62 protein-coding genes (2 of these 62 only partly in view) are annotated in these 53659 nt (G+C 70.5%); 30 read left to right on the plus strand and 32 right to left on the minus strand.

Annotation, left to right across the window (positions count from 1 at the left end; translation table 11 throughout):
- Window positions 1-333: the beginning of a hypothetical protein gene (locus tag ADK54_RS18800; RefSeq protein ID WP_053726798.1), read on the minus strand. It extends 357 nt beyond the left edge of the window; 333 of the gene's 690 nt are visible here — the first part of the coding sequence; the start codon lies at window positions 331-333; its stop codon lies off the left edge, out of view.
- Between the two features lie 155 nt (window positions 334-488).
- On the opposite strand from ADK54_RS18800, the gene ADK54_RS47580 reads away from it, so the two are divergent.
- Both ADK54_RS47580 and ADK54_RS18810 read left to right on the plus strand, forming a co-directional pair.
- On the plus strand, window positions 489-749 hold the full coding sequence (locus ADK54_RS47580) for a hypothetical protein (RefSeq protein ID WP_053726799.1): 261 nt from the start codon (window positions 489-491) through the stop codon (window positions 747-749).
- Between the two features lie 76 nt (window positions 750-825).
- A complete protein-coding gene (locus ADK54_RS18810) occupies window positions 826-2361 on the plus strand; it encodes an LCP family protein (RefSeq protein WP_053726800.1) in 1536 nt (511 codons plus the stop codon).
- A 69-nt stretch (window positions 2362-2430) separates the two neighbouring features.
- On the opposite strand, the gene ADK54_RS18815 is transcribed toward ADK54_RS18810, so the two are convergent.
- Both ADK54_RS18815 and ADK54_RS18820 read right to left on the minus strand, forming a co-directional pair.
- Window positions 2431-3885: a sensor histidine kinase gene (locus tag ADK54_RS18815; protein ID WP_053726801.1), complete on the minus strand. Its 1455-nt coding sequence runs from the start codon at window positions 3883-3885 to the stop codon at window positions 2431-2433.
- Window positions 3882-4616: a response regulator transcription factor gene (locus ADK54_RS18820; protein ID WP_053726802.1), complete on the minus strand. Its 735-nt coding sequence runs from the start codon at window positions 4614-4616 to the stop codon at window positions 3882-3884. Before ADK54_RS18820 ends, ADK54_RS18815 begins: the two co-directional genes overlap by 4 nt.
- 190 nt (window positions 4617-4806) lie before the next feature.
- On the opposite strand from ADK54_RS18820, the gene ADK54_RS18825 reads away from it, so the two are divergent.
- From ADK54_RS18825 to ADK54_RS18835, 3 genes are all read left to right on the plus strand, one after another.
- Window positions 4807-6171 (plus strand): ferric reductase-like transmembrane domain-containing protein, encoded by a 1365-nt coding sequence (locus ADK54_RS18825; RefSeq protein WP_053726803.1) that lies wholly within the window; start codon window positions 4807-4809, stop codon window positions 6169-6171.
- A gap of 32 nt (window positions 6172-6203) precedes the next feature.
- Window positions 6204-6626: an FMN-binding protein gene (locus tag ADK54_RS18830; RefSeq protein ID WP_053726804.1), complete on the plus strand. Its 423-nt coding sequence runs from the start codon at window positions 6204-6206 to the stop codon at window positions 6624-6626.
- Between the two features lie 151 nt (window positions 6627-6777).
- On the plus strand, window positions 6778-7509 hold the full coding sequence (locus tag ADK54_RS18835) for an FAD:protein FMN transferase (RefSeq protein ID WP_053726891.1): 732 nt from the start codon (window positions 6778-6780) through the stop codon (window positions 7507-7509).
- Window positions 7510-7695: 186 nt separating this feature from the next.
- Here the strand turns inward: ADK54_RS18835 and ADK54_RS18840 are convergent, their stop codons facing one another.
- The 4 genes from ADK54_RS18840 to ADK54_RS18855 form a co-directional block, all read right to left on the minus strand.
- Window positions 7696-8172 (minus strand): GNAT family N-acetyltransferase, encoded by a 477-nt coding sequence (locus ADK54_RS18840; RefSeq protein ID WP_053726805.1) that lies wholly within the window; start codon window positions 8170-8172, stop codon window positions 7696-7698.
- Window positions 8172-9146 carry a trypsin-like serine peptidase gene (locus ADK54_RS18845; RefSeq protein WP_234392128.1) on the minus strand — a complete coding sequence of 325 codons (975 nt, stop codon included), beginning with the start codon at window positions 9144-9146 and terminating at the stop codon, window positions 8172-8174. Before ADK54_RS18845 ends, ADK54_RS18840 begins: the two co-directional genes overlap by 1 nt.
- Before the next feature lie 151 nt (window positions 9147-9297).
- Window positions 9298-10125, minus strand: coding sequence for a polyphosphate polymerase domain-containing protein (locus ADK54_RS18850; RefSeq protein WP_053726806.1), 828 nt, complete (start codon window positions 10123-10125; stop codon window positions 9298-9300).
- On the minus strand, window positions 10122-10754 hold the full coding sequence (locus tag ADK54_RS18855) for a DUF4956 domain-containing protein (RefSeq protein WP_053726807.1): 633 nt from the start codon (window positions 10752-10754) through the stop codon (window positions 10122-10124). The genes ADK54_RS18850 and ADK54_RS18855 overlap by 4 nt, the downstream gene beginning before the upstream one ends.
- Before the next feature lie 361 nt (window positions 10755-11115).
- On the opposite strand from ADK54_RS18855, the gene bla reads away from it, so the two are divergent.
- On the plus strand, window positions 11116-12090 hold the full coding sequence (gene bla / locus ADK54_RS18860; RefSeq protein ID WP_053726808.1) for a class A beta-lactamase: 975 nt from the start codon (window positions 11116-11118) through the stop codon (window positions 12088-12090).
- Window positions 12091-12094: 4 nt separating this feature from the next.
- Here bla and ADK54_RS18865 read toward each other — a convergent pair whose 3' ends face one another.
- Window positions 12095-12655 carry a hypothetical protein gene (locus ADK54_RS18865; protein WP_053726809.1) on the minus strand — a complete coding sequence of 187 codons (561 nt, stop codon included), beginning with the start codon at window positions 12653-12655 and terminating at the stop codon, window positions 12095-12097.
- A 255-nt stretch (window positions 12656-12910) separates the two neighbouring features.
- Between ADK54_RS18865 and ADK54_RS18870 the strand changes: the two genes are divergently transcribed.
- Window positions 12911-13240 carry a LuxR family transcriptional regulator gene (locus tag ADK54_RS18870; protein ID WP_053726810.1) on the plus strand — a complete coding sequence of 110 codons (330 nt, stop codon included), beginning with the start codon at window positions 12911-12913 and terminating at the stop codon, window positions 13238-13240.
- Between the two features lie 264 nt (window positions 13241-13504).
- On the plus strand, window positions 13505-14158 hold the full coding sequence (locus ADK54_RS18875; RefSeq protein WP_053726811.1) for a class I SAM-dependent methyltransferase: 654 nt from the start codon (window positions 13505-13507) through the stop codon (window positions 14156-14158).
- Between the two features lie 99 nt (window positions 14159-14257).
- On the opposite strand, the gene ADK54_RS18880 is transcribed toward ADK54_RS18875, so the two are convergent.
- The gene (locus ADK54_RS18880; protein WP_234392129.1) at window positions 14258-14956 is read right to left on the minus strand and encodes a scabin-related ADP-ribosyltransferase; all 699 of its coding nucleotides are present in this window, start codon (window positions 14954-14956) and stop codon (window positions 14258-14260) included.
- Window positions 14957-15319: 363 nt separating this feature from the next.
- Between ADK54_RS18880 and ADK54_RS18885 the strand changes: the two genes are divergently transcribed.
- Window positions 15320-15772 carry a hypothetical protein gene (locus ADK54_RS18885; protein WP_107090563.1) on the plus strand — a complete coding sequence of 151 codons (453 nt, stop codon included), beginning with the start codon at window positions 15320-15322 and terminating at the stop codon, window positions 15770-15772.
- A 147-nt stretch (window positions 15773-15919) separates the two neighbouring features.
- Window positions 15920-16705: a phosphodiesterase gene (locus ADK54_RS18890; protein ID WP_053726894.1), complete on the plus strand. Its 786-nt coding sequence runs from the start codon at window positions 15920-15922 to the stop codon at window positions 16703-16705.
- A gap of 37 nt (window positions 16706-16742) precedes the next feature.
- Here the strand turns inward: ADK54_RS18890 and ADK54_RS44950 are convergent, their stop codons facing one another.
- Together ADK54_RS44950 and ADK54_RS18900 are read right to left on the minus strand one after the other, a co-directional pair.
- Window positions 16743-17810, minus strand: a complete 1068-nt coding sequence (locus ADK54_RS44950; RefSeq protein WP_053726813.1) for a hypothetical protein — start codon at window positions 17808-17810, stop codon at window positions 16743-16745.
- Window positions 17811-18042: 232 nt separating this feature from the next.
- On the minus strand, window positions 18043-18693 hold the full coding sequence (locus ADK54_RS18900; RefSeq protein WP_053726814.1) for a hypothetical protein: 651 nt from the start codon (window positions 18691-18693) through the stop codon (window positions 18043-18045).
- A 296-nt stretch (window positions 18694-18989) separates the two neighbouring features.
- Here ADK54_RS18900 and ADK54_RS18905 point away from each other — a divergent pair, with 296 nt between their 5' ends.
- Window positions 18990-19328 carry a thioredoxin family protein gene (locus ADK54_RS18905; RefSeq protein WP_053726815.1) on the plus strand — a complete coding sequence of 113 codons (339 nt, stop codon included), beginning with the start codon at window positions 18990-18992 and terminating at the stop codon, window positions 19326-19328.
- Window positions 19329-19635: 307 nt separating this feature from the next.
- On the opposite strand, the gene ADK54_RS18915 is transcribed toward ADK54_RS18905, so the two are convergent.
- Window positions 19636-20808, minus strand: a complete 1173-nt coding sequence (locus ADK54_RS18915) for a PP2C family protein-serine/threonine phosphatase (protein ID WP_053726817.1) — start codon at window positions 20806-20808, stop codon at window positions 19636-19638.
- A gap of 206 nt (window positions 20809-21014) precedes the next feature.
- Between ADK54_RS18915 and ADK54_RS18920 the strand changes: the two genes are divergently transcribed.
- Window positions 21015-21827 (plus strand): maleylpyruvate isomerase family mycothiol-dependent enzyme, encoded by an 813-nt coding sequence (locus tag ADK54_RS18920; RefSeq protein ID WP_234392130.1) that lies wholly within the window; start codon window positions 21015-21017, stop codon window positions 21825-21827.
- Window positions 21828-21910: 83 nt separating this feature from the next.
- Window positions 21911-22339, plus strand: coding sequence for a hypothetical protein (locus ADK54_RS18925; RefSeq protein ID WP_234392131.1), 429 nt, complete (start codon window positions 21911-21913; stop codon window positions 22337-22339).
- A gap of 67 nt (window positions 22340-22406) precedes the next feature.
- Here the strand turns inward: ADK54_RS18925 and ADK54_RS18930 are convergent, their stop codons facing one another.
- Window positions 22407-23627, minus strand: a complete 1221-nt coding sequence (locus tag ADK54_RS18930) for an MFS transporter (protein WP_053726818.1) — start codon at window positions 23625-23627, stop codon at window positions 22407-22409.
- 219 nt (window positions 23628-23846) lie between these two features.
- On the opposite strand from ADK54_RS18930, the gene ADK54_RS18935 reads away from it, so the two are divergent.
- Window positions 23847-24416, plus strand: a complete 570-nt coding sequence (locus ADK54_RS18935) for a GNAT family N-acetyltransferase (protein WP_053726819.1) — start codon at window positions 23847-23849, stop codon at window positions 24414-24416.
- A gap of 163 nt (window positions 24417-24579) precedes the next feature.
- Here the strand turns inward: ADK54_RS18935 and ADK54_RS46815 are convergent, their stop codons facing one another.
- Window positions 24580-24747, minus strand: coding sequence for a hypothetical protein (locus tag ADK54_RS46815; protein ID WP_199826994.1), 168 nt, complete (start codon window positions 24745-24747; stop codon window positions 24580-24582).
- 243 nt (window positions 24748-24990) lie between these two features.
- Between ADK54_RS46815 and ADK54_RS18940 the strand changes: the two genes are divergently transcribed.
- A complete protein-coding gene (locus ADK54_RS18940) occupies window positions 24991-25287 on the plus strand; it encodes a hypothetical protein (RefSeq protein ID WP_053726820.1) in 297 nt (98 codons plus the stop codon).
- 41 nt (window positions 25288-25328) lie between these two features.
- On the opposite strand, the gene ADK54_RS18945 is transcribed toward ADK54_RS18940, so the two are convergent.
- Window positions 25329-26294 carry a helix-turn-helix domain-containing protein gene (locus ADK54_RS18945; protein ID WP_053726821.1) on the minus strand — a complete coding sequence of 322 codons (966 nt, stop codon included), beginning with the start codon at window positions 26292-26294 and terminating at the stop codon, window positions 25329-25331.
- A gap of 107 nt (window positions 26295-26401) precedes the next feature.
- Between ADK54_RS18945 and ADK54_RS18950 the strand changes: the two genes are divergently transcribed.
- Window positions 26402-27475, plus strand: a complete 1074-nt coding sequence (locus tag ADK54_RS18950) for a saccharopine dehydrogenase family protein (protein WP_053726822.1) — start codon at window positions 26402-26404, stop codon at window positions 27473-27475.
- A 9-nt stretch (window positions 27476-27484) separates the two neighbouring features.
- On the opposite strand, the gene ADK54_RS18955 is transcribed toward ADK54_RS18950, so the two are convergent.
- Both ADK54_RS18955 and ADK54_RS18960 read right to left on the minus strand, forming a co-directional pair.
- Entirely contained in the window at window positions 27485-27889 is a 405-nt protein-coding gene (locus ADK54_RS18955; RefSeq protein WP_053726823.1) for a hypothetical protein, read from the minus strand.
- 357 nt (window positions 27890-28246) lie between these two features.
- A complete protein-coding gene (locus ADK54_RS18960; RefSeq protein WP_053726824.1) occupies window positions 28247-29164 on the minus strand; it encodes a MurR/RpiR family transcriptional regulator in 918 nt (305 codons plus the stop codon).
- Window positions 29165-29406: 242 nt separating this feature from the next.
- On the opposite strand from ADK54_RS18960, the gene ADK54_RS18965 reads away from it, so the two are divergent.
- The 3 genes from ADK54_RS18965 to ADK54_RS18975 all read left to right on the plus strand — a co-directional run bounded on the left by ADK54_RS18965 (window position 29407) and on the right by ADK54_RS18975 (window position 31969).
- Complete coding sequence (locus ADK54_RS18965) at window positions 29407-29826, plus strand: hypothetical protein (RefSeq protein WP_053726825.1); 420 nt, start codon at window positions 29407-29409, stop codon at window positions 29824-29826.
- Between the two features lie 100 nt (window positions 29827-29926).
- Window positions 29927-30604: a DUF305 domain-containing protein gene (locus ADK54_RS18970; protein ID WP_053726826.1), complete on the plus strand. Its 678-nt coding sequence runs from the start codon at window positions 29927-29929 to the stop codon at window positions 30602-30604.
- Window positions 30605-30832: 228 nt separating this feature from the next.
- Window positions 30833-31969, plus strand: coding sequence for a permease (locus tag ADK54_RS18975; protein WP_053726827.1), 1137 nt, complete (start codon window positions 30833-30835; stop codon window positions 31967-31969).
- Window positions 31970-32607: 638 nt separating this feature from the next.
- Here the strand turns inward: ADK54_RS18975 and ADK54_RS18980 are convergent.
- Both ADK54_RS18980 and ADK54_RS18985 read right to left on the minus strand, forming a co-directional pair.
- Window positions 32608-32838, minus strand: coding sequence for a bacteriocin immunity protein (locus ADK54_RS18980; protein WP_053726828.1), 231 nt, complete (start codon window positions 32836-32838; stop codon window positions 32608-32610).
- Window positions 32839-32890: 52 nt separating this feature from the next.
- Window positions 32891-33538, minus strand: coding sequence for a TetR/AcrR family transcriptional regulator (locus ADK54_RS18985; protein ID WP_053726829.1), 648 nt, complete (start codon window positions 33536-33538; stop codon window positions 32891-32893).
- Between the two features lie 122 nt (window positions 33539-33660).
- Between ADK54_RS18985 and ADK54_RS18990 the strand changes: the two genes are divergently transcribed.
- The 3 genes from ADK54_RS18990 to ADK54_RS19000 all read left to right on the plus strand — a co-directional run bounded on the left by ADK54_RS18990 (window position 33661) and on the right by ADK54_RS19000 (window position 36007).
- Complete coding sequence (locus ADK54_RS18990) at window positions 33661-34881, plus strand: cytochrome P450 (RefSeq protein WP_053726897.1); 1221 nt, start codon at window positions 33661-33663, stop codon at window positions 34879-34881.
- 20 nt (window positions 34882-34901) lie between these two features.
- Window positions 34902-35093, plus strand: a complete 192-nt coding sequence (locus ADK54_RS18995; RefSeq protein ID WP_053726830.1) for a ferredoxin — start codon at window positions 34902-34904, stop codon at window positions 35091-35093.
- A 212-nt stretch (window positions 35094-35305) separates the two neighbouring features.
- Window positions 35306-36007 carry an alpha/beta fold hydrolase gene (locus ADK54_RS19000; protein WP_053726831.1) on the plus strand — a complete coding sequence of 234 codons (702 nt, stop codon included), beginning with the start codon at window positions 35306-35308 and terminating at the stop codon, window positions 36005-36007.
- Between the two features lie 20 nt (window positions 36008-36027).
- Here the strand turns inward: ADK54_RS19000 and ADK54_RS19005 are convergent, their stop codons facing one another.
- Window positions 36028-36654 (minus strand): TetR/AcrR family transcriptional regulator, encoded by a 627-nt coding sequence (locus tag ADK54_RS19005; protein WP_420717333.1) that lies wholly within the window; start codon window positions 36652-36654, stop codon window positions 36028-36030.
- Between the two features lie 112 nt (window positions 36655-36766).
- On the opposite strand from ADK54_RS19005, the gene ADK54_RS19010 reads away from it, so the two are divergent.
- Window positions 36767-37957: a cytochrome P450 gene (locus tag ADK54_RS19010; protein ID WP_053726833.1), complete on the plus strand. Its 1191-nt coding sequence runs from the start codon at window positions 36767-36769 to the stop codon at window positions 37955-37957.
- A 5-nt stretch (window positions 37958-37962) separates the two neighbouring features.
- Window positions 37963-38181 (plus strand): ferredoxin, encoded by a 219-nt coding sequence (locus ADK54_RS19015; protein ID WP_053726834.1) that lies wholly within the window; start codon window positions 37963-37965, stop codon window positions 38179-38181.
- Between the two features lie 38 nt (window positions 38182-38219).
- On the opposite strand, the gene ADK54_RS19020 is transcribed toward ADK54_RS19015, so the two are convergent.
- The 7 genes from ADK54_RS19020 to ADK54_RS19045 form a co-directional block, all read right to left on the minus strand.
- The gene (locus ADK54_RS19020) at window positions 38220-38840 is read right to left on the minus strand and encodes an L-threonylcarbamoyladenylate synthase (RefSeq protein ID WP_053726835.1); all 621 of its coding nucleotides are present in this window, start codon (window positions 38838-38840) and stop codon (window positions 38220-38222) included.
- A 102-nt stretch (window positions 38841-38942) separates the two neighbouring features.
- The gene (locus ADK54_RS19025) at window positions 38943-40118 is read right to left on the minus strand and encodes an alanine--tRNA ligase-related protein (RefSeq protein ID WP_053726898.1); all 1176 of its coding nucleotides are present in this window, start codon (window positions 40116-40118) and stop codon (window positions 38943-38945) included.
- A 168-nt stretch (window positions 40119-40286) separates the two neighbouring features.
- Window positions 40287-40469: a hypothetical protein gene (locus tag ADK54_RS46085; protein ID WP_159047837.1), complete on the minus strand. Its 183-nt coding sequence runs from the start codon at window positions 40467-40469 to the stop codon at window positions 40287-40289.
- A gap of 555 nt (window positions 40470-41024) precedes the next feature.
- Entirely contained in the window at window positions 41025-41525 is a 501-nt protein-coding gene (locus ADK54_RS19030) for a hypothetical protein (RefSeq protein ID WP_053726836.1), read from the minus strand.
- Window positions 41526-41689: 164 nt separating this feature from the next.
- Complete coding sequence (locus ADK54_RS19035; RefSeq protein ID WP_053726837.1) at window positions 41690-43417, minus strand: TIGR03767 family metallophosphoesterase; 1728 nt, start codon at window positions 43415-43417, stop codon at window positions 41690-41692.
- A gap of 247 nt (window positions 43418-43664) precedes the next feature.
- Window positions 43665-44363, minus strand: coding sequence for an alpha/beta fold hydrolase (locus ADK54_RS19040; RefSeq protein ID WP_053726838.1), 699 nt, complete (start codon window positions 44361-44363; stop codon window positions 43665-43667).
- A gap of 35 nt (window positions 44364-44398) precedes the next feature.
- Window positions 44399-44824, minus strand: coding sequence for a MerR family transcriptional regulator (locus ADK54_RS19045; protein WP_324610175.1), 426 nt, complete (start codon window positions 44822-44824; stop codon window positions 44399-44401).
- A gap of 81 nt (window positions 44825-44905) precedes the next feature.
- Between ADK54_RS19045 and ADK54_RS19050 the strand changes: the two genes are divergently transcribed.
- Window positions 44906-45694 carry an amidohydrolase family protein gene (locus ADK54_RS19050; protein WP_053726840.1) on the plus strand — a complete coding sequence of 263 codons (789 nt, stop codon included), beginning with the start codon at window positions 44906-44908 and terminating at the stop codon, window positions 45692-45694.
- Window positions 45695-45774: 80 nt separating this feature from the next.
- Here ADK54_RS19050 and ADK54_RS19055 read toward each other — a convergent pair whose 3' ends face one another.
- The gene (locus ADK54_RS19055) at window positions 45775-46371 is read right to left on the minus strand and encodes a DUF2867 domain-containing protein (protein WP_053726841.1); all 597 of its coding nucleotides are present in this window, start codon (window positions 46369-46371) and stop codon (window positions 45775-45777) included.
- Window positions 46372-46467: 96 nt separating this feature from the next.
- On the opposite strand from ADK54_RS19055, the gene ADK54_RS19060 reads away from it, so the two are divergent.
- The gene (locus ADK54_RS19060; protein WP_053726842.1) at window positions 46468-47025 is read left to right on the plus strand and encodes a TetR/AcrR family transcriptional regulator; all 558 of its coding nucleotides are present in this window, start codon (window positions 46468-46470) and stop codon (window positions 47023-47025) included.
- A 108-nt stretch (window positions 47026-47133) separates the two neighbouring features.
- Here the strand turns inward: ADK54_RS19060 and ADK54_RS19065 are convergent, their stop codons facing one another.
- On the minus strand, window positions 47134-47526 hold the full coding sequence (locus ADK54_RS19065; protein ID WP_159047838.1) for an SH3 domain-containing protein: 393 nt from the start codon (window positions 47524-47526) through the stop codon (window positions 47134-47136).
- A 197-nt stretch (window positions 47527-47723) separates the two neighbouring features.
- Between ADK54_RS19065 and ADK54_RS19070 the strand changes: the two genes are divergently transcribed.
- On the plus strand, window positions 47724-48410 hold the full coding sequence (locus ADK54_RS19070; protein ID WP_053726844.1) for a peptidylprolyl isomerase: 687 nt from the start codon (window positions 47724-47726) through the stop codon (window positions 48408-48410).
- A gap of 94 nt (window positions 48411-48504) precedes the next feature.
- The gene (locus ADK54_RS19075) at window positions 48505-48768 is read left to right on the plus strand and encodes a DUF6225 family protein (protein WP_053726845.1); all 264 of its coding nucleotides are present in this window, start codon (window positions 48505-48507) and stop codon (window positions 48766-48768) included.
- A 123-nt stretch (window positions 48769-48891) separates the two neighbouring features.
- Here ADK54_RS19075 and ADK54_RS19080 read toward each other — a convergent pair whose 3' ends face one another.
- Both ADK54_RS19080 and ADK54_RS19085 read right to left on the minus strand, forming a co-directional pair.
- On the minus strand, window positions 48892-50004 hold the full coding sequence (locus ADK54_RS19080; RefSeq protein WP_053726846.1) for an alpha/beta hydrolase: 1113 nt from the start codon (window positions 50002-50004) through the stop codon (window positions 48892-48894).
- Between the two features lie 204 nt (window positions 50005-50208).
- Complete coding sequence (locus ADK54_RS19085) at window positions 50209-50646, minus strand: DUF4345 domain-containing protein (RefSeq protein ID WP_053726847.1); 438 nt, start codon at window positions 50644-50646, stop codon at window positions 50209-50211.
- 87 nt (window positions 50647-50733) lie between these two features.
- Between ADK54_RS19085 and ADK54_RS19090 the strand changes: the two genes are divergently transcribed.
- Window positions 50734-51339 (plus strand): TetR/AcrR family transcriptional regulator, encoded by a 606-nt coding sequence (locus ADK54_RS19090; protein WP_053726848.1) that lies wholly within the window; start codon window positions 50734-50736, stop codon window positions 51337-51339.
- 27 nt (window positions 51340-51366) lie between these two features.
- Here the strand turns inward: ADK54_RS19090 and ADK54_RS19095 are convergent, their stop codons facing one another.
- Window positions 51367-53250, minus strand: coding sequence for an ABC transporter ATP-binding protein (locus ADK54_RS19095; protein ID WP_053726849.1), 1884 nt, complete (start codon window positions 53248-53250; stop codon window positions 51367-51369).
- A gap of 241 nt (window positions 53251-53491) precedes the next feature.
- Between ADK54_RS19095 and ADK54_RS19100 the strand changes: the two genes are divergently transcribed.
- Window positions 53492-53659: the beginning of a JmjC domain-containing protein gene (locus tag ADK54_RS19100; RefSeq protein WP_078966467.1), read on the plus strand. It continues 732 nt past the right edge of the window; 168 of the gene's 900 nt are visible here — the first part of the coding sequence; it begins with the start codon at window positions 53492-53494; the stop codon falls past the right edge of the window.

The raw sequence follows: 53659 nt of genomic DNA on the forward strand, positions 1-53659 counted from the left end.
GGCCATGGCCGACAGCGCCGGTGTCAGAACGGCCAGGACGGCGAGCAGTCCGCCGCGTTCGGCCTCAGGTATGTCGTCGAGCGGCTCCGGGGGTGCCTCGGCCCGGACGCCGGTGGCGGCCGCCGCGCGGAGGAAGGCCCGGTACTCGCAGGCCGCGGACGCCGCGATGCGGGCGCGCTCCCGGAGGGCCTCGCTGCGCAGTCGATCCGCGTCGACGGCGTGCCCCGCGGATCGGAGCAGACCCTTGATCTCCCTTGATTTCAGGGCGAGTTGGAGGAGGCGTGCGAACTCCTGCGCGTCCTGCTCGCGCAGCCCGTCGTCGGAACGGCTCATGTCTCCCCCGATGGTGTGTCCCCGGTGAGGGGTCCGCTGGTGGCGTGTCGTGTTCGCCGTGCGTACGCGGCGTGTTGCCGCAGTCGTGGTGTTCGGCCCGCCGCGTGACGGACCTCACCATAGTTCAATTATTGCGCAAGCTTTAAAGTGAATGCATGGATGCGGGGACGGATGCAGGGGGCGGGACGGGTGTGGGCAGCGAGCTGCGCAGGGAGGTCGCGGTGCTGGCGGGTGGCCCTGCGGACGGGTTGCGCATGTATGTCAGAGGCCGCCCGGCGGTGGTGCAGGTGACGTACCCCTGTGAGTGGCGGTCGCCCGTGCCTGGGGTGCGTGCCGACGCGGTGTACGTCTACCGTCGCGACCACCGCAGCCATGAGGAGCCCTTGCGCTACGGATTCGACGGCGCCAGCCCCTGAGTGGGCACGCCAGTACTATTTGGTGGGGGCGGCCCATCCCCTTCGGGGCGGGCCGGAAGGAATGGGGAGCACGCGCATGGCAGGCGGTCGGGGCGGACGAGAGGGGTCGGGGCGAAGTGGTGGGGCCGGGGTGAGTGGGCGACAGCGCAAGCACAGAGGGGTACGGCTGGGCCTGGGCATCGCGCTGGCCCTGCTCGTCCTGGTGACGGCGGGCGCGGGCTGGGCCTATCTGCGGCTCGACGGGAACATCGACACGTTCAACGCGGACGGCGTCTCCGGCGATCGCCCGCCGGCCTCGACCCAGGGCACGAACGTCCTGGTCATCGGCACGGACGCGCGCATCGGCGGCAACAGTGAACTCGGCGGTGGTGACAAGGACGACATAGGGCGCTCCGACACGGCCTTCCTGCTGCATGTGTACGCCGACCACAAGCATGCCGTCGCGGTGTCCATCCCGCGCGACACCCTCGTGGACATCCCGTCCTGCAAACTGCCCGACGGCACGTGGACCAAGCCGCAGACCCACACCATGTTCAACGCGGCCTATTCGGTGGGCGAGAGCGCCAAGGGCAACCCCGCCTGTACCCAGAACACCGTGGAGAAGCTGACCGGGCTGCGCGTCGACCACACCATGGTCGTCGACTTCAAGGGCTTCGCGAAGATGACCGAGGCCGTCGGCGGCGTCCAGGTCTGTCTGCCGCAGGACGTCTACCAGAGGGACCTCAACCCCAACCGCACCACCCGTGGCGACCAGATCTTCGCCAAGGGCCCGCAGACCGTCTCCGGACAGCGGGCCCTGGACTACGTACGCATCCGGCACGGCATCGGCGACGGCTCCGACATAGGCCGGATACAGCGCCAACAGGCCTTCCTCGCCTCGCTCATCAAGAAGGTCAAGAGCGACGGCCTGAGCCCCACCAAACTGTTTCCCCTCGCGGACGCCGCCACACAGTCCCTGACCGTGGACCCCGAACTGGGCTCCGCCGACAAGCTGATCTCGTTCGCCATGTCGCTGCGCGACATAGATCTGCACAACACGAAGTTCATCACCCTGCCGTGGCGCTACCAGGGTGAACGGGTCGCCATCGTCCACCCCGACGCCGAAGCACTGTGGGCCGCGCTGAAGGCCGACCGCACTCTCGACGGGCAGGACGCGAGCAACCACCAGACCGAGCAGGTCGCCGCGGCTTCCCCCTCGCCGAGCGGCGGCGCGCCGGTCGCGAGCACGGGCATCTCCGTCGCCGTCTACGACGGCACCACCGTCACCGGCCTCGCCGCCCGCGCCGCGGACGCGCTCAAAGCACACGGCTTCACCGTCACCGGCACCACCCCGGCCATGGTCCGCACGCAGACCAAGACGGTCATCGAGTACGGACCCGGGCAGCGGGACCAGGCCGAGAAGGTCGCCCAGGTCTTCCCCGGCGCGGAAGTCACCTCGGCCGCGGCGCCCGGGATCAACGTCATCCTCGGCCTGACCTACGCCGACGCCCCGCAGCCCGCCACCTCGCCCGCCACCACCGCATCGCCCGCGCCCACGGCCCTGCCCACCGGCGTGGCCGGGACCGCCCGCTCGGCCGACGACGACCTCTGCTCCAACCTCTCGTACGGCTGAGGCGGCGCGGTCAACCACCAAGTAGCCCTGTCGCGAAGGCGTGTGACGCTGCGTCAGGCGCGACAGTGGTCAGCGCGGCAGGGTCACGCGGAAGGCGGTGTGGCCCGGGCGGCTGGTGACGCCGACGGTTCCCCCGTGGGCCTGGACGACCGCGAGCACGATGGCCAGGCCGAGCCCGGAGCCCGCCGACCTGGCGCGATTGTGGCCGGCTCGCGTGAAGCGCTGGAACACCTCGGGCAGCAGGTCCTCCGGGATGCCGGGGCCGGTGTCCGTCACGCTCAACTCCCTTGCCCCTGTGCCGGTTTCGCCGAGGCTGAGGGTGATCTCGGTGCCGGGCGGGGTGTGGGTGCGGGCGTTGGTGAGGAGGTTGGCGATGACCTGGTGGAGGCGGTGTTCGTCTCCGGTCACCGTGACGGGCTCCTCCGGCAGGTCGAGCAGCCAGCGGTGACCAGGGGCGGCGGCCCGCGCGTCGTCGATCGCGTCAAGGGCGAGCCGGGTCAGGTCGACCGGCTCGCGCGCGAGGGGGCGGCCCGCGTCGAGACGGGCGAGCAGCAGCAGGTCGTCGACGAGCCCGGTCATGCGCCGCGTCTCGGACTGGATCCGCTCAAGGGCGTGCCGCACCTCGCCCGGTACGGGGCCCCGGTGGCGCAGGGCCAGTTCGGCGTGGGCCCGCACGGTGGCCACCGGGGTGCGGAGCTCATGGCTGGCGTCGGCGGCGAAGTGCCGCAGCCGCTCCTCGCCGGCCTGCCGCTGGGCGAGGGCGTCCCCGACGTGGCCCAGCATGTGGTTGAGCGCGGCGCCCACCCGGCCCACCTCGGTGCGCGGATCCGTGTCGGGAACGGGGGCCGGCATCGCGATCTCCCCGCTGGCCAGGGGGAGTTGGGTGACCTCGGTCGCGGTGGCCGCCATCCTGCGCAGGGGCCGCAGCGAGAGCCGTACCCACAGCGCTCCGGCGATTCCGGTGGCCGCGAGGGTGGCACCGAACACGACGGCCTCGACGATCTCCAAGCGGTGCACGGTCTCTTCCACCGGCTCCAGCGGCAGCCCCGTGATCAGTACGTCGCCGTCGTCGCCCGACACCGCCACCACACGGTAGTGACGCAGCGTCGACAGCCGGACGTCGTGGCCCCGCCCGTCCACCGGCACGGCCGCGAGCGCGGCGCGGTCCGCGGCATCGAGCGGCACGGAGGCGTCGGTCTGGGCGTGCACCACGGCGGCCTGGGTGGTCTCGCCGCGCAGCAGCCGGGCGCCGAACGTGCCGTTCGACTGGCCCCGGGTGTCCGGCTGGTTGTCGGCGTCGGGCTTCTCGTCGTGTTCGAGACTGGCCGCGAACCGGCCGCCGGACGCGCTGAGCTGCTGGTCGAGGCGGCTGACCAGGAACCCTTCGAGGGCGAGCACGGACGTCACCCCGACCGCGAGACACGCCAGCGCCAGCAGCAGGACGAGCCCGGCCGTGAGGCGGGCCCGCAGCGTGCGGGGGAGACCGAGACGCCTCGCGAGGTTCTGGAGACCGGGCCGCTTCATGAGGGGTCGGGCTTCAATACGTAGCCGACGCCGCGCACGGTGTGGATCAGCGGCGGCCGACCCGCGTCGATCTTCTTGCGCAGATAGCTGATGTACAGCTCGACGATGTGCGCGCGGCCACCGAAGTCGTACGACCAGACGCGGTCCAGGATCTGGTCCTTGGACAGCACCCGGCGCGGATTGCGCATGAGGAAGCGCAGCAGCTCGAACTCGGTGCGGGACAGGTCCACGAGCCGGCCCGCCCGGCTGACCTCCATCGCGTCCTCGTCCATCACGAGGTCGCCGACCACCAGGCGGTTCCCGCCCGGCTCGCGTGCCATGCCCGCCCGGCGCAGCAGCCCGCGCAGCCGGGCCAGCACCTCCTCCAGGCTGAACGGCTTGGTGACGTAGTCGTCGCCGCCCGCGGTGATGCCCGCGATGCGGTCCTCGACGGAGTCGCGCGCGGTCAGGAACAGGACGCAGACGTCCGGCAGGCCGGCCCGCATCTCGCGCAGCACGTGCAGGCCGTCCAGATCGGGCAGCATCCAGTCCAGGACCACCGCGTCGGGACGGAAGGCGGACGCGGTGCTGAGCGCGCTCGCGCCGTCGGCGGCCGAGCGGACGTCCCAGCCCTCCGAGCGCAGGGCGCCGGACAGCACCTCGGTCAGATCGGGCTCGTCGTCGACGACGAGGATCCGGACGGGACTGCCGTCGGACCTGCGGAGCACGGCAGGTGGTGAGGGGTTTTCCATGGTGCTTCCAGCATCCCCCGAACGCCCCGCCGACGGGGTGACGGACAGCTCTGAGTTTCCTCTGAATCACCTGTGGATCCGGTTCCGGGTCGCCCTTTCAGAGGGAACTCAGAAGTGCCGGTGCGAGGCTGACCGGGCACCGCACACATGGCGCGGGACCACATGGTCCGCCGCCCGGAAAGGGGGCCGCATGGCCGCCAGCATGTACGACAGCCGGCCCGCCGCGCACGTCCCGCACGCCGCACCGCGCGGCACCGCCTGGATACCCGTCGCCGCCCAGATCCTCATCTGGAGCGGGGCCGCGGCGGTCCTCGGCCTGTGGTGGAGCGACACCACATCGGTAGTCGGCATGGGCGGATGGCTGACCGACGGGGGCCGCATCACCGGGCTCCTCGCCGGATACGCCTGCGCGGTCCTGCTCGCCCTCATGGCCCGTGTCCCCCTACTGGACCGGGGTGTGGGCACCGACCGCCTGGCCCGCTGGCACGCCATGGGCGGCCGCTACACACTCTCGCTCGCCCTCACCCACACCCTGCTGATCATCTGGGGCTACGCGGTCACCTCGCACGCGAACGTGGTGAACCAGACCACCACCCTCGTGCTGCACTATCCGGACCTCCTGAAGGGCACCGCCGGGTTCCTGCTCCTCGTGGTCACCGGCATCATCTCCGCGCGCGCCGCCCGCCGCAGGCTGAGCTACGAGACCTGGCACTACCTCCACTTCGCGACGTACCTCGCGGTCTTCCTCGTCTTCGGACACCAGCTCTCCAACGGCGCCGACTTCGTCGGCAACCGGTCCGCCCAGCTGGCCTGGTACGCGATGTACCTCGGCATCGCCGCACTGCTCGCCTGGTACCGCTTCGTCGTCCCCGTCCGCCGCGGAACGCGCCACCGCCTGCGCGTCGCCGAGGTCCGCAGCGAGGCGCCCGGCGTGGTGTCCGTCCACCTCACCGGCGAGCACCTCGACGAACTCGGCGCGCAGGCAGGCCAGTTCTTCCGCTGGCGCTTCCTCACCCCGGGCCTGTGGTGGGCCGCCAACCCGTACTCCCTCTCCGCCCCCGCCCACCACCGCTTCCTGCGCATCACCGTGAAGGCCGTCGGCACCCACAGCGCCGCCCTCGCCCGACTGGCCCCCGGCACCCGCGTGTGGGCCGAGGGCCCCTACGGCGGCTTCACCGCGGCCCGCCGCACCACGACCAAGACCCTGCTCCTGGGCGGCGGCGTCGGCATCACCCCGCTGCGCACGCTCCTGGAGACCCTGCCCGGCGACATCACCCTCATCTACTGGGCCCGCCGCCCCGAGGACCTCGCGCTGCGCGGTGAACTCGACGCCCTCGCCGCGGCCCGCGGCGCCCGCGTCCTGTACTCGGTCGACGAACCGGCCGCGCACCGCCTGCCGCTGACGGCCGCGGCACTGCTCCAGTACGTGCCCGACCTGAGGGACCGGGACGTGTACCTGTGCGGACCGCCCGGCATGACCGACGCGGCGCTGGACGCCCTGCGCGGCGCGGGCGTGCATCGCCGCCGCATCCACCACGAGTCCTTCGCGTTCTGATGCACGCCCCGAGCCGTCCGAGGAGACCCGCCGTGCGCCGAGTCGCCGTCACCACCCTGTCGACCGCCGCGGGCGTGGTCCTGCTGCTGTCCCTCAAGCCCCATCAGAGTCATCCGCCCGTCGTGTCCGCGCCCAGGCCGGCCGCTTCGACGCCGGGGCAGGCAGCCACCGGCACCCGTACCGGCGACTTCACCGGAGACGTCATCGACACCCGGTACGGGCCGGTCCAGGTGGCCGTCACCCTCGCCAAGGGGCGCCTCACCGCCGTCCGCGTCCTCCAGGTGCCCTCCGAGAGCGGGCGCGACCAGGAGATCGCCGCACGGGCCGTGCCCCGCCTGACCGAGGAGGCGCTCGGTGCGCAGAACGCCCAGATCGACGCCGTGTCGGGCGCGAGCTACACCAGCGAGGGCTACATCCAGTCCCTGCAGAGCGCATTGGACAAGGCCGGTGCGTGACGTGGCCAGGGCGGGCGAGGGTGCGCACACCATCCGCGGGGCCGGGGGGCGGCACAGCACGGGCGCAGCCGAGGGGTCGCACGCAACCGGTCCGGCCGAAGGTCCGCACCCGTCCCGCGCGACCGTGGGCCTGCGCCATGCCGAACACGTCATGGGCACCGTCTTCTCCTTCGACATCCGCGACCGGCCCACCCCCGCGGTCCGCGACGCCCTCGCCGAGGCCGTCGCCTGGCTGCACCGCGTGGACGCCGTCTTCTCCACCTACCGGCCCGACAGCGAGATCAGCCGTATGGCGCGGGGCCACATAGGCGTGAGTGACTGCCCGCCCGAGGTGGCCGAAGTGCTCACCCTCTGCGCGCGGGCCGCCGCGACGACAGACGGCTGGTTCAGCCACACCCCTGGTGGTCGGCTCGATCCCTCCGGCCTGGTCAAAGGCTGGGCCACCGAACGCGCCTCGCAGATCCTGTACGACGCCGGGGCCCGGAACACGTGCGTCAACGGTGGCGGCGACCTCCAGCTCAGGGGCGAGTCGGCCCCCGGCAGCGCCTGGCGCGTCGGCATCGCGCACCCCTTGCGCCCCGGCCATCTCCTGACCGTCGTCACCGGCCGAGACCTCGCCGTCGCCACGTCGGGCACCGCCGAACGCGGCCACCACATTCTCGACCCACACACCGGGCAGCCCGCCATGGGCCTCGCGTCGGTCACCGTCACCGGACGCCACCTCACCGACGTCGATGCATACGCCACCGCCCTCTTCGCCATGGGGGACGCGCCCGCCCGGACCTGGACCCGGGCCCACAGCACATACGAAGCCTTGGTGGTGACCGCGGCGGGCGACGTGTGGCGGAGCGAGCGCTTCCCCGCCGCTCAGCACAACAACTGACCCACACAACCCGGTGGTTGATGTGTGCTGAAGACATGGTGGCGCAACCCATGGCGCACGGAGGCATCGTTCGTCGGGGTGGGCACCCGAGATGCCACAACCGGCTGCTTCTTCGCACCGCCCGGCATCCGAGGCGCGGCCGACCGGTTCGGGTCGGCTCTGCCGACGGCAGCGGAACCCGAGGACCTATGCGAGGGTGAGCAGCACTTCGTCGATGTCCTGGCCACGGGCGAACGCGAAACCCCGGCCGTGCCCCGTGACGACGAAGCCACACTTTTCCAGGACGCGGATCGAGCCGGCGTTGTCGGCCGCCGCGTGCGCGAACAGCGGGCGGCCGCTTTCGAGGCCGACCAGCTGCGCCAGGGCCGCGGTGGCGATGCCGCGGCCCCAGTGCGCCCGGTCGATCCAGTACGTGACCTCGCGTTCGCCCGGCGGACCGAAGAGGGCGACATGGCCGACCACCACACCGTCGGCGAGCACCGTGCGCATCGTCACCGAAGCATCGCCACGAACCCGCGCCCAGTGGGCGTCGAACTGCTTCCGGTCGTAGTTGTACTCCCTGGTGACCGCGGCCACCTGCTGCGCCTGTGGATCGGAGAGCTGCCCCCAGAAGGCGGGCAGGTCGCCGTCGCGCACCTCGCGCAGGGTGATCACCACGGCCATCAGGAGGCGGGTCCCGCCGGCGGGGCGCCGGTGGTCGCGGCGTTGTACAGGGCCCGGGTGGCGGCGCCGAAGTATGCGCTGTAGGAGACCTGCGGGGTGTTCCCGCCGGTGTGGTAGCCGCCGATGACCCCGATCACCGCCCAGCCGCCGGGCCACGCCACCAGCATCGGGCCGCCACTGGTCCCGCCCACGAAGCCGTCGCAGGCGATGCGGTCGAAGGTGCCCGGGTCGGCCGGGTCGTCGCTGACCCACTTCGTGGTCCAGCTCAGGCACTCCAGCGGCTTCTGCGCGCCGCCGGGGTAGCCGATCATCCGCACCGGGGCGTGCGAGTACCCCGACTCGACGAGCAACTGGACCGCCCCGGCCGCGTCCTGGAGCCGCTTCCCGTCCTGGTTGGGCTCGGTGACCGCGAACCCGAAGTCATAGGCGGCGCCCGCGTGTTCACCCCGGTCGTAGTACTCCTGCGAGACGTACACGCCGTTGTCCTTGACGGGGAAGATGCCGAACGGCGTGAGCCCGTCGTGGTACTGCGGCACGAAGCCCAGATGGCGCTTGGGAGAGGTGCCGGAGTACCCCTTCAGACAGTGCCCGGCGCTGAGGACCAGATCGTGGCCGGGGCTGCGCACCACGGAACCGCTGCATGTGCGGCCCGTACCGGAGGCGTCGGTCCAGAAGAAGGTGCCGGCCTGCGGGATGCCGTCGAAGCTCTTGCTCGGTGGGATGAACTCGCCGGGCCGGGGCCCGTCCACGGTGGGCGATGTGGTGCGGGCCCCCAGGGAACCACTCCGGCTTGTGTCGTCGGGCAGTGCGGCCGTCATGCGGGCCGGGGTCCAGTAGGCGCCCAGAGCGGCCGCGTCCGGGTTCGGTGTGGGCGGGGAGCCCGCGGCGAACGCTGCCGGGGCGAGCCCGGCGGACAGCAGCAGGGCGGCCGCGACCGCGGTGGTCTGTCGGATGATCCTGGTCCTACGCACCATCAGTACCCCTCTGTCCGGACACATGTGACGGCTCACCATACGGCTGGCGCGGTTGCGGGCAGAAGTGCCCGAAGTTGCCCTGGCGCGGCGAGCCGGTGACGTGGTGACCCCACCGGCGAGCGCGCGGTATGGCTTTCGGCCATATGGGCCGTCAACCGGGTTGCGGGCCGAACGCCTGGCGGGCGGCGCGCCGCCACCGGTTGGCGGGCAGGGTGGGACGCAGCACCGCGAACGCGCCGCAGTACTTGGTGAACACGGCGGGCCGTACCCGGTGGGCGTGCAACAGCCGGTCGGCCTCGGTGAGATGCTCGGCCGACTTCGTCTCGACGAGGACGAGACCACTGTTGCTGCGCACCCTGTGGTGGGTGCGCAGATCGACGCAGACGAGCCCGGCATCGCACGTGATGCGCTGTCCGTCGGCCACGAAGGTGGTCCGGAGATAGTCGGTGGACAGGGAGGGCCGCAGCGCGGTGGGGGCGTCGATCGCGTAGGCGTGCTTGAGCGTGTCGGCGAGGAACGCCTGCCGCGCGGGGTCGAGCGGGCTGTCCGTGCCGGTCAGGGGGCAGCGGTGTTTGACGGTGTCGCCGCGGCCGCCCTTGAGCTTGATCTCGAACTGCCGCTCTCCGCTGTCCTCGTAGACGCGTTCACGGATCTTGAAGCGCAGGCGGCGACCCTGACGGTGGTCGTGGAAGGAGCGCAGCCCCGGGGTGTCGTAGTAGACCGAGTGGTAGCGGAAGGCGCGGCGGCCGTCGATGGCCAGCGCCCGGAACGCCCCGCCGGGTTGGCGGGCCTCGGTGAGTCGGCCCACCACCCGCAGGAACGTGTCGGCGGGCACGAGGTAGCTGCGGTCGAACCGGGTGAGCAGTGAGGACCGCTCATTCAGCTCGGCCAGCGAGATCGGATCGGCTCCGTGCGCCGCCTCGTCGATGGCCCGTACGGCTTCCGCGGCCGCCGGCGCCGCCGTCGTCTGGATGGTCATGCGGCGTCCAGTGCGCTCGCGGTCGGACGCAGGGCCTCGACAGGACTGGTCTGCTGCCCGCTGGGCCGCGGTTCGGGTTCCCGGTAGCGGACGTCGACGACCATCAGATCCCGTACGAAGTCGATCTCCATCACCGTCCAGTGGAGGGGCTCGCCCAGGCGCCGCGCCAGGTCGGCTCGCAGGGCGGCGGGATCGGTGTGGACGGTGTCGAGGGTGATGACGGTGCGCCGGGCGCGGGCGAACAGGCGCGGGTGGTCGGCCGCGTAGACGACAAGCAGCAGAACGGCACTCAACGCGGCGGCCAGGGCGAACCTGAGGTGCGGCAGACCGCAGATGAGGCCGAGGACGAGCGTGGTGAAGTAGTAGGCCACTTCCTCGTGTTGGACCGCGTCGGAGCGCAGCCGGATGATCGAGAGGACGCCGAACAGCCCGAAGCCGAGCGCCATCCCGCCGCTGCCGCCCACTTCGGCGAGCGCCGCGACGATGGTGAACAGGGCGACGTTCAGGGCGAGATACGCCGGCACGAGGTCGCGCCGCCGGTGCCTCGGATAGTAGATCGCGAACGTGAGCAGGCAGATGGCGGTGAGGTCGAGCCCCAGATGGGCAGCGAGGTGACGTAACGAATCCATGGCTCCGCTCCCTGTGTGTGTACGAGTCCGTACGTGTGCGTACGGGAAGAGAACCCAGACTCTAGGAGGCCACAGAGTGAACGTTCGCCAACTTGTCAGTAAATCCAACGGATCATTGATGTATCCGGGTGGTCAATGACCAATACGGCACCACGGCTGTCCCGTTCGGCCCTCTTGCGAGCTCCTCGCCGGGGATGATTCCTCTCCGTGTTCGGGACCTTGGGCATCCGTCCCGCGACCGCCCTCAACAGGCGCCATAGGCAGATCGCTATGGCCGTCTTCGCGCGAAGCCTCTTGGACGGCGGCGGTCCGTGCCTGTTCTGCTGGAGCCATGCGAGACAAAACGACACGACTTGCCTCCTTGAACCGCTCCCGTGCGCATTCCCGTACGAAGTGGCCTGCCGCGCTGCTCGCCCTCGCGGTCCTCACGACCGGTACCGCGTCCACGGCGCGGGCGGCCGAGGCGCAGGACCGGACTTCCATCACAACCCCGTCGGTGCCGGCGCCACTCCATGTGGGCGGCGCACATGACGTGGCGGACGAGCTGAGCCGCCTTGAGCGGACACACCACGTACGGATCGGCGCGTACGCCCTCGACACCGCCACCGGACGGACCGTCACCTACCGGGGCAACGAGAAGTTCCCTTCCCTGTCCACGTTCAAAGCCATGGTGTGCGCCGCCGTCCTCGACAAGGCTCGGCGCTCGGAGCCGGGACTGATGGACAAGGTCATCCACTGGAAGAAGAGCGACGAGGTTCCCAATTCCCCGGCCACCGCGGGCCAGGGCGACAAGGGAATGACGGTGGCCGATCTCTGTCATGCGGCCATCACGCGAAGCGACAACACGGCGGGCAACCTGCTGCTCGGCCGCATCGGCGGCCCCCAGGGGCTGACCCACTACTACCGGTCCCTCGGTGACCCGGTCTCCCGACTGGACCGCTGGGAACCCGACTTGAACGTCTGGAAGCCGGGCGAGCGGCGCGACACCACGACCCCCGCGGCCATGGGCCGCAACCTCGCAAGGACCTCACTCGGCAGCGGCCTGGCGCCCGCGGACCGGGACCGGTTGAACGGCTGGCTCCGCGCCACCGTCACGGGCGACGAGCGCATCCGCGCCGGGCTGCCCAATGACTGGACCGTCGGCGACAAGACCGGCACCAGCGACGCCTACGGCTCCGCCAACGACATCGCCGTCGCCTGGCCGAAGGGGGGTCACCCGGTGATCATCGCGATCTACACCAACCACGCGACCGCCGACGCCGCCGCGGACAACGCGGTGATCGCGAGCACGGCCTCGACGCTGGTACGTGGCCTCGGCGTGCAGCAGACCCACTGATGGGTCAACTGCCATGGACGGCAGCCCTCTTGGTGATGGCTGACCACACTTCCCGGGCCAAGACAGGTGGCTCCAGGGTGGCGTCGACGACCAGGTCGCAGGAGTGGCGCAGCGGCTCGACGTGGCGTGCGTGGGCGTCCCGGCGGCGCTCGATGTAGTTCCGCAGGAGCACGTCGAGGGGGAAGCCCTCGCTCAGGCATTTGCGCCGGATCTTGCGCGCCAGGCGGAGGTCGGCCGGCAGGTCGACGAACACATCGAAGCGGACGTGTGCGGTCTCCGGGGCTATGTGGTGGGCAAACATGCCGTCGACGATGACGTATGCGGCGGTTGCCAGGGCGGCGTCGGCGTCGCGGCCGAGACGCTCGGCGTCCATCGAGCGGGGATCGCCGACGTCCAGGCGCGGCGTCCCCGCCTCGTCGGGTTCCCACACCCCGCGGTCCGGGGTGGAGAAGTAGTAGTCGTCGCCGTGCAGGACCTGTACAGGAGCGCGGGGCGCGGTCTCTGCCAGCGCCGCGGCCAGCGTCGTCTTGCCCGCGCCCGCACCGCCGGTCAACGTCAGCAGCATCCGACCTCCCCGTTCGTCACCAGGGCCGACAGCATCCGGCCCTCCCCGACCATCGCGACGGCCGATGATCGCACGAGGACGCGACGCGTCGGGCGGGCGGCAAGCACGCCCCCGGTGGCGGCACCCCGAGCCGCCTTCCGGCGCGTCCCGGGGTGCCGCCGACCACGGTTCTGCCAGGGTCGGCCTGGTACGCACCCCCGTGGCGCGGCACCCCTCACAAGCGGCACCCTTCGCACAAGGAAGTGGGAGCAAGGCATGGAGAAGTTCTCCCTGGAAGCAATCGCCCGCGCTCAGCTGAAGGCGGCCCGGGACGCCGGGGCCGGGCGCAGTGCGTCCACCGTGATCGGCGGCCACGAGCGTGTACTGCGGCAGACCGTCATGGCTCTGACCGCGGGCAGCACGCTCGGCGAACACGGGCTTGGGGGAGAGGCGACGCTCCTGGTGTGGTCGGGCCGGATCCGGCTCGTCGCCGGCGCGGACACCTGGGAGGGCCGGGACGGCGACCTGCTGGCGGTGCCCGGCACGGCACACACCGTGGAGGCACTGGAGGACTCGACGTTCCTGCTGACCGTGGCGATGACCTGACACCACGTAAATCCGCCCCTATGTGTGTGCCCCGCGTACACGTCCCGGCACGCGCCGCCGTCGTGCGCGTCAGCGGCGTATCAGAACCGCGTGGGTGACGGTCGCGGAGCTGGTCGGTTCCGCGACCCGGTAGCCGTCGACCCCGTCGCCCGGATTGTCGAGCAGGCGCTCGCGACGGGCTCGTCGCTCCGGTGGCCGCGCCGGCGAAGCCCGGGGCCAGTGCTCGCCGACCGGTGCCGCATCGCCCTCGGCTAGAGTCGCCCGATGACCGAGCCTGCCTACCTCGCCGCCGTCCGGGAGTCGTACGACAGCGTCGCCGACGTCTACGTCGAACGCGTCATCACCCCGGCCGAGCTGGACCCGCTGTCACGCGCGATGCTGACGGCGTTCGCCGAGCTCGTGCGGGACGCCGGTCGCGGTCCCGTCGCGGACCTGGGGTGCGGGCCCGGCCGGGTGACGGCGCATCTGTCCCTGCTCGGGCTCTCCGCGTTCGGGGTGGACCTGTCGCCGAGGATGGTCGTGCTGGCCCGGGAGGCCCATCCGGAGCTGCGGTTCACGGAGGGCTCGATGACCGCGCTGGACATCGCCGACAATGAGCTCGGGGGGATCCTCGCCTATTACTCCACACATCACACACCGCCCGAGCGGCTGCCGTCGGTGTTCGCCGAGTTCCACCGCACCCTCGCACCCGGCGGCCACCTCATGTGGGGGGACTACACAGGCGCCTACGAGCACATGTGTCCGACGCAGGCCTACGACCGACCGGTGTCGTACGAGTCCTACTTCCTGCCACTGGACCGTACGGCCGAGCTGCTGCGCGGTGCCGGGTTCAACGTCACCGCGCGCATGGAGCAGGAGCCGGACGGCCGGGTGAAGAGGCGCCACGCCTGCCTCTTGGCCCGCAAGCCGGAAGCGTGATGTCCGGGGGACGGCGGGGCGGCGGGCTTCGCGCCCGCCACCCGGCCGGGGGAGTTCAGGAGTTCTGCCGGGTGACGGCCCGGCACACCTTCGGCGTGCTCAGAGTGCGGCAGCCAAGGCGGGTGCGAACTGGCGGTTGGTCTGGCAGCCCAGGTTCTCGTATGTGTTGACCTTGGTGTCCGGATCGGTCTTCAGAAGCCGGTACTTGCAGGCTTCCTTGATGTAACGCCCCTGGATTCCGCCGGGAAAGTCGATCTCCTTGTTCCACAGGTACGGGGACTGGTACCCGTTGAGGTGGGCGGTGGCGTTCACGTCGACGCCGCCGGGGGCCTCGATCTCGTAGACCCAACCTGTCTTCGCCGCGCCATATGTGGCGAACTTCTGCGCCACCCACTTCTCGCAACTCGTGCTGACATGCGCCGTGTTCTGGCCACCGCCCTTGACGATGTACTCGGCGAGCGGGGTGACCGTCTCGCCTCGCGGGGTGAAGCCGGCGTCGAAGAGCTGCTGCACGTTGTCCCGGGTGTCGCCCCGCCAGAGGGTGTTGACGTCGTCGCGCCACTGCCAGTTCTCGTCCGCCGCCGCATGCCGGATGGCCGGGGCGATGGACGGGGAGGTGGTGGTGCGCCACCAGTCCGAGGAACGGAACTGCCCGACCGGCCCACAGGGGCCGGTGTCGGGGCCTTGGGACCGTACCGTCGTGGCGCGCTGGACGGTCGCGTCAGCGGGAGCGGCGACGGTCAGCGAGGCGGCGGCCAGGGATGTGGCGGCGAGGACGCGCAGAGCGGTCTTCAACATGCTGGAACAGCCCATCTGTTGGTCAACAGGACGGGCCCTTTCTAACGGGCACGGATCATGAATCAGGGGGAATGGGCGTCGCGGTCACCCCCAGGAGGGAAACAGTCATACCGATCCCGCGCCGCCCCGCCGGCTCCCTGATGCAGGGACCGGATCCGGGCTCCCTTACGGGGCGGCCCTCACCGGTCCCTGAGGCCGCGCCGGCCGGGCTTCGTTCGCGGGGGCGATGGATGGGCGGCGGGCGGCATGGACCCTGGGATTGATGGTGGGAGGGCGCGCATGGCGTACCGCGAAGGCGCGGCACCCGTAGCCCCGGCCGCCACACAACACCAGGGACCAGCCATTGACAGAGAAGGGACCGTCATGAACGTCGCCCGGAGCTCGCACGCCGCAGCCGCCCCCGTTTCCGCGGAACACCTCGACCATCCGCGCAGCCTGGCGGCCTTCCGCAGCACGAAACTTCTCGTCGGGGGATACCTCGGCATCAGCGTGCTCACGCTGGTGGTCATCGTGCTCCTGCGCAACGACTCCGCGGACGTGAACGCGGCCGTATGGGTGCGCGGAGCCATCGTTGTCGCCAGTGCGTTGGTCACTTACGTGTGTGCCGTGCGAGCGGCGCGCGGCTCGCGCTCGGCGTATCGCCGGCTCAGGGTCATCTCCGGCGTCATGATCGTGGCCATCGCGGCGATCATCGCGCTCCCGGGCGCGTTCCCGGTGTGGATGAAGGCCGAACAAGCCGTCTGCGGCGTCCTGTTGATCGCCGTGGCGGCGCTGGTCAACGGCAAGTACCTGCGGTCGTTGTTCGCCGCGAAGTAGGCGTGGGTGAACGGCGACGGGGCAACCGCCACCGCACCGCGGGGTGAACAGGCCAACTGTTCGGGGGCTAGGGCCCGCAAGGGGCGCGGGCTTTCGCCCTGAGCGTGACCGGTTGTGGCCGGGGGCGAGATGGTGAACCGTGCGGAGATGACCCCGGCCGTCGCTCATCTCAGTGATCCGCACATCACGGCCGGCGCGCTGGGCGCCGCCCCGGCCGAGGCGCTGAGCCGTGCCCTCGGCCGTGCCCTCGCTCTCGATCCGCAGCCGGACGCCGTGGTCATCACGGGCGATCTCGTCGACCGGGGCCGCCCGGAGGAGTACGCGGTCCTGCGGGAAGTCATCGGCGGGTTCCCGTTGCCGCTGCATCTCGTCGCGGGCAATCACGATGACCCGGAGGCCCTGCGGGACGCCTTCGGCGGCACCGCGTTCCTGGGCGACACGCACTACGTGGTGGAGCACCCCGCCTTCACCGTCGTCGTGATGGACTCCAAAGTGCCCGGATCACCCGGTGGCCACCTGGGATCGGCCCAACTGACCTGGCTGGACACGGCACTTGCTCGCCGACCCGACGTCCCGGCCCTGGTCTGCCTGCACCATCCGCCGATCCCGGTCGGGATCCCCTTCCTGGACGGGATGCGGCTGGCTGACGGTGAGCGCCTGGCCGAAGTGGTCGGACGGCATCCACAGGTCGTGCGGGTCCTCGCGGGCCACGTCCACCGCTCCGTCACCGCCACCTTCGGGGGCACCACCCTGGCCGTGGCCCCCAGCACCCGGCTCCAGAGCGGCCTTGCTCTGCGCGGCGAGATCCCCAACTACCTTGCCGAGCCCACGACTTTCCTTCTCCATATGTGTGTCGGACCCATGTGGGTCACCCACACCGTCCCCGTCAGTCATACGGCCGCCCCCGTGGCCACATGGTCCTTCGGCCCATGACGGGGAACTGCGGTCCCGGTCCCGTGAGACGGCCGCGTCAGGCAGTGAAGCCCACATGGACATGGTCGTGATGGGTGTCGTCCGAGAAGAACTGGTTCGCCGTGTCGCCGCCCGCCAACTGCACCGGGCCGCCGACGTTGTACGAACCGGCCGCCGCCGCGGCCCGCATGAAGGCGGTGATCAGGGTGCGGGAGGTCGCCGGATCGACGACGGGGTGGCCGTCGATGCGCCACACGTCGAAGGCCCGGCCAAGTGGATGGTCGCTGGGACGATCGGTGCCGAACACGTCCAGTGGGTGCCCGGAGCGTACGACGCTGACCGACAGCCGGTAGGCGCCCGCAAGTTGGAGCATCGCGCGCAGCACGCTGTCGTGCACGGCACCGCTGCGAATGTCGGCGGCCGAGGCGGGCGGCAGCTCGATCCGTGACTGGCCGAGCACCTCCCGCGCCGCCGGGTCCAGCGCCTTGGCCGGGCCGGGCGTCGCGGGGTGCAGGGCGGTGACGCGCCAGTCGGCTGAGCCGCGGCTGAGCCGTACGTCGACCGTGGTTCCGCCGGGCCGGACGGTGGTCCCGGTCAGGGTGGGCTGCTCGCACACGACCAGAACGCTCGCCGTGTCGGACAGGATCCCGCCGTACTGGGCGTCGATCACTCGGACGACCGCCGCATCCCCGGATGGCATCAACGACCCTGCCTGGGCGGCCAGTTGAGATGCCGACGAGGCCGGGATGCCCAGGGCGGCGGCCCGCCCTGCCGCCGCTTGCTCGCTGCCCTGCCCGGCAGGCCACGTACCCAGCGCCTCGATCAGCTCGACGGCGGCGAGCTTGGCCGCGGGCTCGATCTCCCCGGGCCCCGGCCGCCACGGGACGGCCCGGGGCAGCCCGGCGCCGCGGCTCTCGGAGACGGACGGTGAGCTGGACACGGGGGAGTCGGCGGCGGACGGCGTGTGCGAGCCGGTCGCGGGCGAACCGGTGGAGGCGGCCGACGACGTCTTCGCCCCGCCCGAGCAAGCGGCGGCACTCACACACCAGGCCGCCGTGCCGAGCAGTACCGAACGGCGGGCGAGGGTGCCGGGCGGATGCGGGCAGGGCGGGGGAGACAGGACCATGACCGGCTCCTCGGACGCGCGGCGTACGGAAATGCCGCCAGTATCCGCCCGCGCGCCCGTCCGGCGGGGCGCCTCGCCGGGCAACCGACCGGAACTGTGCCGGTGGGCCGAATCTCCCGGCGGCCGGCCGGCACGGACCACCTGCACACCGCATACGGACCACATCGGGCTGTGCCCCACACCGGTCCTGTCCGGTGTGGGCCACAGCCCCATGAAAAGGGCCTGGCGTGCGTTACTTCCAGTAGATGCCCTGGCCGAGGGTGTACGGGTCGCCCCAGTACTCGGCCGAGGTCACCTTCGTCGCGGCCGACGGCGCCAGGGCGACCGCGCAGCCGGTCTGGGTGTGGCCGTTGGTGAAGCCCTTCGACAGCGAGTCGCTGGGGCACTTGTCGAACGTACCGATGACCATCAGGTCCTGCGCCTCGGTGCCGTCCCCGAGGAGCCCCTTGATGTGGCCCACCGACGCATAGGCGAGGTCCGTGGTGCCGGTGTTCTTGATCGAGTACCGGATGTAGTAGGGGACCTTCCCCTTCACCTGGTCACCCATCTTGAGCGGGGCCAGGTCGCCGGGCTGCCCCTGGTCGATCGAGGTGACGGTGAGTGCGATCGTGCCCTTGGTGGTGGATCCGTAGCTGAACGGTATCTGCGCCGCCTCGCCGATCTTGAAGCTCTGTCCCGCCTTCGCCGTGCCGCCGCCGGCCGGGGCGGGTGCGTTGGGCGGTGCGGAGTGGGTGGGGGCGGTGGACCCGGTGGCAGGAGGGGTGGACGCTTTTCCGCTCGCGCCGTTGTCGTCGCCGTTCTGGCAGCCGGTCAGGGCCAGTGCCCCGGTGACCGCCAGACCGATCGCACCGTAGGCGGTCCGCCGCACGCCGAAACTGCTCACTGTTTCCCCCATACATGACTGTGGACCGTCAAACACGGTCTCTGTGATCACACTTCTTAGTACGGGAACGTGGGCTTCCACCAGGTTCGTCACCGTTCCATGACCTGCTCAATACGCAAGCGGAACGTGTTCATCGCCGCAGGTGGGATGCGCAGGAGCGGGTGCCGGGCCGTCGCCCGCCGACGGGGCGCCGGGCAGGGCGCGCGGGTTGCGCGGGTGATGATGGGTGCCGCGGTACCGATGCCGGTGCTGATCGCAGTACCGACCGGAGTACTGCTCGGAACACGAGGAGTGCCATGGCCCGCAGGGTCCACCAACCGCTGGAGAACCAGGAGTTCGACTTCATTCTCGGCATGACCGATGGCCCGGTGCTCGCCTACTTCTGCGGGACCTGGCCCAAGGCCGTCAAGGCGTGCAAGGCCATGGACGAGGTCGTCGGCGAGGCCGCCGAGGAGTACGCGGGGCGCCTGACTGCCGTCAAGGTCGACATGACGCGCTGCCCGGGGCCCGTGCAGCGGTACGGAGTCACCGGTGCGCCCACCGTCGTTCTGCTCAAGGGCGGCGAGGCGACGGCCACGGAGACCGGCCCGATGGACGGGCCCGCGTTGAGGGAATTCCTGGACGGCAATCTCTGAGGAGTGGGAGGCGGCCCGGCTCAGGCCCTGGTGGCGACGCTTGCCGAGCCGCAAGGAGGCGTGCTCGATGCCGATGCCCGCCGGGTCTTTGGTCAGCGGGACGAGCGGGGCGCCGGGCCGCAGCGGCCGGTGGATCTCGCCGAACACGCCGAGGACGGTCTGCTCGTCGGGCAGCGACGCCAGGACGTGGTTGCACATCGCGGCGTCCGCCCGGACCGGGCCCGCTCGCCCGCTGGTTCCTGCGGCGCATGGCCTGGTCCCGCCTCTCGGGTGCGTACAGTGCACAGGTTTCTCCATCGTCGAGTCCCTACGGGTGGGGCGCACTCCGCTCGGCAGGTGAACGGAGCCGTTCGATGGCCACCATCGCGGCGTCGTCGCCCAGGGTCCGGGTGGGTGTGTGGGCGAGGAGGTCGTCGCGGAGGTGGCTCAGCAGGGCGCGGGGTCCGGTGCCGTGCCATGCGGCCGCGCGTTCCGCGAGCGGGTAGAACGCGCCCGCCTCGTCGCGGGCTTCGAGGACGCCGTCGGTGTAGAGGAGCAGGATGTCGCCGGCCTCGAACGGGAAGTCCTGCGCGGCGAGTTGGGACTCCGCGAGGTCGGACAGGCCCAGCGGCGGCGCCGGCTGGTCCACCTCCAGGGGGATGACGCGGTTGCCGCGCAGGAGGAGCGGCGGGGGATGGCCGCAGTTCACGAGCTGGAGGCCCTGGCCGAGGTCGGGGATGTCGAGCAGGGCCGCGGTGATGAACGCCTCGCTGTGTTCGTCGGAGGGGGAGTGGGGCTGCGGGTCGGTGTCGAGGCCGACTCCCGGGGCTTGGTCCAGGTCCGGCGCGACCGCCCGTTCGAGGTAGTCGACGAGCCCAGGGAGGTCGGCCTCCTGGTGGGCGGCGGCCCGGAACGCGCCGAGGACGAGAGCCGCGTCCCCGACCGCCTCAAGCCCCTTGCCCCGTACGTCGCCGATGATGAGCCGGGTGCCGTGGGCGGTGCGGGCGGCGGCGTACAGGTCGCCGCCGATCTGCGCGTCGGCCGCCGCGGCCAGGTACACGCTCGCGATGCGCAGCGGCCCGAGCCGCTCGCGCAGGGGCCGCAGCACGACCTGCTGCGCGGCCTCGGCGACCGAGCGCAACTGCACCAGCTCCTTCTCGTGGACCTCGCGCAGATGGGCGAACAGCGTCACGAACACCGAGATCAGAAGCAGCGTGATGATCTGGAAGGTGTGGTTGAGGTCGGTGACACTGCCACGCACCATCGCGACGATCACCTGCGCCGCGACGGCGACCGCTCCGACGAACCCGGTGGCCCGGGGCCCGGCGAACGAGGCCGTGACGGCGGGAGCCGCGGCCAGGAACGGGCCGAGGTGCACGTCGGGCGGGGCGAGGACGTCCCCCACCGTGACGACCGCGATCATCGCGAACGGCACCACGAAGAGGGCGTGACGCGTCGCCGGGGAGCGGGGCCGGGCCGCGCGCAGTGCCTGAAGATCCATCACTCCTGAATACACCGCACCGCCGTTCACACACAGGACGCCTGGCCGAATGTGCTGCGACCACACCGCCCAGAGGTGACCCGAGTCCGCAGGGACACCGGCCGCGGAGCAGACTGGACTCCGACAGTCCGAGCAAGAGCCTCCGGGACGCGGGAGGCGACCCGGGCTGTCGGACCGTGGAACCACAAGGGAAAAGGTGCAGCCACATGGACAGCGGCATGGACAGGGACAGGTCACTCGATTCGCGCTGGGTTTCCTCGCCCGCGGCCCACCGCGAGGCGGTGATGACGGAGACCGCCAGGTTCGTGGCGGTCGTCGAGCCGGCGGACCTGACGACGCCGGTGCCTAGCTGCCCCGGCTGGACGCTGGTCGACCTGATCAGGCACGCCGGAAGCGTGCAGCGCATGTTCTCCGGGCTGCTGCGGCAGCGCGTCCAGGAACGGCCTCTCACCCGCGAGACGCAACTGGACCTGCCGGCCGACGACGCCGGCTACCCCGGCTGGCTGACGGCGAGCTCGCAGGTGGCGGCCCGAGCGTTCGCCGACACCGACCCGGATGCCCCGATGTGGGTGTGGGGCGCCGATCCCCATGCCCGGTTCTGGATGCGGCGGATGCTGTTCGAGACACTGGTGCACCGTGTCGACGCGGAACTCGCCGTGGGCCTGCGGCCCGTCATCGACCCGGCTCTCGCGGCCGACGGGGTGGACGAGTTCCTGGTCAATCTGCCGTTCGCCGCGTCCTTCGCGCCCAAGACCGCGCACCTGCGTGGCCAGGAGGAAACCGTTCGCTTCCGCTGCACCGACCGGGCCGGCGACTGGCTGGTGCGGCTGCGCCCCGACGGCTTCGGGCTCGACCCCGCGGACGCCGAGGCCGCGCACCCGGCGGACGCCACTGTCGAGGGGGCCGCCGCAGATCTGCTCCTGCTCATGTACGGCCGCCTCGACCGGACCTCGGACGCCTTCGAGACGTCCGGCGACGACGAGCTGCTCGCGCGCTGGGTTGCCAACTCCGAGTTCTGAGGGCGCCGAGGGGTTCCGAGAGCGACCGGGACACGACGGCCGTGGCCGCGGCGGGGACGGATCGGGAAGGGAAGGAGTGGCTCGTGCCGACATGGGGGCTGATCGTCGAGATGACGGTGGGTACGGGGGATCGCAAGCATGTGGAGGCGTACGTGCTGACGCATGTGGAGGGCTCGCGCGACGAAGCCCTCGCGGAGTTGGAGGGCCGGGCCCGGCGCTTCACGCCCGAGCATCCGCGGAACCCGAAACGGCGCCGGCTCTTCCGGGCCGGCGACGGCTTCGTGCTGGTCATCGACGGCTCCTGGCAGTCCTACAGCGCCCGGTTCACCGTCGCCGAGCTGCTGGACGACACCGCCGCGCCCGTACCGAAACGCGAGCCCGAACCACAGCCGGAACCCGCCGACGCGGTGCCACCCCGGATACCCCCGATGCCGACCGCTCCGCCGGAGCCGCGGTATCCGGACGGCGTCCCGGTGAAGCCCGCGTGGCTGGGCCGCTCGGACCTGTCCTGACGGACGGCTTGCAGCCACACCCGTCAACTCGGGCCACGGCCAAGGGCATTGGGCTTGACGGGTGCCTCTATGAGGGCTCCGGCCACGAGACCTTCCTCATGTGGTGGGCCCACACCACGAGCACCATCAGCACGGCCGCCACGCTCCCCGTCGTCATGACCGTCGAAGCCGAGAAACGGTCGACGACGACACCGCCGACCAGCGCCCCGGTGGCGAACGTGGCCTGGAACGACGAGGTGAACAGGACTGAGGACGCCTCCGGCGCCTCGGGGGAGGCCTTCGAGAACCAGGTCTGCGAGCAGACGGGCACGGCACCGTAGCCGACGCCCCACACGATCAGCAGAGACACCGCGCCCAGCTCCCACCGGCCGAGCACCGGGAGCAGCAGGGTCGCTCCGGCGATCATCGCGGCTGCCGTCGCGAAGCTGGCTCGCGGACGACGCGCGACTGACGACCCGCCGAGGAAGTTGCCGGCGATGCCCGCAACTCCGTAGATGAGCAAGAAGACCGTGATGTGGCCGGAGCCCACATGTGTCACACGCTCCAGGAAGGGCGCCACATAGGTGTAGGTGCCGAAGTGTGCGAGGACGACGAGGAACGTAGTCCCCAGCGCGAACCGGGTGTTGACGTTCCGGAACATGCCGCCGAGCACGTGCAACCGGGTCGTCCGCCCGGCCGGGAGCGGAGGGATCACCACGAGCAGCAGCACAAGCACCCCGACGGTGAAGAGCCCCATGACGAGGAACGCCGTCCGCCAGCCCGCGAGGTCGCCGATCAACGTGCCCAGCGGCACTCCGAGCACCGAGCCGAGGGGGACCGCCGCGAAGATCACCGAGGTGGCGCGGGCCGCAGACTCCGCCGGTACCAGACGGCCGGCCAGACCGGCGCCGATGGACCAGAACCCACCGATGGTGATCCCGACCATCACGCGGGAGACCAGGACCAGCCAGTAGCTCGACGCGATCGCGGCAAGGAAGTTGGCCAGCGCCAGCAGGAGGACGAACGCGCCCAGCATCAGCCGGCGGTCGATGCGCCCGGTCGCCACGGTGACCAGCGGCGCCGAAAGCGCGGCCAGGAAGCCCGGCATGGTCATCATCAGGCCGGCCATGCCGTCCGAGATGGTGAAGCTCGATCCGATCGACGTCAGCAGGCCGATGGGAAGGATCTCGGTGGTGACGATCGAGAAGATCCCCAACATCACCGACAGTACGGCCAGCCAGGACATGAGTGCCGATCGAGTCGGTGGCGCGGAGACTTCGTCGGACGTGGTGATGGCGGTGGAGGACATGGCTCCCGTCCTGTGTGTGGAGGCACCACATGGCGTGGCCAGGGGTAGGTGTGGCCACTACTTCAACAGGAAGGGAAAGCAGCTTCTGGCAGCTCCGCGACACCACCCATGGGGGCGCGGGGTGATGTCGTGTTCTCGCGAGGCGCGCGCGACTACACAGTGACCGTAGGGTCTGGCCGACGGCGCTGTGGGCGCACGTCGAGACCGTGGAGGGCATGGATGTACGTGATATCCCTGGGCGAGGACGGCGCCGAGCTGCGCCCGCTCGAACCCTGGCAGGCCGAGGAGTTCCTGAACCATGTGGATCGGGGGCGGGAGTTCATCGGGCGGTACAACGGGCTGCCCGACGTCGTGACCGACCTGGAGTCGAGCCGGGCGTTCCTCCAGACGTACGCGGACAGGACGGCGGCCGACACCGGGCGGCTCTGCGGCATCCGAACCGACGGCAAACTCGTCGGCGCCGTGCTGTTCCGCAGGCTCGACACCGCGCAGGGCATCGCCGAGGCGGGCTGCTGGCTGGAACCGTCGGCGGTGGGCAAGGGACTGGTGACCCGGGCCGTGCGCGCGATCATCGACTGGGCCGTGGAGGAGCGCGGCATCCACCGCGTGGAGTGGTGGGTCTCGGCAGCCAACGGACCGAGCATTGCCGTGGCCCGGCGCCTGGGCATGACGAAGGAAGGCGTGCTGCGGGAGAGCTACCTGTACCGCGGCACCCGGCACGACGAGGAGATCTGGGCGGTACTCGCGCCGGAGTGGCGGGCGGCCAGGAACGTGTCCCGACCGGCATGAAGACGCGGTAGAAGTCGCCAACACGCCTGTTCTGGCGCCCAGTTGTGAAGCACACACCTTGTGAAGCACACCTGGTCCGTCGCCCGGTTGTGAAGCACGCCGGATCCGTCGCCCAGTTGAGGAACAAGGCGGATCCGGCGGCTGGACGTGGCGCTGTGCGCGGCTAGTTGTGGCCGAACTTCCGCGGCTGCTTGTGGGAGACCTCTGGCGTGGTGTGCGTCGTTTCCGGCGCGGCAGGGGTCTTCACCTGCTCCTTGATCTCGGAGGTGGCGCTCCGGTCATGGCCGCCGGTGCGTGCTCCCCGGTTCTGGCGGGTCTGCTTCTTGCTCATGGTGGTCGCCCCCTGCTGGGCAGGTCGGAGGTAGAGCCACTTCCACGCTTGCACGCACCCCCGTAGATCGCATTCTGGGTGTGGCCCGCCCCGGAGGGCCGGGTTCGTCGGCGTAAGGGGCGTGTTGGCGGGTGCGGGATTCACCTCCGTACGCCTGTGACGAGACGTAGTCATGCACATACGGTGAGTCGCGCCAGTGGGTCGTTTGAGAGTGCGGCCCGCGGTGACGGAAGGGGCAAGTACATGGTGCGACGCACGATGACGGCGCTCGGTGTGTGTGCGGCGGCCGCGACACTCGCGCTCGCGGTCGCGAATTCCGCGCATGCGGCCGAGGGGGTATTGATCATCGACGGTGTGGCCCATGAACATCCGAGCGGCTGCTTCCCCCTCGGGGACTTCGCGCCACCTGTGGTGACCAATCACACGGACGCGGTCGCCGAGGTGCACTCCGGCCCCAACTGCACCGGACAGGTCACCTGGTTGATCTATCCCGGCGAGACCTACCGCCCGAACGGCAGCCGGAGCGTGTTCGTCCTCTGAACCCGGCGTCCCCTCGGTCAGGTGCTCGGCCCGAGGGGATGTCAGCGTATGCCGAAAGTGCGCCGGTACGCCTCGGGCGGCAGGCCCGTGACGCGGGCGAAGTGGCGGCGCAGGGTCGCGGACGTCCCCATGCCTGTGCGCGCCGCGATGTGCTCGACGCTGTCGTCGCCCGACTCCAGGAGTTCCTGCGCAAGGCGTACGCGCTGGCTCAGTAGCCAGCGCAGCGGCGAGGTCCCAGTGACGGCATGGAAGTGCCGGGCCAGGTTGCGGCTGCTCATGGCCGCCTGCCGGGCCAGATCCTCCACCGTGAGCGGCTGGTCGAGGCGGTCGAGGGCCCAGGGCAGCAGGTCGGCGAGCGGGTGGTCGCGCCCGTGGGTCACCGGCGCGGGGATGAACTGGGCCTGGCCGCCGTCCCGGTGCGGCGGTACGACGAGGTGCCGGGCCAGTGCGTTGGCCACCGTCGCGCCGTGGTCGCTGCGGACGATGTGCAGGCAGAGGTCCATCCCGGCGGCCTTGCCCGCCGAGGTGAGCACGTCGGCCTCGTCGGTGAAGAGCACCCCGGCATCGACCGTCACCCTCGGATACCGCGCCGCGAGCAACTCTGCGTGGGCCCAGTGCGTGGTGGCGCGGCGGCCGTCCAGGAGCCCCGCCGCGGCCAGTACGAACGCCCCTGTGCAGAGCGAGACCATACGGGCGCCGGCCGCGTGCGCGGCGCGGACCGCGTCGATCAGCTCACCCGGCGGGTCGCCCTCGATGTCGTCCTGCGCCGGGACGATCACCGTGTGCGCGGACACGAGGGCGTCCAGACCATGGGTGGTGTCGGCACGGAGCCAGCCCCCGACACGGGCCTGCCGTGAGCCGCATACCCGGAACGAGTACCAGGGATCGACCAGCTCGGAGTGGTCGGTGCCGAACACCTCACAGGCCGCCGCGGCCTCGAAGAGCATGCTCCCCTCGGCGACGGCGAGCGCCACGGTCCGGCCGTCCGAAGTCGCAGATGTACTCATGTCCGAAACTGTACGCCCCTCGTCATTCCGGCCGCTGGTGCGTGGGGGTCCGGGGCCCGCACTATGGCGTCACACCACATACCACCTGCAGAAACCGGGAGCCAACGATGAGTTCCGCCCTTTCCCCACTGTCTGTTCCGCACACCGTTACCTGGCCCGACGAGCGGTCCGTCGCCGTCGTCGGAGCCGCGGGCCACACGGGCCGCTTCGTCGTGCGGGAGCTCCTGAACCGCGGTGCGCGCGTCGTGCTCGTCGGCCGCGACCGGGCGAAGCTCGACGGGCTCGGCGAGCTCGCCCCCGACGCGCCGGTGCGCGTCGTGTCGACCGGGGACGCGGCGTCCCTCGACCACGCTCTGGAGGGCGCGTCGGCGGTCGTCAACTGCGCGGGACCGTTCCTCGCGACCGCGCTCCCCGTCGCCCAGGCGGCACTGCGCGCCCGCCTTCCCTACCTGGACGTCGCCGCCGAACAGGCCGTCACGGCCGCGCTGTTCGACACGTACGACGCACGGGCGAAGGAGGCGGGGATCGTCCTCGCCCCCTCGGTCGCGTTCTACGGCGCGGTCGGCGATCTGCTGGCCACCGCGGCGCTGGGTGACTGGACGGAGGTGGACGAGGTGGTCCTCGCGTACGCCCTCGACAGCTGGCTGCCCACCCTCGGCAGCCGGCTCACCGGCAAGAGCAATGCCGGGCAGCAACTCACCTACACCGAAGGCAAGTTGAGGCCCTTCGACTATACGCCGCAGGAATTCCCGTGGGAGTTCCCCGAGCCGTTCGGGACGCAGGACGCAGCCCCGTTCGCGACGGCCGACCAGGTGACCATCTCGCGCCATGTGCGCACGCCCGAGGTGCGTGCCGTCATGAACCTCGCGCCGCTGCGGGACGTACGGGATGCGACCACGCCCGAACCCGTCCCCGCCGACAGCAGCGGACGCTCCGCGCAGACCTTCCTCGTCGAGGCGGCCGTCCGCAGGGGCGGCGAGACGCGCCGGGCGGTCGCCGGCGGCCGTGACATCTACGCGGTCACGGCGCCACTCGTCGTCGAGGCCCTCGCGCGCATCCTCGACGGACGCTCCCGCGCGACGGGCGTGGTCGCCGCCGGGGCGGCCTTCGACGCGGCGGACTTCCTGCGCGCGCTCGCGCCCGAACACTTCACGCGGCTGGATCTGCCGGAGCCGGTGTAGGCCCCGGAGTCACCTCCGCGGTACGTGTGTGCGGCGCGGCGGGGCGCCGTCGTCCATGAGCGCCTCCATGACCAGCCGGACGCCCCGGGCCAGGCGGCCCAGCTGTTCGAGCTCCATCGCGTACATCCGGATGGTGTTCTCGATGACGGCCGGGGCCACACCGAGGGTGGGCAGTTCGGCGCGGCTGGTCTGGAGGGCGACGCGCACTGCGCGTATCTCGTGCTGGACCTGGATCTGGGCGTGCCGCGCGAGCAGGACGTGGTGGCGGATGAGGGGTGAGTAGCCGGCGTAGCGGGCCGGCAGCAGGTCGCGCAGCCAACGGGTGGCGGTGCGTTCCCAGTCACGACTTCCCGGCGATTTGACCTGGCAGGGCCAGTCCGGGCTGAGCGTGGTGGTGGGGGCCGTAGGGGACATTCTCGTCGCTTCCGATGGTTGTCGAACTCTGATCGAGAGAGGGGGGCGGCCCCGGCTCAGGGGTTAGCCGAGGCCGCCACGGGCGTGCCACCGGATCCAACAGCCTGGATCGGACATCCAGCGCGACGTGAGGAGGAGGGGGAGAGCGTCACGCTGGTCGTCCGTTCAGAGGGACTGGGTGGGGTCGCTCTCCTTGGCAGGAAGAGATCGGCGGCCGCCACGGCTCAGTAAACATATATACCGTTGAGTACACAAGGGTATGAAAAAATTCATGCGCCCGCAGGGTGTGAAGATCTTGCGCAGTGACCTGGGCGAATCGGGCCCAGGGGGAAGAAACGGAAGGGCGGGCCGGTCGGCCTAGAGGAAGAAGCCGTGCTTGTCGGCGGCCTGTTCGTACTCTTCGAGCCGCGCCTGTGTCCGCTCGGGATCGGCGTCGGCCATCGCCTGGAGGATGGCCGCGGCGAGCACGCCCGGCGCCGCGTACGAGTCGAACACCAGCCGTGAGCCGGTGCCGGCGGTCAGCGCCACATCGGCCTCGTCGACGAGCGGGCCCAGCGTGGTGTCCGTGACCAGCGCGACGCGCAGCCCGGCGCTGCGGGCCGCCCGCATCGCGGAGAGGGTCTCCTTGGCGTGCCGGGGCATCGCGAAGGCGAGCACCCAGGTCCCGCCCGCCGAGCGGGACTGCAGCAGCGCGTCGTAGGCGACGCTGCCGCCTCGCGTCACCAGCCGCACATCGGGGTGGATGCGACGGGCCGCGTACGCGAAGTACTCCGCGAGGGACACGGAGATCCTCAGGCCGAGGACCGTCAGCGGCACCGAGAGGGCGAGCTCGCGGCCGATCTCCAGGAGCTGGGTGGTGTTGGCGACCAGGCGGCGCACGTTCTCCAGGTTCTCGATCTCGGCGTCAACCGCCGCTTGGAGCTCGTTGTGACGGCTCTCCTCGCGGCCCTCGGGGGTGCCGGCGACCGCGCTCAGGGCGATCGGCTGGAGTACTTCCCGCAGTGCGGGATAGCCGCTGTAGCCGAGGGACGAGGCGAAGCGGGTCACGGACGGCTGGCTCACACCGACCCGCTCCGCGAGCTCGGTGATCGACAGGAACGCGGCGTCGGTGAGGTGATCGATGAGGTACTGGGCGATGCGCCGCTGCCCGGGGGAGAGGCGGTGGCCGTCGAACAGTGCGCGGACCCGGTCCGCCGGGGCGCGCTCATGGTCCGAGGGCTCCCCGCTCGGCGTGATCGCGGCCGACTGGGCGCGTACCTGCTGCCCCGATGACACCGGCGGGCCTCCTTCTCATGCCATGTGTGCTCAAAACATAGCTCACCCTTGTGGCGGACCAGCCCAAATTCCACCACTGACCTGGCTACTTCGGTGAAGCACACACCCTGCGGAGCCCGAGCGGGTGTGGTGAAACACCATTCGCGCACACCAGGGTGGGGAGTGCCCCGCACAAACCCGGTGGGGGTATCGTCGGGCCCGAGCGCAGGAGTCGTACGAGCGAGAGAAGGCCGAGGAAAGCCATGGACCGCGGACGGACGCGTGGGGCGGGGCTGTCCCGGCTGCTCGTGCTGTGTGCCGTCCTGTTCGGCCTCTTCGCCATGCACGGGGCTCCGGCGAACGCAGCCGCGGGCTGCCACGGCGAGATGGCGGAGCCAGCCCCCGTGACCGTGCCCATGAAGCCCATGAATACGGGCCATGCGGACGTGCGCGGGCAGCAACACGCCGCCCCCGTCGTCTCGGGGATGAGCGGCGAGCTCTGCGTGTCCACCCCCGCCCGCGAGCGCCTGCCGCTGGCCGCGGCCGGCTTGCTCGCCGTGCTCGGGCTGGTGGTCCTCGTCGTCTCGGGACTGCGCCGTACGGGGCTGTTCGCCGAGGCGCGGCGTGGGCCGCCGCTCAGCGGCAGAGGTCTGCTCCTTCAGGTGTGCGTCGCGCGGACGTGACAGGCGCTGCCCGGCCTCGGCCCCGGTCGGACCGGCGAAGTGCCCTGCCCGTTCACCCGCGCCCCAGCATGGGCGCGGCCACCTGGAAAGAACCCTTTTGATGTCCGTTTCCCGTTCCTCCGCCGCCCGTCGCCGCATGCTCGCGGCCGCCGGCACCGTCGCCGCCCTCGCCCTGGCGCTGGCCGCCTGCGGCTCCTCCGACAGCTCCAAGCCCGACCGTTCGGCCACGCCCGGGATGAACCACGGGGGCGGCGGCGTCCCGTCCTCCGGTATCTCGTCCCCGGGCGGCGCCTTCAACGACGCGGACGTGACGTTCGCTCAGCAGATGATCCCGCACCACCAGCAGGCCATCGAGATGGCTCGGCTCGCCGACGGCCGCGCCGCCGACTCCGAGGTCAAGAGCCTGGCCTCCGCGATCGAGAAGGCTCAGGATCCCGAGATCAACACGATGAAGGGCTGGCTGAAGGCGTGGGGCAAGCCGCTGCCCTCGGCCTCGTCGTCGATGGGGGACATGCCCGGGATGAACCACGGCTCGTCCGGCATGCCCGGGATGATGTCCGACCAGGACATGAGTGACCTCAAGTCCGCCAAGGGCAGGGACTTCGACAAGAAGTTCGCCCAGCTGATGATCGGCCACCACCAGGGCGCGGTCACCATGGCCAAGGACGAGCAGAAGAACGGCGGCAACCCCGAAGCGAAGAGGCTCGCGGGCAACGTCATCGCTGCCCAGAACGCGGAGATCGAGCAGATGAACAAGATCGTCGGCCGGCTCAAGTAGTGGCGTACGGCCGCCAGTTGTCGGCTGTCGGAGGTCAGCCGTCGGTTATCGGCCGACGACTGACAGATAGCGGACAACAGACGGCAGATAACAGATATCAGATAGCCACCAACGGATAACAGCGAATCGGGTTCCGGGTCTTCGTCCCGGCGAGGGCCCGGAACCCCAACTCTCCCGTACGCCGCGCGACCCACCTGGCCCACGCCCCTCCTCGCGGAAGGCACGCCCATGGATGCCGTACTGCACGCCCTGCGCATCGCCGGCTCCATGACCTGGGAGATCACCTGGGCCCTGGTCCTGGGCTTCGCCCTGTCCGCCGTCGTGCAGGCGGTGGTGCGCCGGTCCACCGTCGTCGCACTGCTCGGCGACGACCGGCCGCGCACCCTCGCGCTTGCGGCCGGGCTCGGCGCGGCCTCGTCCTCCTGCTCGTACGCCGCCGTCGCGCTCGCCCGCTCGCTGTTCCGCAAGGGCGCTCACTTCACCGCGGCGATGGCCTTCGAGATCGCCTCGACCAACCTCGTCGTCGAACTCGGGGTAATTCTGGCCCTGTTGATGGGCTGGCAGTTCACGGCGGCCGAGTTCGTCGGCGGCCCCCTCATGATCGTGCTGCTCGCGGCGCTGTTCCGCCTCTTTTTGCGGGAGGGGCTGCTGAGCCGGGCCAGGGAACAGGCCGAGCGCGGTCTGGCCGGCTCGATGGAGGGGCATGCCGCGATGGACATGTCCGTACAGAAGGAGGGCTCGTTCGCCGGGCGGCTGTTCTCGGCCGAGGGGTTCACGGCCACCGCGCACGTCTTCGTCATGGAGTGGGCGGCGATCCTGCGCGATCTCGTCGTCGGCCTGGTCGTCGCGGGCGCGATCGCCGCATGGGTGCCGGACGCCTTCTGGCGTACGTTCTTCTTCGACGGGCATCCGCTGGCGGCCAGGATCTGGGGGCCGCTGATCGGCCCGCTCGTCGCCATCGCCTCGTTCGTGTGCTCCATCGGCAACGTGCCGCTGGCGGTGGTCCTCTGGAAGGGCGGGATCAGTTTCGGCGGGGTGGTCGCGTTCATCTTCGCGGACCTGTTGATCCTGCCGATCCTCACCATCTACCGGAAGTACTACGGCGCCCGCATGGCCGTCTTCCTCCTCGGCACGTTCTATCTGGCGATGGTCGTCGCCGGGTACGTCGTGGAGTTCACCTTCGGCGGCCTCGGCCTCGTACCCGACCGGCGCTCGGCCACCATCCCCATGGCGGGCGTCGCCTGGAACTACACGACCTGGCTCAACCTCGTGTTCCTCGTGCTTGCGGCCGCCCTGGTCGTACGTTTCTTCCGGACCGGAGGGATGGGGATGCTCAGGATGATGGGCGGGGCGCCCAGCGACTAGGCGCTCTCCGGGCGACGCAGGAGGCTGGGCCAGCTGCGTCGCCAGCCGTCTGCGCGCAGCTCAAGCGCCCACGCGACTCCGAAATGACCGATCACGACGGAGCGTGCCGCCGCCAGCCCGGGAACGTCAGCGTGTCAGGCCGCTGGACTGCTCCCCGACGACCCAACCCAGTGACCCAACCCGGCGCATCGAGCGCATCGGCCAGGGCGAACACCTTGTCAGGTGCTGTGACTGGGAAGGTTCACCGGGTTGGCGTCCGCTTCTGAGGTTCCGGACGGGTGGCTCTCGGCTGAGACGGCCGACTGTCGTCGGCAGTACGGGATGTCGGCGGTCTGCCGGTGCGATGTCGGTGGACTGGAAGGCGGTTGCCTAGTCCGCGAAGACGATCTGGGCGCACAGAAGTTCTAGGGAGAGCACGGAGCCGTCGGTCATCTTCACCCTGAAGGATCACCTTGCCAGATCATTCGCGGAGCAGGGCGTGACGGGCGATCGACTGCAGGTGTACTCCGTGGTCGCTGCGACTCTCTTTGCTTCGCGGCTGAATGCACGGTGACGGTAAATGCACGGTGACGGTAACGGGGCCGCCGGCTCAGGGTTACCCGGTATGGGCGTTACCGGCATCGGGGTTGAGTTCGACCTCACAAAGCGATTGGCCGATACGCCAGGGCCTGGTGGACTACTTCATCAGCCGAGAGCTCCCGCTCCGGCGGCCAGAAGATCAAATCGCTCACATGGCCGGACGGGCACGCCAGGGCTCGGTCGAGCCTGTTCAGCCAGCCGTCTACCTCGTCGTCTGAGGTGTAGTCCGCTTGCATGATCCGCTGCACGAGCGCCACCGCCTCCGCGCGACTCATCTCCAGTGCGCTCATCGAGTCCTCCGTCGAGTCACCCCGGCGGGGCGTGTGATCGGCATGACAGGTCCTAGTCGGCCTTGTTCGGCCGGCTCGCGGCCGGGCTCAGGACCAGTGGGAGGTACACGTCGTCGACGATGTCCACGATGACCTCGTCCGCCACGGGCGTGCCGAACAGCAGGAAATGGTTGCGCAGCAGATCCGTCGCCACCGTGGCCCGGCGGGAGGAGAGGACCCACGGCTCGACCTCGCCGCGCTCGACGGCCCGTTCCAGGATGACGCCGACCGCCAACGGGCGGACGGTGTGGATCCGCTCCCGGATCAGCTCGGCCAGCTCGGGATCGCGGGTCATCTCCCCGAGGAGCCCGCGCATGATCCCGCCGAGCGGGCTGGACATCGTGGCCGCCATCTGCCGCAGCAGGGCCAGCGCGTCGCCGCGGATTCCGCCGGTGTCGGGCAGGTCGACTTCGGAGATCTTGCCCAACTTGCAGGCGTCCAGGACCAGTTGGGCCCGGCTCGGCCAGCGGCGGTAGACGGCCGCCTTGCCCGTGCGGGCCCGTACGGCGACCCGCTCCATGGTCAGCGCGGAGTAACCCACCTCGGCGAGCTCGTCCAAGGTGGCCCGCAAAATGGCGCTTTCCAGTTCCTCGCCGCGGCGGCGCGGCCCTTTGCGGTGGTCAGCGGATGGTTCGGTGGCCGGGCCGGTGCTGCTGGGCACCCATGCCTCCCGGGTGTGTCCGATAGGGGCCGTTGCGTTCTCTAAGGGGGACAGCTTAGCCTCGCAGTTAGAGAACTGTCCGTTCTTTAACGTCTGAGGTTTCGAGGGATTCGATGACCGACATGACCGAGACCGCCGCAGCGATCCAGACACGCGAGGCCCCAGCTTTCCCGGCCGACCGTACGTGCCCCTACCAACTGCCCGAGTCCTACCGCCAGTTACGGGACGAGCCCGACGCGCTGAACGCCGTGACCCTCTTCGACGGCCGCAGGGCCTGGGTGGTCACCAAGCACGAGACGGCGCGGAAGCTGCTCGCCGACCCCCGCCTTTCCTCGGACCGCACCCGCGACGAATTCCCCGCCACATCCCCGCGTTTCCAGGCCATCCGGGAGGTCCGCCCGGCCTTCATCGGTCTGGATCCGCCCGAACACGGGCCGCGCCGACGGATGACGATCAGCGAGTTCACCGTCAAGCGCATCAAGGGCATGCGGCCGGACGTCGAGCGCATCGTGCACGGCTTCCTCGACCAGATGCTCGCCGCGGGACCGCCCGCCGACCTGGTCAGCCAGTTCGCGCTGCCCGTTCCGTCCATGGTGATCTGCGAGTTGCTCGGCGTGCCCTACGCCGACCACGACTTCTTCCAGGACGCGAGTCGACGTCTCGTGCAGGCGACGGACGCGGCCGGTGCGATCGCCGCACGCCAGGACTTCGAGCACTACCTGGACGGGCTGATCACCACGATGCAGGCCAAGCCCGGCCCCGGCCTGCTGCACAACCTGGTGACACGCCAGTTGGCGGCGGGCGAGATCGACCGCGAGGAGCTGATCTCGACCGCGCTGCTGCTGCTCGTCGCCGGTCACGAGACCACGGCCTCGATGACCTCCCTCAGCGTGATCACCCTGCTCGAACACCCCGACCAGCACGCCGCCCTGCGTGCCGACCCCACCCTGCTGCCCGGCGCGGTCGAGGAACTGCTGCGCTACCTCGCCATCGCGGACATCGCGGGCGGCCGCGTGGCCACGGCCGACATCGAGATCGACGGGCAGCTCATCCGGGAGGGCGAGGGCGTCATCGTCACCAACTCCATTGCCAACCGCGACAGTTCGGTGTTCGAGAACCCGGACGCCTTCGATGTGCACCGCTCGGCCCGCCATCACCTGTCCTTCGGGTACGGGGTGCACCAGTGCCTCGGCCAGAACCTGGCCCGCCTCGAACTCGAAGTCATCCTGACCGCGCTGTTCGAGCGCATTCCCACCCTGCGCCTGGCCGTGCCCGTGGATCAGCTGACGCTGCGCCCGGGCACGACCATCCAGGGCGTCAACGAACTCCCGGTCACCTGGTGACCGGGGAGAAGGGAGCCCCCATGCGAGTGTCCGCCGACCGGGACGTCTGCGTCGGCGCCGGACTGTGCGCGCTGACCGCGCCCGGCGTCTTCGACCAGGACGACGACGGTCTCGTGGATGTGATCACGCCCGATCCCGATCGCGCCCAGCAGCCCGCCGCCCGCCAGGCGGGGAACCTCTGCCCCTCCGGCGCGGTCCGGATCAGCGAATAGCCCTCGCCTCCGTCCGGACCGGGCCGCTCAAACGGCTCCGGTCCGGACGAGCGCCGTCTTCCTCCGCTGCCCGCTCCTGCCCCCTCCCGCCCGCGGTACGTGCGTGGATCCCGCGGTGTCGGTGGTGGCCCGTCGGTGCGACCCGGGTGACGATGGGCTTCCCCACCCCGTCAGCGCGACCCGGGGGCTTTCCAGTCTGCGAGGAGCGGCGCATGACGACGTACGTACTCATCCCCGGCGCGGACGGCCGCGCCTGGTACTGGCACTTGGTCGTCCCCGAACTGCGCGGACGCGGACACGAGGCCGTGACGCTGGATCTGCCGCACGACTCGGCGGCAGGTCTCGCCGAACATGTCGACGCCGTCGTACGGGCGATCGGCGAACACGACCAGGACCAGGGCCGCTGCGGGACTTCGCCCGAGCTGGTCCTCGTCGCGCAGTCGCTGGCCGGGTTCTTCGCACCGCTCGTGTGCGAACGCGTCCCTGTCGACGGGCTGATTCTGGTCAATGCCATGATTCCGGCGCCCGGTGAGACCGCGGGCGACTGGTGGGCCAATACCGGCCAGGCCGAGGCGCGTTCGGCGTTCGCCGTGCGGCAGGGCCGCGACCCGGCGGCGGAGTTCGACCTGCTGACCGACTTCTTCCACGACGTGCCGCCCGCCGTGACCGAAGAGGCGATGGCCGCGGGTCCGGCCGGTCCCGCGGAGGCCCTCTTCACCCAGCCCTGGCCGCTGAACGCCTGGCCGGATGTCCCGACCCGCTTCGTGCAGGGACGCGACGACCGGTTCTTCCCCCTGGACTTCCAGCGACGCAACGCCGAGGAGCGCCTCGGCATCGACATCGAGCCGATGCCCGGCGGACACCTCCTCGCGCTGAGCCGTCCCGCGGAGCTCGCCGACCTCATCTGCCGTTAGAACCTGGCCATTTGGTGGAGCTAGGGCGTCTCGCTGTCCGGTGCGGACCAGAGGTGGTCGAGGGTGTCGACCACCAGGCGGCAGACGGTGTCCGGGTCCGCGCTGGCCAGTGGTTCGCGCGCCACGACCGTCCGCATGAGCCCGATGCCGAGCAGCCAGGCCATGGCCAGATCCGCGCGCAGGGCACCGTCCTTGGCCCCGGAGAGCGCGGCCAGCGCGCTCTGGTACTGCTCGCCGAGCTCCCTCAACGTCCCGGTCGCCTCGTCTCCGCGCCCCATGGAGCGCAGGTAGACCTCCAGGGACCGATCGGCCGACCCCGACGCGCTGCTGGTCAGCATCGAACGCAGCGCGGTCTCGAAGAGCTCCTCGGGCGGTGTGGCGCGCAACTGCTCCAGGCCACCCTGCGCGACGACCTCCGTGAGCAGTCCCTGCTTGGACCCGAAGTAGCGGAACAGCAACGCCTGGTTGGCGCCCGCCCGTTCGGCGATCTCGCGGACCGTCGCCCCTTCGTAGCCCCGTTCCGCGAACAGGTCCCGGGCGGCGTCGAGCAGCCGGCGGCGGGTGGCCCCGGCGTCGCGGCGGCGCTCACCAGCGGGCGAGTCAGGCGCGGGCGGGTCGGGGGCCATCGATTCGGGGGCTTCTTCCACGGGACAGGTCCTCTCAGACGGCCCGTCAGGATAACGGCCACAATGCGCCGTTGACCGCCCCCAAGAGGCACCCCTACCGTTGTAAGCAGCTGCTTACATCCGGGAGGCCGCAGTGACGACAGCCGAAACCACACCCCTCGCCTATCCCTTCAACACCTCCGACGGACTCCAGCTCGCCGAGGAGTACGAGCGCGTACGCGAACTGCCGGGCCTGTTACGCGTACAGCTGCCGTACGGCGAGTCCGCCTGGCTCGTCACCCGTTATGCGGATGCCCGGCTCGTCCTCGGCGACCAGCGTTTCAGCCGGGCCGAAGGCGCCTCGCACGACGAGCCCCGCCAGTCCGAGGGTCGCAACGACAGCGGGATTCTCGGCATGGACCCGCCGGATCACACCCGGCTGCGCTCGCTGGTGGCGCGGGCGTTCACCGTCCGCCAGGTCGAGAAGCTGCGCCCACAGGTCCGCGAACTCACCGCGAGCCTGCTCGACGACCTGGAAGCGGCCGGGCCGCCCGCCGACCTCGTGGACATGTATGCGCTGCCCCTGCCGGTCGCCGTGATCTGCCGCATGCTCGGCGTGCCCACCGAGGACCGCCCGCGCTTCAGGGTATGGAGCGACGCGGCGCTGTCCACCAGCTCGCTCACCGCCGCCGAGTTCGAGGCCAACCGTGAGGAACTCCGCGCCTACATGAGCGAGTTGATCGAGGTGCACCGGCGCGATCCGCAGGACGACCTGATGACCGCGCTCATCGAGGCCCGCGACGGCGGCGACCGCCTGACCGAGCTCGAACTCGTCGACCTGTGCGTGGCGGTCCTGGTGGCCGGACACGAGACCACCGCGTCCCAGATCCCCAACTTCACCCTGACGTTGCTGGAAAACCCCGACCAGCTGGCGCAGCTCAGGGCCCGGCCCGAGCTCATCGCGGGCGCGGTGGAGGAACTGCTGCGCTTCGTACCGCTGGGCAGCGGGGCCGGCCAGGCCCGGTACGCCACCGAGGACGTCGAGGTGGGCGGCACGCTGGTGCGGGCCGGCACCCCGGTCCTGGTCGCGATGGGCGCCGCCAACCGCGACGCGCTCCGCTTCACCGCCCCCGGTGTGCTCGACATCGCCCGCGAAGGCAACCAGCACCTCGGTTTCGGCCACGGAGTCCACCACTGCCTGGGCGCCCCGCTGGCCCGACTGGAACTCCAGGAAGCCCTGAGCGCCCTCGTCACCCGCTTCCCCGGGCTGAAACTGGCCGGCGACGTGACGTGGAAGTCCGAGATGCTGGTCCGCGGCCCGCGCGTCATGCCGGTCGCGTGGTGACCGCCATGACCTGGACCGTACGCGTGGACCCGCAGCTCTGCCTGGCCTCGGGCATGTGCGCCGGAGCGGCCCCCGACGTGTTCGCGCTGGACGGCGAGCACGCGCGAGTGCTGCCGGAGGGGATCGAGCCGGACGAACGCATCCTGGACGTCGCCGACGCCTGCCCCGCCCAGGCGATCACGGTGCACGACGGCAGCGGCGTCATCGGGCCACGCCGCGACTGATCGACGCCGCGGTGCGACGAGCGCCCGGGCGCGGGAGACTACTCGAAGCGCGAGGTGTCGCCCGCTCCCCGGCGTACGATTTCGAGCTCGCCGTTCGAGAAGTCGATCACCGTGGTCGGCTCGGTGCCGCAGTCCCCGGAGTCGAGGACCGCGTCCACCACGTGATCGAGGCGCTCCTTGATCTCCCAGCCCTGCGTCATCGGCTCGTCCTCGTCGGGCAGGAGGAGAGTGCTGGACAGCAGAGGTTCGCCGAGGTCGGCGAGGAGGGCCTGAGCGACGGCGTGGTCGGGGATCCGCACCCCGACCGTCTTCTTCTTCGGATGCAGCAGCTGGCGCGGTACCTCCCTCGTCGCGGGCAGGATGAAGGTGTAACTGCCGGGCGTCGCCGCCTTGATGGCGCGGAACACGTCGTTGTCGATCTGCACGAACTGGCCCAGCTGCGCAAAGTTCTGGCACACCAGGGTGAAGTGGTGGCGGTCGTCCAGCTCGCGGATCGACCGGATCCGGTTGATGCCGTCACGACTGCCCAGCTGGCACCCCAGTGCGTAGCAGGAGTCCGTCGGGTACGCGACGAGCGCGCCGGAACGGATGCTGTCCGCCACACTGCTGATGGTGCGCCGCTGAGGGTTCTCGGGGTGCACGTCGAAGTACTTTGCCATCCGCCGAGTCTAAGGTCCGGGCGCCCAGGCGCCCGGCCGCCCGGTTCCGGCGGTTTCGAGGTGTCGGCGCGGGGCCGTTCCCCAACGGCCCCGCGCCAAGGGTCATCCCGGCGTGCCGCCCCGGAGGCCGCGTACGAGGTCGCGGGGCAGGCCGTGGGTGTCGTGGAGGTGGCTGTAGTCGTCCTCGGTGAGGGGTCCGGAGTAACGGGGCCGGGACAGGACGCGGCGGCCCCGTTCGAGGAGCCGGGTGAAGCGCCGCTCCTCGTCGAGGAGTACGTCGCGGACCGAGCCGGTGTGCCCGGGCTGCCCGAAGTGGTCCAGCGTGTGCCGGACCGGTTCCTCGGGCAGGTCGCCGAGCGTTCGGGACGGATCGACCCGCCACAGCGTGGTGAGCACCCGCCGGATCAGACGCCGCAGGACGTATCCGCGCCCGGTGTTGGACGGCAGGACACCGTCGCCGATCACGACGATGCTCGACCGCAGATGGTCGCAGACCAGCCGCAGTGACCGCTCCTCCAGCTGCCAGAGCGAAGGCGCCGAGCCCCGCCACGGCTCGAACAGGTCGGTCTCGAAGACCGATCCCTTGCCCTGGAGGACGGCGACGAGCCGTTCGAGGCCGAGCCCGGTGTCGACGTTCGGCCGGGGCAACAGGTCGAGGGTGCCGTCGCCGCGCCGCCGGTAGCGCATCATCACGTGGTTCCACACCTCCACCCATCGTTCGTCTCCGGTCGGTGTGGATCGCGGCGGTGTGTCTCCCGTCCAGATGAAGATCTCCGAGTCCGGACCGCAGGGACCGGTGGGGCCGTTGGACCACCAGTTCTCCTCGGTGGTCAGCTCGACCGGCACCCCGAGCTCCTCCCATGTGCGTAGCGATTCGGTGTCCGGGCCCGAGTGCTCGTCGTCGCCGAAGACCGTGGCGTACAGCAGTCCCTGATCAATGCCGAAGCCGTTGACCAGCAGGTCGTGGCCCCAGCCGAGGCTCTGCGAGCTTCCGTAGTCGCCGAGGGACCAGGTGCCGAGCATTTCGAAGACGGTCAGGTGGGTGTCGTCGCCGACCTCCTCCAGGTCGGTGGTGCGCAGGCAGCGCTGGACATTGACCAGGCGCCGGCCGAGCGGATGGGGCCGGCCCTCCAGATAGGGGGTCAGCGGATGCATGCCCGAGGTGGTGAACAGCACGGGGTCACCGGGCGGCGGCAGCAGGGACGACCCCGTGATGCGCCGGTGGCCCCGGTCCTCGAAGTACTCGACGAAGGTGCGGACTACGTGCTCGGTGTTCATGGTGCTCATGGCTGCGGGTCCTTGGCTGTGGGGCAGCCGGAAAGGGACCGCGGACACGGGACGCGACAGAAATTTCAGAGGCAGGAATCCAGGACTGGGATTCCGGACCATGAATCCGACGATCCACCGGCGGGCCGTTTCCGGTCGCCGGGGGAGTGGGGAATGAGGTCAGGCGGCGGCAACCGGCGAGCTGGTCGCTCGCGCGGTCGCGCTGTCGATACGGCTGATGACCTTCATACCGTCCACAGTAACGGGCGGATGGGTGGCCTGCACACGAATTCCTGTGAGGGGGGTGGCGGTCGCGATGGTGGTCAGTTGTGGGGGTCGGATGTGGTGGTCGGAGGCGGTCAACGGTCTGCCGCTCCTTGGCGTCTGCCGGCGGGGCCGACCGGGTGGGCGGCCGCCCTCAACGACCCGGCCATCACGGCCGCGCTGCAGGCCATGCACGAGCGGGAGCATGGAGTGGCGCCCGGCCGGTACCGCCAGCGGGTGAGCACGACCTGATCCAGCGAAGGCGGCAAGGCGGGCCCGGCGAGTGAGGGGCTCGCCTGGTGGGGGGAGTACCAGGGAACCGCCGTCCCACTCGCCGGGCGCCTTCCCGGTGGTGGCACAGGCGGCCTGGAACTCCCGCGACGGCTGCCCTGCCAGTGGTGGTGCGCACCGGGAGCGGGTGGTGGTGCGTTCGGGGCCGAGCGGCCGGGACCGCTCATGCTGCCAGGAAGAGACCGGTCTCTCGCTTCTGCCCTCACCATGGCAGCGGGCAGGTGTCCTGTACAGGTCGATTCTGGACGGGGACGGGCAGAGCTCCGTTCATCCCGAAGGTCCTCAACTCCCTTATGTCATAAGGTTATTGAGCGTGGCTTACACCTGCTCTCGTGGCCCGGCTGTCGCAGGGCGACTGTGCTCTCAAGCCTTCTCGGTGTTCTGCGCCGCCCGCTCGGCGGCCTCGACCTGGGCGGTGAACTCCTTGGCGGACAGGCGTTGCAGGGTGCCGTCGTGGCGCCGGGCCAGTTCGTCGGCGGGCTCCTGCGCGGACTCGTGCAGATCGAGGACCAGCATGGCCGTGCCGTCCTCGACCCTGCTGCTCAGCACGATGAGGCCGGCGCCGTCCTCCAGGAGCTGACGGTTCTCCGCCGCGTTGGCCAGCGTGGCTCCTGCCGCGCTGCCCAGCAGCACGCCGATCGGTCCGCCGAGCAGCCCCACGAGACCGCCCACAAGGCCGCCGCCCACCGTGGGCACCCCGGCGCCGCGCACATGGTTGTCCGGCACGTCGAGCAAGCCCTCGGCCGAGCGCTCCAGAATGGCGGCCTGGCGCAGGCCCGGCAGGGAGACGGCCTCCGCGAAGGCCGACCGGCAGCGCGCAGGATCGGTGAACGAGATCAGCAGAACATGGTGGGTGTCCGCCATTGCGGGTGTACTCCCTCGTCGGATGACGCACGGCTGTCGGCCCTCCCAGTGGAACGCCCGCCCGACCGCCCCGCCAGGCGGGCACGTCCGTCGGAGGACCGGGTTGCTCCCCGCGGGCCTGCTCGCCAGGCCTGAGGCCGAGCCGACGGGTCCGCAGCGTGCCGCTACTTGCCCGGGTGGGCCAGGACCAGCTCGGTGTTGTGGTCGGCGGAGGAGCCGAGTTTGGCGGCCGGAGTGGCATACGGGTCGTTGTACGACAGCTCGCGGTACAGGGCCGCCAGGCCCCGGTCGGAGGTGTCCGCGAAGTCCGTCGTGTAGGGCGCGGCGGACTCGATGAGGGTGGTGAACAGCGACAGCGTGCCGTCGCCGTTGTCGGCTATCTCGATGATCCGGGCGTGCTGCGGATAGTCGACGTGGGACGCGGTGTTGATCTCCCAGAAGGCGCGCTCCGGAACCGCGTGGCCGTGCGGGGTGATGCGGTTCTCGTGGGTGTGGCCGTTGACCCAGGCCACCACGTTCGGATAGCGCTGGAGCAGCGCGACCAGGGCATTGCCGTCGTGGCGCCCCTCGAAGGGGTGGTACGGGTCGGGCAGCAGGTTGCCCATGGTGGTGCTGGTGTGGTGGCTGAACAGGACGATGAGCGAGTCGCTCGACCCGCCGCGCACCACGTGCCCGTCGGTGTCGTACCAGCGGCTGCTGTGCGACTTCAGCACCGATTCGAGCCAGTTGAGCTGCGCCGTGCCGAGTGAACCGTCCGCGAAACCGGCCCTGTTGGTGGTGTCCAGGCTGATGCCGAGCACGCCGCCCGCGAGCGGGAACGTGTAGTACAGGTGCCCGCTGCTCGCCGCGTCCGAGGTGAAGCCGTGGCCGACCGGCCCGGCGCCGGTGTACGCCGGGTTCAGGTGCGCCTTGGCGAACTCGGCCGGGGTGAAGGGGCGACGGCGCTCGTCGGGGGTGACCTTGCGTATCGCACCGCCGTTGCCGAGCAACTTGCCCAGCAGGATTACGGCTTGGGCCGGGTCGTGCTGCAGGGCGTAGGCGAGCTTGGCTGCGGTGGCGTCGTCGCAGCCCTCGATCTTCCGGTCGCCGGTGTACAGGTCGTTCAGCAGACCGAGGTCCGGCAGGCTGCCCTCGATGCTGTCGTCGTGGTTGCCGACGGTCGTGTACCAGGGCACGCTCAGGCCGGGTGCGTCGAAGGGGCGGCCCGCGCCCGACAGGAAGCCGGGGATCTGCGGGAGCCCCTTGGCCTTGTAGTTGTCCTGGAACGACAGCTCCGGGTTCCAGTAGTCCGCGTTCCCGGAGTTCTGCACGCCCTCGTAGCGCGAGGGGTCGCCGCTGCTCGGGGTGATCCGGCCACCGCTCATGACGGACAGGTACCAGTCGAGCTCGATGAGTTCGTGGTTGTCGGTGTTGTCGCCGGTGGCCATCACCATGCCGAACGGCAGCCCCGTGTACGGGCCTTGGCGCACCGCGTTGACCCGCTCGACCAGTGACGAGGCGCCGCGCACCGTCAGGGCTTCCTGCGGGCGGTACGCGCTGTCGTTGAACTGAGCCAGGTACTCGAACCGCACCGGCGACTCGGTGTCCGCCAGGTGCAGGTCGGTGAACTGGACGAAGGAGGCGAGCCCGGTCCGGCGGTCGTCCCGACCGGAACCGGCCGCGGCCAGGTCGCCGCGGACCACCAGCGGCCAGCCCGGTCCGGCCACGAGGCGCTTGTACGCGCCGCTGCCGACCGGCATCGCGGCCTGTTCCAGCGTGGTCCCGCCGATCCGTACCGCCCGCGCGGCCGTGGCCGCCAGTGCCCGGTCCTGCGCCGTCGCCGACCACAGGGCGGCCCCTGCGGCAGCGGCGGACATCCTGGAAACGAACTGACGGCGGCTCATCCCGCGCATGGGTATCCCCCTGGTGGCACTGACAGTTGAGGGCACGGCAGCTTTCGGCCACGACCGTGCGGCCACACACTACTGGCGGGTAGCTGTATGTACAGGTGCTGGGAGGAAACTTGAGGGAAACAAATGAGGAGCGTGCTACTGGAGCGGCGGGCAGCCCGGAGCCCGCCACGATGCCCGTCGTACGCCACGCAGCCCGTCCGGCTACGGGACAGCACGGCGCCGATCGTGGGGGTGCGGGCCGCTTCCGTCACCTCCCCGCTTCGCCGAGGAGGATGTCTGCCAGCTCGGCCGGCTGGGAGAACATCGGCCAGTGGCCGGTGTCCATTTCGGCCAGGCGCCAATGCCTGCTGGTCAGCAGCTCGGCCACGTCGTCGTTCGGCTTCGTGCCATCGAGCAGGCACTTGAGGTAGGTCGCCGGGAGTCCGCCGAGCGGGCGGCTGAGCACCGCCGGTTCGGTCAGCGTGGCGCCCGGGTGCGGTGTCGAGCCGCGTACGATCCGGGCGATCTGCTCGGTGCTCAGCCCCTGTGCCTCGAACTCGGGCGCGGTGAGCGGCGCCCAGAAGCCGCCGTTCTCGGCTATGGACGCCTCCACTGCGGCCTGCCAGTCAAGACCGCCGGACACGAACGAGTCGCCGTCGGCCGGGACATTGGAGTCGACGAAGACGACACGCGCCAAGCGGTCCCCTATGCGCTCGGCGGCCTGACCGACCGGAATCCCCGCATAGCTGTGCCCGACCAGGACCACATCGCGCAGATCGAGACGCTCGACCTCATCGACGATGTCCTGGACATGGGTCTGCTGCCCGGCCGGAACGCCCTGCTTCTCGGCGAGGCCGGACAGCGTCAACGGGTGGACGCCGTGGCCGCTGGCACGCAGCGGGACCACCACCTCGTCCCAAGCCCACGACCCGAGCCACGCTCCCGCAACCAGCACGAAATTCGTCATGGCTCCACCGTAAGGGGAGGGTCTGACAACCGGTCCTACGCCGGCTCCTGGGCCCTCTCCCGCATGGCGGCCGACGCGGGATCCGCCGAGGCCAGGGCCCCTTCCGCGGCAGCGATGGTCCGCACGAGGGTCTCTCGCGCGGAGGCGATCCGAGCCGACCGTTCGTCCAGCGCGCTCAACTGCCCGCGCAGGGCGTCCAGTACGCCGGGACACGGCAGCACCGAGGCGTTCTCGGCCGTACAGGGGAGGACTTGGCGAATGACGCGGGTCGGCAGTCCGGCGGCGAGCAGCGCTCGGATCCGGACCACGGATTCCTCGGCGCAACGATCGTAGAACCGGTAGCCGTTGGGCCGGCGCTGCGGGCTGAGCAGACCCATCCGTTCGTAGTAGCGCAGCAGACGCTCGCTGGTCCCGGTCCGCTCGGCCAACTCACCGATGAGCACGCCCGCCCGTCCTTCCACGCTTGACCTTCCAACAGTGTCAAGGAGCAACAGTGGGCCTGTAGGTCGCATTCCCGCGGCCCGTCGCCGAGAGGACGAACAGTGATCATCGGCGCCCATGGCCATGTCCACGATCCGGTGGAGGCCCATCTGCGCCTCCTGGACGAGGCAGGCGTGGACCGTGCCGTGCTCTTCGGGACCCGGCCCCACCCCGAACGCGCCACCGACCTGCCGTCCCTGCGCCACGAGATGGGCGCCCTGGACCGGGCCCTGAGCGGAAAGGGCGACCGTGACGACGGATACCGCACCGCGCGCCGGGAACTGGACGCGGCGCTGGCCGCCCACCCGGAACGCTTCATCGGGTTCGGTTCCGTGCGCCTGGACCTGCCCGCGGAGCAGATCGCGGCGGCGGTCGAGCGGGACATCGTCCAAGGCCGGCTGCACGGCATCGGAGAACTGACCCCACCGCCCGGAGAGGCCGACCGACTCGCCCCGGTGATGGAGGCCGCGCACGACCACGGCGGACTGCCCGTCGTCGTGCACGGCTTCGCGCCGACCACCGCCGAGGACCTCCACACCCTGTCCGAGCTCGCCACGCGCCATCCGAAAGTGCCGCTGATCGTGAGCCAGCTCGGCGGGCTCAACTGGATGACCGCCATCGAACTGGCCCGGGACACACCGAACATGTACCTGGAACTCTCCACCGCCAACATCGTCTTCGCGGTGAAGCTGGCCATCCAGGAACTCCCGGGGCGTACCCTCTTCGGCTCGGACGCGCCCTACGGCGACCCCCTGCTCGCCCGCACGACCGTCGAGCGCGTCACCCCGCCCGGGGAACTGCGCGACCTCGTCCTCGGGGGAACCCTGGGACGGCTGCTCGGAATCCTCTGATCAGGGGCCGCCGTCAGGGCGCTCGCCCGGCTCGTCACCGCCAACCGGCCGAAGTGGCCCGATGCCGACCGCTCAACGCGTCAACTGGCCGTGGATTCCGGGGAGTTGGACTCCCACTCGGCTCCGATCGACCGGATCAGCGCCGGGTACACCCCGATGTGCCGGAAGGGCTTGATGGCTGCCATGTACAGGGTGCCGAAGAGCCCGTTCGGCTTCACCAGGACGGCCATCTGGCCGTGGTAGCCGCCGGATCCGTCCGGGACCCAGCCGATGTGCAGCACCGCCTGCACCGTCTTGTTGGCCATCTCGGCCGCCCACTCGTCGTGCGTCTGGTAGACGGAAGTGAACGGTACCGAGCGGAACGCCGGTCCCCGCGGCCCCTCGCGGAGGTCCGCCGGAAGCCGGTCGCGCAGCGTGGGCACCCGGGTGCCCACGCCCTCGCCGGGCTTGTCCCAGCCGAGCAGTCCCCCGAGCTTCCAGCGGACCGCGAAGAGGAAGCGCTGCACGGGCGAGGAGGCGCTTGCGTCGTTGCCCTGAGCGAGCTGGCGTACCAGACGGTCGAGTTCGTCCGGACCACCCGGTGTCGGCAGCGCCCACACGTCCTCAAGCGTGAAGTCGGCCGCGATCTCGTGGATCCGCCAGGGGCGGGACGTGTGCGCGGTTGCGGGGAGTTTCATGAACGGACCCCTGTCTATACGATGCCGTATAGATCGATGCTAGCACCGGATATACGGGACCGTATAGATGGCGGGCGGCGTGAGGGGAGACACAGCATGGGCGCGACTCGCACGCCGCGTGGCAAGTGGATCGAAGAGGGACTGCGGGCGCTGTCCGCCGGCGGCCCGGAGGCGGTCCGGATCGAGTCCCTGGCGCAGGCCCTCGGGGTGAGCAAGGGCGGCTTCTACGGCTACTTCAAGAACCGGGGCGCCCTGCTCACCGAGATGCTCGACACCTGGGAGCGCGAGGTGGCCGAAGCCGTGATCGAGCGGGTCGAGAGTGGCGGGGGAGACGCCAGGGCCAAGCTGGAGCGGCTGTTCGCCATCGCCGTGGCGGGCCGGGGGCCCACGATGGGGGTCGCGGCCGAGCTCGCCATCCGGGACTGGGCCCGGCGCGACGACGACGTCGCCCGGCGACTGAGACGCGTCGACAACCGGCGGATGGAGTACCTGCGCTCGCTGTTCGGTGCCCTCTGTTCCGACGAGGGCGAGGTCGAGGCCCGCTCGATGCTCGCCTTCTCGCTGCGGATCGGCGAGCACTTCATCGCCGCCGACCACGCGGGTCGCAGTCGCGCGGAGGTGATGGAGCTGACCAGGCGATGGCTCCTGAGGTAGCCGCCCGCTGAGGTCCGGTGCCTGATCCGGGCCGGGTCGGGCACAGGCCCTCACATGGCGGAGCGCCAACAGCCGCTGGTCGTGCGGCTGTTGGCGCTCCGCGTCAGCTCAGTTGCAGTACGGCACGCGGCTGAGGTTCTGCACGTAGCGTGCCGAGACCCAGCCCTCCTTGCCCGCTCCGAGCTTGTACCAGATCCTGTTGCCACCCACGCTCTGGCCGATCTTCTTGCACTTCGGCGCGGTGGCCATGCCCATGGGCAGCAGGCCGAGCCGCTTGGAGGTGGTGTTCGCTTCCTGGTGGATCCACACCCCGCCATTGGCGACGACCTTGCTCATGGGCTGGGCCGCCGGTGCGGCGGCGGGCGCCTGCTGAGCCGAGCCGCCGGGCTGCGGCCCCGGATTCGCCGCCGCGGCCCCGCCCGCGCTGAGCAGGATTCCCGATCCGGCGAGTGCCGCCACCGCGCTCGCGGTGGCGATCCAGCGCATTCCAGATGCGTACACGCTTTTCCCCTTTCGTTCCTTTTTGGGATGGTACGCCCCGAAGGGCCGTCAATGGTGGCGACCCGTCCCACCGGGACCAAAGAACTTCCTTAATGTGTAGGTCGGTTGATGTGTCAATCGGGGTTTCCCGTGGTCTCCCGGGGTGGAAGGGATGATGCGGCCATGTCACGCTCGTCCCTTCGGAAGGAAGCCCCTCAGTGCTCCGCAGACAAGGCGCGTTGCTTGCCGCAGTCGTTCTGATCCCGCTCGCCACGGCAACGCAGGCCGGCGCCGCCACGGCAACACGGGCCGGCGCCGCCGCACCGGCGCAGCCGGCCGCCGCCTGTGCCTACACGCCGGCCGTCCCCGCCGACAACTACAAGGGGATACCGGACTTCGACCCGGTCAAGGCCGCCCGCCCGTTCAACGCGACCCTGCGCACGAGCCAGGGCGCCATCACCTTCAAGGCGCTGACCGACAAGGCTCCGTGCACCACCAACTCCTTCCGGTTCCTCGCCGAGAAGCGCTACTTCAACGGCTCGCACTGCCACCGGCTCACCACCGCGCGGCTGTACGTGCTGCAGTGCGGCGACCCGACCGGCACGGGCAGCGGCGGCCCGGGATACTCCTTCCCGGACGAGAACCTCACCGGCGCCACCTATCCGGCGGGCACGGTGGCGATGGCCAATGCCGGGCCGAACACCAACGGCAGCCAGTTCTTCTTCGTCTGGAAGGACACCAAGCTCTCGCCCGCCTATACGCCGTTCGGGCAGGTCACCTCCGGGCTCGACGTCCTGCAGAAGATCGCGGCGGGCGGCGAGGACGACCAGAACGGGCCGGGCGACGGGTACCCCACGCTGCCGGTGAACATCAAACGCGTCGAGATCAAGCGGGGCAACCACTGATCGGGCCCCCGACCGGTAGGCCAAGCGATTGCCATTGTGGTTCCGCTGGCGGGGGAGCGCGGGGTGAGGCGGGGGGCGAGGCTACTCTCCGCCCATGACGGACACCTATGACCACACCCCGCAGGTATGGACAGCAGGCCGCTTGCGGGAAGCCCTCGCCGGCCTGTCCGACGACACCCCCATCCACATCGCCGTCGCGGACGGGCCCGGCGACTTCGAGGGCTACAGCGAGTACGCCCTCGTCGACCTGGAGCCCGTCGAGAAGGACTTCGGAGAGGACGAGACGGCCAGGACCGAAGTCGAGTACACACTGTTCGCCGACTACAAGGCCGGCCAGTACCACGTCGACCTGGTCTGACCCGCCCCCGCCGCGCACGGGCCGGGCGGCAGGCGGCTTCCCCGCCCCTGTTGCCCGGCCCCGGTACGGCTCAGGAGTAGAAGTCGCGCTCCCGCCGCACGACCCGGCCGACGTTCCGGGAGCTCAGTCCGCGGCGAGGCGGGCGCTCAGCCATTCCAGGGAGGGCGGGATCTCCCGGAGCCAGGTGTTGAAGTTGTGGCCGCCGGAATCGAGCGTGATCGACGAGACGTGTGCGGGCTTCTTGACCTTGGCGATGAACTTCTGGGTCTCCTTGAGGTTGCTCTCGCCCTGCTTCGACGTGGTGACCAGGAACGACGAGTTGCCCTGGGGCAGATGGTCGAGGCTCCACAGGAGATCGGACCGCTTCTCCTCGTGCTTGTTCCCGTGGAAGAGGTCACCGGAGTCCGTGTCCACCTCGGGCTGGTAGTCCGCGGACAGGCCGGCTCCGGCCGCGTACGCCTCCGGGTGGTGCAGGGCGATCTTCAGTGCGCAGTAGCCGCCCGTCGAGTCGCCGATGAAGCCCCAGTTCTTCGGCTTCGTACCGACGCGATACGTACCGGAGATCGCCTTGCGCACGTCGTCGGCGAAGAACGTCTCCGTCTGGGGGCCGCCCGGGATGTCGATGCACTGGGTGTTGCGCGGCGGAGCGACGGTGGGCCGCATCATCACCAGGATCATCGGCTGCGTCTTCTTCTCCTTGGACAGCGTCCACGCCGTCTTCGGGTAGTGCAGGCCCTTGATGAGGTTCTCGGCGGTCCCGGGGAAGCCGGTCAGCACCACGGTGGCGGGGAAGGACTTCTTCTCGTACCCCTTCTGGAAGTACTCCGGCGGCAGATACACATAGGCCGGGGTGACTATCCGGGACCGCTCACCCTGCACCGTGACCCGCTGCACCTCGCCGCCGATGCTCGGCTTTCCCGCGCCGGGAACGTCCACCTTCTGCTTCCCGTCGACCTTCACACCCGGACTGGCGACCGTCCGCGCATCGAGGACGCCCACGCCGTCCTGCCGGCCGAACAGGTCCGCCCACGAGCCGTAGAAGAGGAACGACTTGTTGGCCGCGAGACCCACGGAGGAGAAGAGCAGCAGCTGAACCGCGCACATCAGGCCCACCCGCGCCACGACCGGCCGCCATCCCTGCCTCGCCAGCCGCGGCCACAGCCACACGACGACGAGGGACAGCAGCACCGTGCAGAGCACGGCCAATGCCAGAACGGTGGTACTTGTCAGCCCCATGGATCAAGAACACTCTCTGCACGAGATCGTCCTGGACGCGGCGCCCGGCGGCCACCGTCCAGCCGCACCGACTCGGGGGTGCGCACCGAACTAGACCGGGATCCGGCGTGATCCGTTGCCTCGTGATCGCCAACCTTTCGGACGCGTGCGGTATGTGGCGAAATTAGTGCGCCATTCAGGTGTCCGGATGACGCGCGATGCTCGCTAGGGCGTCGAGCGGGCCGCGGTGCGGGATGACTCCTCGGCGTTCCAGCGGCGCGCCGCCACCTCCCTCTCGTCGGCGGCCGACAGCCAGAAGTAGAGCGGCGGCAGGGCGAGTTCGATGCCCATCAGAACCAGCTGGAACCAGTTCGGGCGGCCGAGCGCGGCCCACGACAGGAGCCTGCCGGCGCCGCCCAGGAAGAAGATCCCGGCGAGCAGACGCACGATCCTCGACGGGATCGGTGACTGCCGCGCCACCCAGATCCAGGCAAGCCCGTACCCGAGGAAGATCGCGCCGAAGAACCGCATGAGGCTGTCGACGGTCGGGCCCGGCGAGCCCGCGCCGGGTACCGCGTCCATGCCGGTGGCGAGGTGAACGGCGCCGATCAGTACGTCGGCGATGCCCATCGCCCACGAAAGCCACTTGAGGAGCCTGGCCATGGTGGTCCCCCTTCGCCCTACTGGACGTGTGTCTACTAAGGCGACCATAGGTTCGCTAGTAGACATGCGTCAAGTAGCCTGGGTGCCATGACCGCGCGCCGCAGGCTGAGCCCCGACGAGCGCCGCAAGGAGTTGCTCGACGTCGGAGCCCACCTGTTCGCGGCGAAGCCCTACCACGACGTGCTCATGGAGGACGTGGCCGAACAGGCCGGTGTCTCAAGGGCGTTGCTCTACCGCTACTTCCCCAACAAGAGCGCCCTGTTCGCCGGCATCTTCCAGCAGGCGTCGGACCGGCTGCTCGACGGAACGCCCATCGACCCGGCACAGTCGCTGCTCGACCAGCTGTCCGCCGGGCTCGATGTCCACTTCGACTACTTCGCCGCGAACAAGAACACGGTGCTCGCCGCGAACAGGGTGCTCGCGGGCGACCCGGTGATCCAGGCGATCATCAACGACGAGCTGGCCGAGCTGAGCCGGCGCGTACTCGACGCGACCGGACTCGAAGGCTCCGCCAGGGACACGGTCTCCGCTCTCCTGACGAGCTGGCTGGTGTTCGTCCGCGCGCTGTGCGTGGACTGGCTGACCGACGAGGCGTTCTCGCGGACCGAGCTGCACGACATGTCGGTGGGCGCTTTGCTCGGCGCGTTGGGCGCCGTCACCGATGTCGACCAACTCCTCGGCGCCGACGGCTGACTGCCCCGGCGCCCACGGCCCGTCCGGTCAGCCGAGCGCGGGTGCGCCACCGGGTCGCTCGAACTGGGTGCGGTACAACTCCTCGTAGCGGCCGCCGAGTTCGAGGAGTTCGTCGTGCGTGCCGCGCTCCACGATCCGGCCGGCCTCGACGACCAGGATCAGATCGGCGGAGCGCACGGTGGAGAGGCGGTGCGCGATCACCACGGCGGTACGGCCCTCCAGCGCCTCGCCGAGTGCTTCCTGCACCGCCGCCTCGGACGTGTTGTCGAGGTGGGCGGTGGCCTCGTCGAGGATGACCACACGCTGGCGGGCGAGGAGCAGCCGGGCGATCGTCAGACGCTGGCGCTCACCGCCGGAGAGCCGGTAGCCGCGCTCGCCGACCACCGTGTCGAGCCCGTCGGGCAGCGAGGCGACCAGGCCGTCCAGACGGGCCCGGCGCAGCGCATCCCACAGGTGCTCCTCGTCGGCGTCGGGGCGGGCCAGCAGCAGGTTGGCGCGGACCGACTCGTGGAAGAGATGGCCGTCCTGGGTGACCATGCCGATGGTGTCCCGGATCGAGTCGGCGGTCAGATCCCGTACGTCGATGCCGCCGAGCCGCACCGTGCCCCCGTCCGCGTCGTACAGCCGCGGAAGCAGCTGGGCGACCGTCGACTTGCCGGCGCCCGACGACCCGACCAGGGCCACCATCTGGCCCGGCTCGGCCCGGAAGGAGACGCCGTGCAGCACCTCGGTGCCGCCCCGGGTGTCCAGGCTGGACACCTCTTCGAGCGAGGCGAGGGAGACCTTGTCGGCGGACGGGTAGCCGAAGCGCACCTCGTGGAACTCCACCGACACCGGGCCCGGCGGCACCTCCCGGGCCTCGGGCTTCTCCGCGATGAGCGGCTTCAGGTCGAGCACCTCGAAGACCCGCTCGAAGCTGACCAGCGCGCTCATCACCTCGACGCGCGCCCCGGCCAGTGAGGTGAGCGGCGCGTACAGCCGGGTCAGGAGCAGGGCGAGCGAGACGACCGCGCCCGCTTCGAGGGTGCCGTGCAGCGCGTAGTAGCCGCCGAGCCCGTAGACGAGCGCGAGCGCGAGGGCCGATACGAGGGTGAGGGCGGTGATGAACGCGGACTGGGCCATCGCCGTACGCACCCCGATGTCGCGCACCCGGCCGGCCCTGGCGGCGAACTCGGCGGACTCGTCGGCGGGCCGCCCGAACAGCTTGACCAGGGTCGCGCCGGGGGCCGAGAAACGCTCGGTCATCCGGGTGCCCATCGCCGCGTTGTGCTCGGCGGCCTCCCGCTGGAGCCGGGCCATCCGGGTGCCCATGCGGCGCGCGGGCAGCACGAACACGGGCAGCAGGACCAGCGCGAGCAGCGTGATCTGCCAGGAGATGCCGAGCATCACGGCGAGCGTGAGGAGCAGCGTGACCAGGTTGCTGACCACGCCGGACAGTGTGTTGCTGAAGGCCCGCTGGGCGCCGATGACGTCGTTGTTGAGGCGGCTCACGAGCGCGCCGGTGCGGGTCCGCGTGAAGAACGCGACCGGCATCCGCTGCACGTGGTCGAAGACGGCCGTGCGCAGATCGAGGATCAGCCCCTCGCCCAGCGTGGACGACAGCCACCGGCTCACGATGCCGAGGGCCGCCTCGGCGACGGCGATCGCGGCGATGAACAGCGCGAGCCGGATGACGGTCCCGCTCTCCTTCCCGCCGACGATCGCATCCACGACCCGCCCGGCGAGCAGGGGGGTGGCCACCGCGAGCAGCGCCGTGGCCACGCTCAGGACCAGAAAGAGGGCGATGCGGCGCCGGTGCGGGCGGGCGAAGGCGGCGATGCGGCGCAGTGTCGCCCGGTTGAGAGGCCGCTTGTCCTGCTGGGCGTTCATGACGTTGTGGAGCTGCGTCCACGCCGTGGCTTCCATACTCATGCGAGGAACGTACGACCTCGACCGAACTTGAGGTCAACGAATCCCGAGACTGTGATCGGCGATCTGGCGATCTGGCGATTCGGTGGAACGCGGCCGCCGGGAGCCGTCGACGGGTCAATGATCTCCCGGGCAGCTTCGTCGGCCCCCACGGTGCCCGGCCGTCCAGGGGCACACCCCCGGGGACGTCCCGTAGGTTCGGCTTCGGGCGGCGCCGGACCGCCCCCGTACCTGGGGAGAGACGATGAGCTGGGGAGTGCTTGACCGGCTGGTGGGGGAGCCCGAGCTGTTCTTCGACCGGTGCCGAGGCGGCCGGCCGCACGTGTTCACGCCGCCGAGCCTGCCCCAAGAGGCGCCCAAGACAAGGGAGTTGGCCGAGGCGCTGAGTGGCGGCCTGATGCGCGCGCCGTAC

Origin of the sequence: Streptomyces sp. WM6378 (assembly GCF_001279695.1) — a bacterium.
GTDB lineage: Bacteria > Actinomycetota > Actinomycetes > Streptomycetales > Streptomycetaceae > Streptomyces.

Bases quoted from the DNA above. Each gene is read 5' to 3' on its own strand.
- ADK54_RS47580 (WP_053726799.1), top strand. From the start codon at position 489: ATGGATGCGGGGACGGATGCAGGGGGCGGGACGGGTGTGGGCAGCGAG.
- ADK54_RS18810 (WP_053726800.1), top strand. From the start codon at position 826: ATGGCAGGCGGTCGGGGCGGACGAGAGGGGTCGGGGCGAAGTGGTGGG.
- ADK54_RS18815 (WP_053726801.1), bottom strand. From the start codon at position 3,885: ATGAAGCGGCCCGGTCTCCAGAACCTCGCGAGGCGTCTCGGTCTCCCC.
- ADK54_RS18820 (WP_053726802.1), bottom strand. From the start codon at position 4,616: ATGGAAAACCCCTCACCACCTGCCGTGCTCCGCAGGTCCGACGGCAGT.
- ADK54_RS18825 (WP_053726803.1), top strand. From the start codon at position 4,807: ATGGCCGCCAGCATGTACGACAGCCGGCCCGCCGCGCACGTCCCGCAC.
- ADK54_RS18835 (WP_053726891.1), top strand. From the start codon at position 6,778: ATGGGCACCGTCTTCTCCTTCGACATCCGCGACCGGCCCACCCCCGCG.
- ADK54_RS18840 (WP_053726805.1), bottom strand. From the start codon at position 8,172: ATGGCCGTGGTGATCACCCTGCGCGAGGTGCGCGACGGCGACCTGCCC.
- ADK54_RS18845 (WP_234392128.1), bottom strand. From the start codon at position 9,146: ATGGTGCGTAGGACCAGGATCATCCGACAGACCACCGCGGTCGCGGCC.
- ADK54_RS18850 (WP_053726806.1), bottom strand. From the start codon at position 10,125: ATGACCATCCAGACGACGGCGGCGCCGGCGGCCGCGGAAGCCGTACGG.
- ADK54_RS18855 (WP_053726807.1), bottom strand. From the start codon at position 10,754: ATGGATTCGTTACGTCACCTCGCTGCCCATCTGGGGCTCGACCTCACC.
- ADK54_RS18865 (WP_053726809.1), bottom strand. From the start codon at position 12,655: ATGCTGCTGACGTTGACCGGCGGTGCGGGCGCGGGCAAGACGACGCTG.
- ADK54_RS18870 (WP_053726810.1), top strand. From the start codon at position 12,911: ATGGAGAAGTTCTCCCTGGAAGCAATCGCCCGCGCTCAGCTGAAGGCG.
- ADK54_RS18875 (WP_053726811.1), top strand. From the start codon at position 13,505: ATGACCGAGCCTGCCTACCTCGCCGCCGTCCGGGAGTCGTACGACAGC.
- ADK54_RS18880 (WP_234392129.1), bottom strand. From the start codon at position 14,956: ATGTTGAAGACCGCTCTGCGCGTCCTCGCCGCCACATCCCTGGCCGCC.
- ADK54_RS18885 (WP_107090563.1), top strand. From the start codon at position 15,320: ATGAACGTCGCCCGGAGCTCGCACGCCGCAGCCGCCCCCGTTTCCGCG.
- ADK54_RS18890 (WP_053726894.1), top strand. From the start codon at position 15,920: ATGACCCCGGCCGTCGCTCATCTCAGTGATCCGCACATCACGGCCGGC.
- ADK54_RS44950 (WP_053726813.1), bottom strand. From the start codon at position 17,810: ATGGTCCTGTCTCCCCCGCCCTGCCCGCATCCGCCCGGCACCCTCGCC.
- ADK54_RS18905 (WP_053726815.1), top strand. From the start codon at position 18,990: ATGGCCCGCAGGGTCCACCAACCGCTGGAGAACCAGGAGTTCGACTTC.
- ADK54_RS18915 (WP_053726817.1), bottom strand. From the start codon at position 20,808: ATGGATCTTCAGGCACTGCGCGCGGCCCGGCCCCGCTCCCCGGCGACG.
- ADK54_RS18920 (WP_234392130.1), top strand. From the start codon at position 21,015: ATGGACAGCGGCATGGACAGGGACAGGTCACTCGATTCGCGCTGGGTT.
- ADK54_RS18930 (WP_053726818.1), bottom strand. From the start codon at position 23,627: ATGTCCTCCACCGCCATCACCACGTCCGACGAAGTCTCCGCGCCACCG.
- ADK54_RS18935 (WP_053726819.1), top strand. From the start codon at position 23,847: ATGTACGTGATATCCCTGGGCGAGGACGGCGCCGAGCTGCGCCCGCTC.
- ADK54_RS46815 (WP_199826994.1), bottom strand. From the start codon at position 24,747: ATGAGCAAGAAGCAGACCCGCCAGAACCGGGGAGCACGCACCGGCGGC.
- ADK54_RS18940 (WP_053726820.1), top strand. From the start codon at position 24,991: ATGGTGCGACGCACGATGACGGCGCTCGGTGTGTGTGCGGCGGCCGCG.
- ADK54_RS18945 (WP_053726821.1), bottom strand. From the start codon at position 26,294: ATGAGTACATCTGCGACTTCGGACGGCCGGACCGTGGCGCTCGCCGTC.
- ADK54_RS18950 (WP_053726822.1), top strand. From the start codon at position 26,402: ATGAGTTCCGCCCTTTCCCCACTGTCTGTTCCGCACACCGTTACCTGG.
- ADK54_RS18955 (WP_053726823.1), bottom strand. From the start codon at position 27,889: ATGTCCCCTACGGCCCCCACCACCACGCTCAGCCCGGACTGGCCCTGC.
- ADK54_RS18965 (WP_053726825.1), top strand. From the start codon at position 29,407: ATGGACCGCGGACGGACGCGTGGGGCGGGGCTGTCCCGGCTGCTCGTG.
- ADK54_RS18970 (WP_053726826.1), top strand. From the start codon at position 29,927: ATGTCCGTTTCCCGTTCCTCCGCCGCCCGTCGCCGCATGCTCGCGGCC.
- ADK54_RS18975 (WP_053726827.1), top strand. From the start codon at position 30,833: ATGGATGCCGTACTGCACGCCCTGCGCATCGCCGGCTCCATGACCTGG.
- ADK54_RS18980 (WP_053726828.1), bottom strand. From the start codon at position 32,838: ATGAGCGCACTGGAGATGAGTCGCGCGGAGGCGGTGGCGCTCGTGCAG.
- ADK54_RS18990 (WP_053726897.1), top strand. From the start codon at position 33,661: ATGACCGAGACCGCCGCAGCGATCCAGACACGCGAGGCCCCAGCTTTC.
- ADK54_RS18995 (WP_053726830.1), top strand. From the start codon at position 34,902: ATGCGAGTGTCCGCCGACCGGGACGTCTGCGTCGGCGCCGGACTGTGC.
- ADK54_RS19000 (WP_053726831.1), top strand. From the start codon at position 35,306: ATGACGACGTACGTACTCATCCCCGGCGCGGACGGCCGCGCCTGGTAC.
- ADK54_RS19015 (WP_053726834.1), top strand. From the start codon at position 37,963: ATGACCTGGACCGTACGCGTGGACCCGCAGCTCTGCCTGGCCTCGGGC.
- ADK54_RS19020 (WP_053726835.1), bottom strand. From the start codon at position 38,840: ATGGCAAAGTACTTCGACGTGCACCCCGAGAACCCTCAGCGGCGCACC.
- ADK54_RS19025 (WP_053726898.1), bottom strand. From the start codon at position 40,118: ATGAACACCGAGCACGTAGTCCGCACCTTCGTCGAGTACTTCGAGGAC.
- ADK54_RS19030 (WP_053726836.1), bottom strand. From the start codon at position 41,525: ATGGCGGACACCCACCATGTTCTGCTGATCTCGTTCACCGATCCTGCG.
- ADK54_RS19035 (WP_053726837.1), bottom strand. From the start codon at position 43,417: ATGCGCGGGATGAGCCGCCGTCAGTTCGTTTCCAGGATGTCCGCCGCT.
- ADK54_RS19040 (WP_053726838.1), bottom strand. From the start codon at position 44,363: ATGACGAATTTCGTGCTGGTTGCGGGAGCGTGGCTCGGGTCGTGGGCT.
- ADK54_RS19055 (WP_053726841.1), bottom strand. From the start codon at position 46,371: ATGAAACTCCCCGCAACCGCGCACACGTCCCGCCCCTGGCGGATCCAC.
- ADK54_RS19060 (WP_053726842.1), top strand. From the start codon at position 46,468: ATGGGCGCGACTCGCACGCCGCGTGGCAAGTGGATCGAAGAGGGACTG.
- ADK54_RS19075 (WP_053726845.1), top strand. From the start codon at position 48,505: ATGACGGACACCTATGACCACACCCCGCAGGTATGGACAGCAGGCCGC.
- ADK54_RS19080 (WP_053726846.1), bottom strand. From the start codon at position 50,004: ATGGGGCTGACAAGTACCACCGTTCTGGCATTGGCCGTGCTCTGCACG.
- ADK54_RS19085 (WP_053726847.1), bottom strand. From the start codon at position 50,646: ATGGCCAGGCTCCTCAAGTGGCTTTCGTGGGCGATGGGCATCGCCGAC.
- ADK54_RS19090 (WP_053726848.1), top strand. From the start codon at position 50,734: ATGACCGCGCGCCGCAGGCTGAGCCCCGACGAGCGCCGCAAGGAGTTG.
- ADK54_RS19095 (WP_053726849.1), bottom strand. From the start codon at position 53,250: ATGAGTATGGAAGCCACGGCGTGGACGCAGCTCCACAACGTCATGAAC.